The organism is Flavobacterium beibuense F44-8, assembly GCF_000769915.1.
In the GTDB taxonomy this organism is placed as follows: domain Bacteria; phylum Bacteroidota; class Bacteroidia; order Flavobacteriales; family Flavobacteriaceae; genus Flavobacterium; species Flavobacterium beibuense.
Genome location: NZ_JRLV01000006.1, coordinates 115,100 through 172,770 on the forward strand (window position 1 = coordinate 115,100; position 57,671 = coordinate 172,770).

Below are 57,671 nucleotides of genomic sequence, written 5' to 3' on the forward strand. Positions count from 1 at the left end.
TATTACAGGAGTTGTTTCTCCGGTAGACCATTCGTAGGTATACTGCGAACTGGTAATCCCTGAGCTAAGTGTTATGTAACTATTAGAGTTTGCACATATCCTTTCTTCATTAGCGGCATTAATAGCTGGTATAGCTATAGTACTTACCATAAATGAGGTTATGGCATAACAACTGGTGTTACTTTTGTTTTGTACACGCGCATATATTATTTGAGGGTCACTACTGTTACTAAAACTATTTGGATTAACCGGAAGATTTGCATTTTGTGCATTTTCCAGTGAATCGTAATAAGTGACTTCATAATCATTTGGGTTTTGGTCTCCTAATATTATTTCGGTATTATTACTTAAAACAAAGTTCTCGGTACCGTCGTCACTAATATCACAAAGAGTTAGGTTAGGAGCATCATTAGCAATAGGGATGGCTGCTATGGTAACATTTTGTGAAAAAGTAAAATCTTCCCCTGCATACGTTATGGTAGCAACTACATTATATGTGCCGGGACTGGTGTATGTGTGCGTTGGTATTGTTTCTGCCGAAGTAGGTGAGCCATCACCAAAATTCCAGGATATGGAATCAAACTCATTAGAAACAAGAAGAGTGAATTGTGACTCTTCGCCCAAACAGGTATTTTCAACCTCAATGCTTGCAAAAAAGTAAGAGGTTATAAAAGGCGGAAGTCCAAAAAAACATTCGGTACCTGCAGGTAAATTAACGGCATTGGCTTGATAACCACAGGCAGCTCCTGTTTCTTCGGGGTTGTTTATCACATCAAGATTTTGTGATGCCACCACTGCCCTGTATATTTTACCGTTAGGTCCTAACTGAAGCGTTCCTGATTGCGGAGTGTCTGAAATAAAAATTTCTGAGCCTGGAATATCAGCTGCTTCAAGATTATACTGATAAATTCCGCTAATAACATTTGCTGCATCATAAGATGCATAAAGTTTTTTGCCCGACGGAGAGAACTCAACTCCATATGGTGATCCATTTTCTTTAATCAGCAACGGATTTGAAACTACTCCTGTACTGTTATTAAAATCATACAGGTATACCATGCCGTTTGATTCTGTTCCTCCGGTTTGAGTGCCTGATTGCGTATGTGCTATGGCAAGTTTATTTCCTGTAGGAGATACCTTTAAACACCCTATTGCGTTTCGACGATAACCGGATGTAGTGATTACAGGGGCTAGCTCACTTATTACAGGGGTTTCGTTTACCCCGTTATTATCAATAAAAAAGGCGTAAAACTTATTTATAAAATGGGTTATAACCCAGTATCCGGTTCCTTCGGCATTTTTTACGGCAGTAATTTTTTCAGAACATTTGTATTTTAATTCTTCAATATTAGTATCGTCATAAGTAACTAAATGTACGTTTCTGGTTGTAACATCGCCTATGCTGCCATTATCTCCCGTTACCGAAAGGTCTACTATAGAATAATTGAAACCATTGTTTAGTCCGTCGTCAGATGCCGGTATAGTGCTACCATCCTGATAAGGCCCGGGAAAAGGGTTAGGGTAGGTGGCAGCATTTTCATGATGGGGTTCATCAACCGTAAAAATATAATAGATATTAGGGTCGTCTGCCTTTGGTACTATAATGCCCGATTGTGTACTGGAAGGATCTCCTAATAACCCTGTACCGGCAAGATAATTAGCATTAGGCATAATTATATGGTTGCGATCCCAAACGGTACGGCCATCAGTATAAAAAAGTAAGTTACCCAGCTCATCTGATATTGAACTACAACCTTCGTTAGTTGTCATTTGTCCGTCAGTGAGGGTTTGTACTGTACCGTTGTCTAAAAAGTGAATACCGGCATTATTGCCAAAGTACCAGTAACTGGCCTCCTTTTGCGCTAAAGCTTTTAAGGATAAAAGAAAAAGTAATAGTAAGGTAATTTTTTTCATAGCATAGCTCCTATAACGGATTAACGTTAAAGGTTTTATAAAATTACAAAAAAAAATTACCTAACCATGGCAAAATGCCCTTTGATGTTCCTTCCGTCTTCTAATTCAAGTAAAAACCAATAATCAGTTGATGGAAGAGCTTCTCCGTTATACATACCATCCCAGCCTATACTGTCTCCCCAAAAACTACTAACCAGTTTGCCATAGCGGTCAAAAATGGAAATTTTTGATTTTGGGAGGAAGTAAATAAAGTACACCTGCCAGGTTTCGTTAATACCGTCTCCGTTTGGTGTAAAGTACTTAGGGTAGTTTAAAAGTACTACATCTTCCTGTTCGGTTTTACATCCGTCTTTAGACCGTATGTATACTTCATATAACCCCGGTGGTAGGCCCCCAAAATAAGGTATATCGGTATAGTTTTCGCCATCCATAGAGTATTCAAATTCTTCCCAGTTAGGAATATCAATTGCTATGGAGTTATCATATTGGGTAAAGTCTTCAACTCTTATGGTATAGTCTATTACCGGTAGTTGCGCAACACTAATGGTGAACGATGTAATGTCGTACCCCAAACAACCGTTAGTACTTTCAAGCCTCGCCCAAATGGTTTGACCTGTATAGGGCACACTGTTTTGGTGTACATCATTTAACGGATTGGTTTCATTTTGAGCATCCTGAAGTGAGGGATAATAAATAACTTCCCTGTTAGATTCGCCATTTGCTATAAGATCATCATTAACGCTTAGTATGAATAGCTGTAAACCGTTCATGTGAAGGTCACACTGCCATAAATCGACAGGTTCGCCTGCTACAATAGGGTTGATAATTTCGATAGTGAAGTTTTGCAGCGGACTGTAACAACCTGTTTCTGTATTATAAATTTGCGTATAGATTGTTTGAGGATTGGTAATATTGGCATAAGCCTGTGGGTTTACAATTGCATTACCATCTTCAAAATCGTTCATATCGGCATAGTAGTAGTATACCAGGTTGGTTTGTTGTCCCGTAAACATTTCTTCGTGAGCGGTAAGGTCAAACGCGTTAGACTGGTCGTCTACCCCATCATCATCACACTGGCTAAGGTCTAATAGTATATCATTTGGATTATTAAAAACCGGAAGATTGAGTATACTAATGGTAAAGGATGTTATATTGAAGCACTCACTGTCGTTATTTCTTTCCATTCTTACCCAAATAGTCTCATCAGTATAAGGCTGTTGATTTTGATAAGGTAAGTTAAGCGGGTTGGTAGCATTAACAGCATCTTGTTGCGAATTGTAATAAGTTATATCGGCCGAAGTATCGCCATCCTGCACAAGAGAATCATTGACAGAAAGGTCAAACTGTTGTATTCCGTTTTGATTATCATCACACATGGCAAGGTTTTGCGGAGTGCCGGGGGTTACTGTTGATGTGCCTATGGAAAAAGCCTGTGTAGCAAAACACCCTGTGTCGTTATTAGTCATCCTCACATATATCATTTGCGGATTGGCAGTGCTGAAATAACTTGTGGGATTGTTTATAGGGTTATCATTTAATAAATCAGAACCCGAGGCATAGTATGTAAAAGAAGCATTTGGGGTATTGCCCGAAAATGATTCTTCGTTTATGGTAAGATCAAAGGTTGTAAGTCCGTCTTCAGTACCGTCACTATCACAAAGATTAATAGGTATAGGTGTAATTTCAAAACTGTAAACGCTTATGGTAAACGGAATCAGATCAAAACAGTTTTCGTCTGTTTTTTCCAGTCTCGCCCATATTACTTCACTTTCGTAGGGATTTTCGTTTTCATATAAAGGACCAATTGCTCCTGTGGCATTTTCGGCATCCTGCATAGAGGTATAATAACTTACAGAAGCATTTTCGGTATTACCAATAATATCGGGGTCATTAACCGTGAGGTCAAACTCCCGTATACCGTTTTGGTTATCGTCACAAAGTGTAATGTCTTCAGCATCTCCGCTAATAACAGGTATATCAAGATTAAAGGTTTGTATATCATAACAGCCCGTAACCGGGTTTGTCATTCTCAGGTACACTGTTGTTACCGGAGTACCACATGTATATGATTGTGGATTAGTCATGGGGTTTTCTCCCGTAATCATATCATTCATACTTACATGATAGGTAAGCTCAACATCGGTTTGTGTACCTATAAACATATCCTGATATACGGTAAGATCAAAAACAGCCATTTGGTCATACACCCCATCATCACCATCACACTGGGTTAACCCAAGCGGAATGTCGTTTGGGTTGTCAAAATAAGGTACTTCATGAAAAGTGGCTGTACCGGTCCATTCTATAGAGAAGTTACTAAAGCCGTGTGGCCTGTCTACGACTAAGTAATAAATTTCATCATCTTCGACATCAACCCACTGTATGAATCCGTTTCCGTCAGAACTCGGACCTTCAGATACGTCAATCTCGGTTTCGTTCATTCCGGTTGTATTGTAATCCAGTCCTGCCTGCAAAGGGTTAGTGGTAGAACACCTAATAGGATCACCAAGATTGCCGCATTCTAGATTAGGCCCAAACAGCCAAAAATCAAAATCAACAACAAGATCATCTATTTCTTCGGGAGTAAGTACAAAACCCAGTGTACCGCCGTCTTTTATCTGAATTTTAAACCAAACACTAAAGTGCTCTTCACTATGACAATCGTTAGTAGCAGTGCTTAGTTCTACTATATTACCTACTCCTCCTGCACTAAGCCCATAATAATCCATACCGCCACAAACAATTATGGCTTCGGGGCAGTCACTTTGTCCCCAAACAGAAATATTAAAAAAGAGGAGTAATAAATATATAAATCTCAATTTCACAGCAGCAATGTTAAGGTTTTTGTAAATTTATATAAAATTTATAAAACCTCCTTGCTGTTGCTTTTATAAATCTCTCTTTTTCAAAATATTATATGATAATGTTATAAATATGGCAGTCCATGCTAAAACTATAACAATTTCATACCAGTGTACACCGTAAAAACGAACTTCACCAACACCGCTAACCTGATTCTCTATAGCGTTGTAAGTTTTGAACCTTGTAAAGGGTTCTTTCATCATGTTGTACATAGATTCTAAAGGCATAAAACCTATAGCTGTTTCAAGTGTCTTGTCATTTCCGAATACATATTTGAACAAAGAAAAGTGTATAATTTTTTCTATAATATACCATACTGCTATAAAACCAATAGCAAATGCCGAGCGCTTTATTAATACCCCGGCAAATAAACAGAATGAAAAGAAGGCAACCAGTTTTAAAAAGTATGATGGTATGTAAAATAAATCAGAGAATACTATTGAAGCCTCTGTGTAAGAAGAAAAGCTGTACCCCAGTATAATACTAACTGTAAATACGAAAATGGTAGATATTGCCGAGAATAATAAGACCGTAAGCATTTTTGAGATAAGGAATTCCTTTTTACTCAATCCGTCAATAAGGTTTTGTTTCAGGGTGCCATAAGTGTATTCATTAGACATCATGGATACAATAACCAAGGCAAGGAAAATTTTAAGTAGCCCGGCAACAAAAAAGTTAAAGTGCCATATGTAAGGAAAATCAAATATTCCCTGATCGGCAAGTTTTACTTCCTGTCCAAAAAGGGTTAGCTTAATGCTTGACATGAAAGCCAAAAAGCTTAACAGTATGAAATAAGTTATAATGAGTACTTTACTGGATCTGTTTTTCCAAAGTTTTTGCAGTTCTATATTTAAAAGTCGTTTCATGGTGGCGGTTTATTTTGCAGATGAGGTTAACTGGATAAATTGTTCTTCAAGGCTGTATTGACGCTTAACTAAGTGACTTAGATAAATACCCTGTGATGATAGATATTTATTAAGATCGGCAGCTTCAAGAGACTCTTTAAGGTAAACGATTAGTTTACTTTCGTTTTCCTCAATTTTATCGATAGCCGGGTGTTGCTGTAAAATAGTTTTAAGCGATTGCTTGTCGTTAGCTTCAAGTTCAAAAAAGCCTTCATTTGAAATCATTCCGTTAACAGTACCTGTATAAAGTACTACGCCTTTTCTAAGTACCACAACATGCGAACATACCTTTTCTACTTCATCAAGCAGGTGAGAAGCCAGTAGTATGGTAGTACCCAGTGAGGCAATATGCCTAATGATATCCCTTATCTGTCGTATTCCCTGTGGGTCAAGTCCGTTTGTAGGCTCGTCAAGTATTAGTATTTCGGGGTCGTTAAGCAGGGCACTTGCTATTGCCAGCCTTTGCTTCATACCCAGAGAATAGGTTTTAAATTTGCTGTCTTTTCTTTCCAGTAATCCTACCAACTCCAGTTTTTCATCAATTTTTTCTAACGGAGCCCCTTTAATACCGCATACCAGCTTAAGGTTTTCATAAGCTGTCATGTACGGGTAAAAGTTAGGTCTTTCAATAATAGCTCCTACTTTTTTAAGTGCATCATGTGTTTCAAGGTCACCGTTAAACCAGCTGTAGCTGCCCGATGTTTTGTTTACAACATTAAGGATGATACCCAAAGTGGTAGATTTTCCGCTTCCGTTAGGACCTAATATTCCGTAAACATTTCCCTTTTTTATTTCAAAGGAAACATTGTTTACTGCATGCACATGGCGGAATTTTTTGTGGAGGTTGTTGATGGTTAGTATGGTTTCCAAAAGCTTGTTGTTTTAGGTTACTGTGACAATATGACGAACCTTGTAAGGTTTTGTTACCAATTTAAATAAAATTTTCAGGAAAAAGTAAATTTGTTAATTATAAGGTACCACCTCAGGTTTGCCAATCTGGAAATCAGGCAACATAATGTCGTTGTTTTTAAAGCTATTGGTTTTGAATATGTTATTGCCACTGCCGGGTATATTAGGGAAATAGGCAAATGATAGCTGAAAACTACTAAACACCAAATAGTCATTTGTAATAAGTAGCCCTACACCAAACTTGCTGTAAAACTTACTTTCATATAGTTTGTTGTATTGATCGCCAATTACGCCAACGGTAATATTGGCAAACGGATTTAAACGAAAGCCAAGTACTTCCCAAGGGGTGTAACTTTGGGTTTGCAGTGTTAATATAAATTTTTTAGTACCCAGCGGTGTTGTGCTGTCAAAACCCTGTATACCTGTGTCGTTACCCAAATTAAGTCGGTCTTTAAGGAAAGGCATCCTGTTATCACCAAAAACCAGACGGGGTTGTATAAAGTGTCTAAAACGCCAGTTACCCCATTCTTTCATGTTGGTAAAGTAAAGCAGGTCAAACCGTAGTGTAGTCTGCTCGGTTTTATCCCTGTAGAAAAAAGATCCCAGTTCGGCACTAAGGCTTAAAAAGCCCCATTTAAAGTAGTTACCTATGGCATACCGCCCACCCAGATAAATACGGTTTTCTCCGTTTTTTGCCTGTGTTCCTCCGGTAAAGGAGTAGGTACGCCCAATGGGTATATCTTCCACAATATCATAATTGAAAAGAAACTTATCCTGAACGAATTTTCGTGAGGTTAAACCAATACTGGCAAGATAGAGCCTTTCGTTGGAGTAATACCCAACCGAGTCGTATGCAATAGTAGGTTTTTCTTTGTACCTCCTGTTGTTAAAACCTGCGGTGACTACAAGGTTTGTAGTACGGTCTTCTTCAGTAAAGCCTTTAAATATCTTGAAGGAGTAACCACCCCAAAATTCCTTATAATCAGATTTCATATTCTGCATGGCATATACATTCTGGACATCGGGGAGGGAATCCCTAACCAGTTTTTCTTCCAGATAAACACCACCTGCCCAGCGGGTGTAAGCCGAGAAGAATTCCCTTTGCAGTCCGAAACTTTTAAGATAGCTTTCATCAGTATGTATTCTGTAGGTAAGCTGCCCCTCCATGTAGGTGTTAAGAATATTAGGTACGGTATATTGCCCCAAATAAGCCGTTTGCCCTGTATTGAGCTCTTTGTCAAATTCATTGCGGAACTCATGCCCAAGCCCAAAGAAGTTTCTTTCGGTAACTTCAAATGAAGTTTTAGATGAAGAAGCCGAACCATTAGGGATAAGGCTCCAGGAGTCAAGTACTCTTATCTCTACATCTATAGAGTCTTTTGTACCTTCAATAGGGATGGCGTTTATTATTACCCTGCGGGTATAGCGTTGCGAACGTATTAAACGTTCGGTTTCTGCTACGATTAAAGTGTCCAGTCGTTCTTTTTCCTTAAACAGCAGCAGATTTTTTATAGTCATTTGCTTTGTTTTAAGGTGCACACCGTTACCAAAGCGTTCGGCCCAGTTTCTCGGTCTTCTGGCAGTATCGGTTATAGAATACCCAAAAGGATCGAGTGTTACGATATTTATTTTTCGGATAACCTTGTCACTGTATTTGGTGTAGCGATCCTGCATTTCGGGCGCGTTTTCCCTTGTTCTTTTACGGGTACCTGATGCTTCCTGTTCGCGTACAGGTCTAAATATAAGCTTGTGTAAAAACTTGGTAAACTTTCTTTTTTTAGAGTAGTTCTGTATGTTTTTATACATCTCGTCCCGTTTCTGTTTTATGGTGTCATTAAGTTCGGGTACAGAGTCCTGTACAGGAGTGACCTGTGCGGCCATGGGTACAGCCACAAAAAGTAAGGTTAATAATATGAGGAACCGTAATGTTTTGGTCATTTCCTGCGAAAAGCTTTACAAATTGTAAGTTATAAAATTAAACTATAAGAAAACGCTAAATTAAGGGAGTATAGCGCGTTTTACCATTCATTTAACACAATAAAAAAAGAGGCTCAGGGCCTCTTTTTAGTATGCTTAAGCTAAGTAGTTTAGCTTTTTTGTTCTTTGTTAAAGTAAACAAGGTAGTAATACATTTGTTTTTCCTCGTCCCATCCTTTTTCCACAAACTTTTCGGCACTTTCAGGGTTTACAAAATCCATTTTAATCTGGATGTTAGTATCCAGATTGATTACGTTTTTGATTTTCTTACGTGCATCGGTTACTGCCGAGTTAGCAATAGGGAAGGTAGTAACATCTTCAATACTGTATTTAGGTGCTTTTTCTACCTTATAGTTTTTGAATTCAGGAATCAGGTCAGGGTTATCAATAACCTCGTTAAGGAAAGCCGTTTCTTCAAACTCGTCGTTTTTAGCGAAGTAGTTTACAGAACGGTTCATGAACATAACCTCTTCTTTTTTGTCTTCTGCAGGCAGTACTACATCTTTAGCAAAATCCTGACAGAATTTAAGGTACTTTTTAGTAACGAAGTTCTCGTCCTGGAAAGCATCTACCGAAAGGAAATGCTCCAGCCAGTAACGGGCATCATACCTGTTACTGTCTATTGTTAGTATTTTATAACCTTCTTCTTTTTTATAATTGAAAACAATACAACCTTTATCCAGCTTGTTAAGGTTAATACCCTGCTGAAGTACTATATCAAGGTTGCTGCTTTTTTCTTCAAACTGAAGGAAATCGGTTTTAATCTCACTTTTAAATATACCTACAGCATCTACCGTATTGTTATCAATAGACAGGTTAGTTAGATAAGTCACATATACCTCTCCGTTTTTAATGTGCGGGTGGTTTGACTGATCAAACAGGTGCTTGGTTATTTTTTTAGAAATCTCGTGGGCATCGCTTGGGTTAGTAAACATTTCGGTTACCAGGTTGTACATATCGTGGTAATCTAAATCTACCTCGTGTGCAAACTGGAAATAGTTTTCCTCTTTCTCCCTAAAAGGCTTAAAGAAATACTCCTTTAAAAGCGGAGCAATCTCGTCATTTAGGTTATAAGGCTGTTCTGATAAAAAGATAGCCTCATTACGGCTTTTGTTTCCTACCCTGTGTACAGAAAGGGTTTCAATGTGAGTATTAAAAAGGTTTATCATATTTTTTTAAGATGCTTAGTTTGTTAGGTGTTTAGTTTGTCTGTCAGTGACTTAGTTTAATTCCACTGATTGTCATCGAAGCTCGTGTCATCAAAATCTTCCCCATCACCAAACATATCAAGATCATCATCGTCATAATCGTCTTCAAAATCACCATAAATATCGTCACCTTCGGCACTAAAGTCTTTTTCAGGTGCAGTGTTAGGCATGTGTCCGTGAGAGAATAAAAGGTCTGGATAGCTCACTCCGTTTTCAGGCTCTTCAATAGCTCCCAGTTCCACAAAAAACGTCCACATATTAAGGAAATCATATACGTAAATTATTTTAGTGTTATCACTGTCTAAAATGGAGCTAAGCGGATAATCTGCCATTGCTTTCATTTCACCCGGAACTTCGCCCGCATCAAAAAGCGGAATTTCGTCTTCCTGTGTCCATTCATCATCACAGGTATAAAAAGAAGCTATTTCAAGTCCGTCAAAACCAAAAGCATTAACAATAGCATTGTGTAAATCTTCCAGCGTATCATTTTCCTGGATGGCAATATCCCTGAAAATATCTTCCTCAGCATCAAGTATTACTCTGAATTTGTAAACCATAGTTTATGTTATTTTTGAACCCCAAAGGTAAGCCATTAATTCTGATTTTGCTTTTTGGAATTTTAGATTTTTTAGATATAAGGATAGCCTAAAATAGTAAAAAAACTATATTTCGTAAAGCTCAATAGGCAGATTATCAGGGTCTGAGAGGAAAGTGAATTTTTTTCCGGTAAATTCGTCGGTTCTTATGGGTTCGGTTGCAATATTATTTTGTGAAAGCCAGTTTACTGCTTTGTTAATATCATCGGTTTCAAAGGCAATATGCCTTAGTCCGGCGGCCTCAGGACGGGAAACTCTTTGTGGCGGATTTGGGAACGAAAAAAGTTCTAAAGTATAAACACCGTTTAAAGATAAATCCAGTTTATAGGATTGCCTTTCTTTCCTGTAGTTTTCGGCATCAATAGTAAATCCCAGTATATTGGTGTAAAAGTGTTTTGATTTTTGGTAATCACTGCAAATAATAGCTATGTGATGTACCTTTTTTATATTAAGCATGTTATTTTATTTCATTAATCCACCAGTGGTTACCAAAAGGATCTTCAAATCCTGCTGCATAACCGTATACCTCATGAGTAGGTTTTTGCAGTGATGTACTGCCTGCTTCAATGGCGCGTTTGTAAACGGTATCTACATTTTCCACAAAAATAAACATACCCGATGTTTTTTGTTTCCAGTTATCGTTACTGTTTGCAAACATAATTACGGCATCGTTTATTTTGAGTTCGCCGTGCATTATTATCCTGTTGTCTTCACCGGGAACAATCATCTGTTCGGTAGCATTAAAGGTGTGTTCGCAAAACTGTTTAAATTCAACCGTCCTGTCCAGAACCAGGTAAGGCATAACGGGTAAGTAATTGTCAGGAATTTTCATAGTGTAAGCTTGATTGGTATATAAAATTACCATGTTGTGATGGGAATGAAAAGCCTTTTAAATTAATTTTTACAATTCATCCCAAAAAAATTACAGTTGGGTATTATTATTTATGATAAGATAAATAACCGCAGCAAATTTGTCTCAACAAAACAACCAAACAATCAGTTTAATCATCAATCAAATGAAACCAACAGTTATTATTTTATTTCTGCTTACAGCTTTAAACCTTAATGCACAACAGGTATTAAAAGGACATGTAACCGACCACAAAGGTGAACCTTTACCAGGAGCTAATGTTTATTTAGAGGGAACTTATGACGGAGCTATTACCGATGCAAAAGGTGACTTCTCTTTTGAGACCACTGCAAAAGGCGAACAGGTACTTGTTATCACATTTTTGTCGTTTGAAGATGTAATGCAGAAAATAACTGTTGAGAACTACACACCACAAAACTTTAAACTGCGTGAAAGCGTTAATACGCTTGATGCCGTAGTAATATCGGCAGGTACCTTTTCTGCCGGAGACAACAGTAAGGTAACAGCACTAAACGCTCTTGATATTGTAACAACAGCAGGATCGGCAGGTAATATCATTGCTGCCCTGCAAACCTTACCGGGTACACAAACCGTAGGGGAGGACGGAAGGCTTTTTGTACGTGGTGGTGAGGCAAACGAAACGCAAACTTATGTTGACGGTATACGTGTAGCACAGCCTTATGGTTCCACCACAAACAACCTGCCTACCCGAGGGCGCTTTTCACCTTTCCTGTTTAAGGGGATGACATTCTCTACCGGAGGATATTCGGCTGAGTTTGGTGAGGCTTTATCCAGTGTGTTATTGCTTAATACTATTGAAGAACCCGACCAAGAACAAACCGAAATTTCATTAATGACTGTAGGACTTGGACTGGGTAATACCCAAAAATGGGGAAAGAATTCACTCAGCTTCAACATGTCTTACATTAACCTGCAGCCTTATCAGTGGATAGTGCCTCAAAATATTGACTGGAACAAACCTGTGCAGTCCCTTTCGGGAGAAACGGTTTATCGCCACAAGTTTGATAGCGGTATGCTGAAAGTATATGCTGCGTTTGATTATTCTGACTTCGATATCAATCAGGAGGATATTAATGAACCAAGCCCTGTAAGGGTTGCGCTTACCAATAATAACTTTTACCTGAATACTTCCTACAAAGGTTCATTGGGTAATTACTGGACCATACAAACAGGATTAAGCTATGGTTACGGTCATAATGATATCAGGCCTGCAGGAAACAAAGTGGACAATGCAGAAAACAGCTCTCACATGAAACTGAAGCTAAGTAAAAAATTCAGCAACCGTTTTCAGTTGAGCTTTGGAGCCGATTATTTTCTAACCGATTTTACAGAGGATTACAGCGAGCCTACAGGTTTTGTTTATAATAGTGGTTATAACAATTCAATCGCTGCTACTTATGCCGAGGCTGATATTTTTTTCTCAAAGAAGCTGGCATTAAAGGCCGGTGTGAGAGGTTCGTACTCTGATGTGTTGGGTAAATCTGTAGTAGAACCGCGTGCATCACTGGCTTATAAGGCGGGTAAAAAAGGACAGTTTTCTCTAGCCTATGGTGATTTTCATCAAACACCTAACGCTGATTACCTGAAGTATTATAAAAACTTTGAATACGAGAAAACCAGTCATTATATTTTAAATTATATGTATAATGGCGATGGGAAAATGTTTAGGGCAGAGACGTATTATAAAGATTATTCAAGTCTTGTAAAGTATGATAGCGAAATGCCAATGTACAATTCGTTATATAACAGTAACGGTAGCGGATATGCGCAGGGACTGGATCTTTTTTGGAGAGACAGCAAATCTATTAAAAACCTGGATTACTGGGTGTCGTATTCCTTTATTGATACCGAAAGAGATTATAAAAATTATGAAAATAAAGTTACACCAAGCTATGTGGCAAAACACAACTTTTCTGTAGTGACAAAGTACTGGGTAAACAGTCTGAGATCACAGTTAGGAGTAACGTACAGCTTTAACTCAGGGAGGCCTTATGACAACCCGAACGATACCGAGTTTATGAGCGGACTTACAAAAAGCTACAATAACCTTAGTGTAAGCTGGGCATGGTTATTAAGCCAGCAAAAAATACTTTACTTCTCGGTTTCAAATGTAATGGGTAGTAAAAATGTATTTGGATACGACTATGCCAATAACCCCGATGTAAACGGGCAGTTTGCAAGACAGGCGGTAGTACAGCCGGCAGACAGGTTCTTTTTCGTAGGTTTCTTTTGGACCATTAGTGATGACAAAAAATCCAACCAGCTTGATAATTTGTAGTTAGTTAACAGGGACTTTAGTAATTTGATATAATCAAAACTGCCAAAGTTCCTGTTTTCCTTATTTGAGACATACTGTTTTATTTTTTTATGATGTAAAGTAAAATTGCAGGTGCAACTATACTACTCTTATGAGGTTTTTTAAAGAAGATGTGAGCAAAGTCATAATTAATCATGAGGTTAATGTTACGTAGGTTTGGTGTTAATTCATTAGTCCTGCTGTTAATGAGTTTTGCATAATAATCAGCTCTGTCAGATAGTTGGAATTTTAATTTGGTAAGGTCTTTAAATTCAGGTTTAAAAACATTGCCTTCTTCATTATAATAATCAACAAGTTCTACAGATACTAATATGTTCATGTCTGATGCTAAAACAAAGCCCTGTGGGATATCAATAGTAACTTTCCCTTTGGTACGTGCATCAAGAAAAAGTGTATCTGTAGTGAAAACCGGTTCAGGATTTTTAATGTCCTGATTCCCATTCATAATAAATGATTCCTGAAAGGTGTAAAACTTAATTTTATAAGCTGTTTTATGTTTTACTTTATCTACAAAAATATCTGCTTTTGTAATTGTGATATCGGTATCCCATTTGTTTCTGAAAACAAGACCATAAAGCAGTTCTTTACTGAGCGATTTTGCTTCGCTTTTTACAAATCGATTTTGCTCTCCAATAACAGCTTGGTCATCTTTAGTGTTTGATAAAACTATTTCATCAAGGTAAATGGTACTTTTCTTTAAGAAAACCAGAGAGTCTAATTCCTTTTTTTTAAAACCGGTAGTCTCGTAGTCTAGCCTGCTAAAACTTATGGAATCAAAGTCGGTTTTAATGGTATTAAGCTCGTTTATTACTGTAACTCCTTTTGAAACAAGCTTATTGTTTTTGAATACTGAATAATTTACATCGGCTATAAATTCATAAGTATCTGTATCAACTGTAATGAACGATTGTGAGAATACCGGACTAATAAATGCAGTAAGTAAAAGGGTGTAAAGTGTGTAAAGAAATTTCATTATTGTTTAGTTAATAGTATTTAAAGGATTTGATAATTCAATATAATCAAGATTGCCAAAGTCCTGTTTTCCTTTTACAGGAACCCACTTTTGTCCTGTTTGTAACTGTATTAGTTTATCGGCAATTTTGTATAGCTCTTTAGGCGTTTTATTTTCATACACATACACCCAGTTAACAGTATCGTTTTTTGTTTTGTAGAATTTAAATGAGGTTCCGTCAACAATATTCTCATTAGTATATATGGTTTCATATTCGGCAAACTTAATTTCTTTTATGATTGCATAAGCCGAGTCTCTTTTCTTTTCGGATAAAAGTGAGTAGGAATAATCAACCGGTGAGGTTTTCATGTAAACGGTATCACCCGGAGTGAATTTAATACTAAACGTCTTTGCATCGGTAGCAAAAGAGAAAACAAACATATCAAAATCAGCAGATGATTTTTTTTCCTCTTTACTACAGCTTAATAGTGAGAGTAAGGTGAAGACAACGATTATTTTTTTCATATCAGGCAATTTTATCTCCGTTTCTTAATTGCAGTTCTAAAACCAGTAATTTGTATAGTTCATCAAAATCATCGCCCAGTGTGGTTTTTGGGATATTAATGTTTGTACCCTGTATAGACTGATTCATTTTCATCATCCATTTTTTTACCACGCTAATGTTTTGCATGTACTTCTCCGGATTTCTTACATAAATACTTATAAATAACTGATTGGTTACAGAGGTTATTTCAACACCAAGTATATCTTGCCATTCAATTAGCCCGGCGCTAACTCCGCTGGCATTATCGGTTACTCCTTTATCATCAATAATGATTGCAGGTTTATTACTGGCTAATTTTAATATCATTGTGATAAAAACTGCACCAAAAAATAAAATACCTAATACTCCTGCAAGGTATTTTAATAGGCTTGGTATTTTTATTGGCTGGGTAATTATAAATATACTTACAATTACAAATGCTAACGCCATAAGTAGTAATGTAATTATTCGGCCCTTATTAAACTTAATTATTTTAGTTTCCATTTCTTGCTGTTGTTTTCAGGTAAGTATAAGTTGTGGTTTGTTACTGCTTTTAGGTGATTTAATTTGTTGAAATACTGTTTTTTATCTGCTTTAATGTGATAGATGGCAGTGATATACCTTACCCTTTGCGGTAAAGATATTTTGTATCTTTAGTCCGGTTAGGGTAAAAAGAATCTTACAGCATGATGGTAAAAATAATTAAAATAACAATTCATCCCTTTTATTCTACAATTGGGTAAAACACTTTTTAACAGGTGTGTTTTTGTTGGGATATTTGTCTCATCAAAATCAAACAATTATTAATTAAAAAACCAACAGTCATGATTAGAGCAATAACAGTTATAATTTTATTTGTATGTCACACCGTTTGCGGACAGACACAATATGAAACAGGAATGCAAAAAGCCTTTGGTCTTTGGGGAGAAGGTAAAAGTGCAGAAGCATCGGCATTATTTGAAAGAATAGCAGCAGCCGAAAAAGATAACTGGCTTCCTAACTACTATGTGGCACTTGTTAATACAACAACGGCGTTCCAAACAAAAGATAAAGAGCAGGTAAACGCACTTTTAACCAAAGCACAGGAAGCATATGATAAAGCAGATTTGATTTCGCCGGATAATGCTGAGCTACTGGTAATGCAGGCCATGATACACACTGCCTGGATAGCGTTTGACCCAATGACAAATGGGATGAAACTTTCGCCGGTTGTAAAACAACTTTATACAAAGGCAAAAACCTTAGCACCCGAAAACCCGAGAGTTGTATTTTGTGCAGCAGAATTTGACATGGGGGGAGCAGCTTTTTTCGGACAGGATACCACACCTATGTGTGCTGAGGTAGAACGTTCTATTGCGCTTTTTAATAACTTTAAGGCAGAAGAGGCATTTTACCCACAGTGGGGACTGGACAGAGCACAGGCTACACTGGCAAAGTGCAATAGCGAGAAGAAATAATTAACAGATAAAGAGAATAAGATGGAAGCTGTAGGCTTGGATGACATAAATTTAATGTGGATAATATTACCCTTTTTTATAGCAGGTATATTGTATGTAAGGATTGTAAAACATAAAACGGGTAATGCTTTAAGGGATAGCGTTAAAACGTTACAAACAATGCTTGTTATGATAGGAGTGGTATTAGCCGTTCTCTTATTTACACTCCCTTCAACACCAAGCCTAAGTACTTTTGGCTATCCTGACACGGTAGCAGACATAGATAGTCAGGAAAAAGTATTAAAGTTACTGCAGGAATATAATCATGCAATCGTTAGGACAACCGATGCGTTGCGATGGATGGTTTTTATATTCATATTTTGGGGTATAATGACGGTATACCAACTGCTTAAAGTGTATAGGGGTGTACTTGATGAACGTATTATAGCAAAGAAAAATGAGATTAATAATTAAAGAGCTTTTAAAGGCCGTATCGCTGGGCGCAGTTGTTTTTGTGATACTGTATGTGCTAAAAACTATTTTAGGCAACGGATTTGCTACCGGTGAAGCATTGTTTACGGCCTTTTTATACACTATGCTTTACAGTGTGGTGCTCTATATGGTAAATGTTTCGGTTTTCATTGTTCTGGACAGGGTGTTTGGAAAAGGAAAAACATCGGCAAAGCGTGTAGTAGTCGGAATACTAATATCGTTTGCAGTAAGTGGCTTTTTTATTTTCCTGCTCAGAATTTTTGAAGATGTAATAATGGAAAACAGGTCCTTTGCCGAGTTTTTCAGGAACGAAACCTTATCTCATTATTACTTTGCTCTTGGTATTACCCTTATAGTTACCCTTTTAATACATGCTTTTCATTTTTATAAAAGGTATCAGGAAAACAGGGTTAAAAAGGAAAAGATAATTGCAGGTACGGCATCGGCTAAGTTTGAAACTTTAAAAAACCAAATCGACCCGCATTTCCTTTTCAACAGCCTTAATGTGTTGAGTTCGCTTATAGAGGAAAACCCCGATAATGCACAACGTTTTACAACGTCACTTTCAAAGGTATACCGCTATGTTTTGGAACAAAGAGATAAGGAACTGGTAAGCATACAGGAGGAATTATCATTCGCTAAAACTTATATGAACCTCCTTAAGATGAGGTTTGAAAACAGCCTTTTTTATGAGCCTCCTACAGAACTCGCTAATCCCGAAGGTAAGGTAGTACCGTTATCGCTTCAGTTATTACTGGAAAATTCGATAAAGCATAATATTGTCAGTCCGCAAAAGCCGTTACACATTCGTATTTACGAGAAAAACGGTAGCCTTGTGGTAGAGAATAATTTACAGAAAAAAGAGGTGTTGCAGGACAGGAAGGGTGTAGGGCTGGAAAACATTGTAAGCCGTTATGCCATTTTAACCAGCAGAAAGGTAGAGATTGAACAAACCACAGAATACTTTACCGTTTACCTGCCTATTTTAACCAAACAGGTAGAAATTATGGATCATATAACATACAATGAGGAAGAGAATGATTACTACAAAGCCCAGAAAAGGGTAGAGGATATAAAAGGATTTTACGGTAACCTAATGTCCTATCTTGTTGTAGTACCGGGACTGGGTATATTAAACTATATAACCTCACCACAGTTTTACTGGTTTTTGTTCCCGTTGTTCGGATGGGGGCTTGGGGTTATAATCCACGGTTTAAATGTGTTTAACTTTATGCCCTTTTTAGGAAGGGACTGGGAAGAACGAAAAATAAGGGAATTTATAGAGAAGGAGAAATCTAATAAATGGCAGTAGGTATGAAGTATTATAATGAATTTGACGAGGACAGTGTTTTATATAAAAAGACCCGAAGGAAAGTAAGGGATTTAAGGGCCTTTTACATTCATTTAATCTGTTACTTAATAAGTGTTTTTGCAATGCTTATACTGCCTGATCTTACTTTTAAACCATTACTGTACTGGTTTTTGATTATAACAGTCAGTTGGGGTTTTGGAGTGTTTTTAAACGCCATGAAGGTATTTGGGTTCTATCCTTTTTTAGGGAAGAGCTGGGAAAAAAAGAAAATGAAGGAAATAATGAAAAAGGAACAATCCGGTAAAAAAGAGTAGTTATGGACAATTTTTACAACAAATCAGAAGAAGAGAGGCTATTGTACAGAAAAGCCAAAAAGAAAGTAAAGGAACTTCGCGGGTTTTATTATCACCTAACCTGCTACTTAGTAATAATGCCGTTGATAATTTTTATTAACCTTACCTTTTCACCACAGTTTTTATGGTTCTTTTTCTCGCTAATAGTATGGGGACTTGGATTAGGGTTTCACGCTATGGAGGTGTTTGGATACAATCCGTTTTTAGGACGCGGTTGGGAAGAACGCAAAATGAGAGAACTCATGGAAAAGGAAAGACAGGAACGAACCCGATACGAATAGTTATTAAAACACAACTACAGTGCCTGAAAGGGCTTAAAACAGGATAGAATGATACTATCTAAAACCTAAAAGATAAAACTAATATTTAAGCATGGAAAATTCATTTCAGGAAAATCTAAGACTTGAGCGTGCCAGAAAAAGAGTAAAAGCAATAAAAGGATTTTACAGGCACCTTGTAGTATATATGTGTATTAATGCATTTATATTAGTTATGCATTATATTAATATGGATCCGGGTGTGAGTTTTTGGGAATGGCATACTTTCTCAACAGCAATACCATGGGGAATAGGTTTGCTTTTACACGGAGTAAGTGTTTTCGGAAGAAATGTTTTTTTCGGGAGTAACTGGGAAGAACGTAAGATTAACGAAATAATGGAGCAAAATAAAAAGCGTAAAAGCGAAAACCGCTGGGAATAAACAATACAACCAAACATAAATAAACGCCAACCAATGAATGTTTTAATTATAGAAGACGAAAAGCCTGCAGCAAGACTCCTGCAACGCAAACTGCTAAAACTAAACCTTGAGGCTAATACCATGTTACACTCGGTAGAAGAGGCTGTAGAATGGTTTATGAACAATGAGCATCCTGATTTGATATTTTTGGATATTCAGCTTTCTGACGGACTTTCGTTTGAGATATTTGATGCCGTACCGGTTAACAGTGCTATTATATTTACTACGGCTTATGATGAGTATGCCCTGCGTGCTTTTAAACTTAACAGTATTGATTACCTGCTAAAGCCTATTGATGAGGATGATCTTGAAGTTGCTGTAAATAAATACCGCGAACGCATACCTGCTAAAGACAGTTTCTCTTTTGATTTTGACCAGATAAAACGCATGCTGGTAAACCCGCTGGATAAAAGCTATAAGAAACGTTTTACCATTAAAATGGGACAACGCCTTAAAATGATTAATATTGAGGATGTAGAGTGTTTTTATAGTGAAAACAAAGGGACTTACTTACATACTAACGATAACAGGGATTATTTACTGGATGGTACCCTGGAGCTGCTTGAGGGCGAACTGGACCCTGCTAAGTTTTACCGTGTGAGCCGTAAGTTTATCATATCGGTAAATGCGATTAAAGATATTGTAATGTATACTAACTCGCGCTTAAAACTGGTACTTAATACTTATGATGGCGATGAGGTTATTGTGAGTAGGGAGCGTGTTAACGATTTTAGGGAGTGGCTGGGGTAACTGCATAAAAAAAACTGTTCTGCAAACCATTACCTGTTTACAGAACAGCTTCGAAATGTAGTATTTTGCTTAAAAAGAATTGAGTTTACTCAAAAACGGATAATATTTCTTTTTTTGCCTTACCCAGCTTCTTTTCAAGTTTTCCCCACATTTCATCTTCTTTGCCCTCTTCATACATCAAATCGTCATCTGTAAGTTGGGCGTATTTTTGTTTGAGTTTACCTTTAAACTCGCTCCAGTTTCCGTGGATTTCTTCTTTGTTTGGCATAGCTTTTTAATTTTATGTTGATTTTTCTTTACATAAAGGTACCAACATATAATGAGTAATGCCAGAGGTTTAGTACAACTTTAACCCCACCTTAAAACTATGTGAAAATTTATCCGGGCTGTAGCTCCTTACTTCGTGTAGTTTCCAGCCAAATGTAATACTGTATACCAAACAGTAAAGAGGCTGTTACAAGGTGTATGGTTTGTGACCCAAACGGGAAGTCAAGGTAATACATAGCAATACCCGAAGCTATTTCAACCAAAAGTAATGCAATTACCCAGTTTACTTTGCTGTACCCAAGTCCAAGTTTTTTGTTGCGTAAGTATAGCCATAGGTTTATACCAAATACTACAAATGAGAACGTACGGTGAACGTAAAAGGAAACTTCAGGACTGTTAAGTATCAGGTTCATATTGTCGTACCCCAGTGATTTTACCTGCTCATCTACAAACTGGCGCACCTGTGTACCCAGTACTACCTGTATTAAAGTTAGCAGTATGGCAACAACAAGCAGGTTTTTAAACAGTTTGTCATGTTTAAAATCGGCTGTGGTTTCTTTAGCCTTGTGTATAATGTACAGGATAATGCCTACAATAACTAAAGCCATAACCATGTGTACTGTAATTTTTATAGGGTTAAGTACAGAGTATACTACCGTAGCCCCAAGCCATGCCTGAAAGCCCATACAGAAAACAGTTATCCACGATAGGGTAATAATGATTTTTTTACGTGTGGTAAACGACAGTAACGCCATTATAAACACGGCAACTCCGGCAAGTGCACCAACCAGTCGGTTACCATATTCTACCCAGGTATGTACAGGGTTAAACTCGGCATAATCGTGTTTGGTATAGGCTTCCCAGTTACCTTCATTGTAGCTATCGTTAGTTGTAAAGGTTTCTTTGGCAACCCAAAGTTTTTCATCTTTAATAATAACCTGTCCTTTTTTAAACTCATGTTCAGGACTCCAGGTAAGTTCGGTAACATCGGTAGGGGGTATGTAGTAGCCAAAGCATTTAGGCCAGTCAGGGCATCCCATACCCGAACCCGTCATACGTACTAAAGCTCCTGCCACAATTACAAGATAAACCAGTATTAAGGCTATTCTTGCCGATTTTATAAAATTTATTTCCATTGTTTAAATACTAAATCACGTTTGTGCTGCAAATTTACATTTGGTTGCCCTGTGCTGTATATGATTTATGTCATACTTTACCATATAACCGTACAGGTATATAAACAAAACCTGCGGGGGGAAGCCCCTGCAGGTTCAGAATTATTATTTAGTAATAAGTCCCATTTTTTTTGCTTTGGTCATCATAAAATCATGAGCTGCCTGATACTCGTTGGGAATTTCCCCTTCCAGTATGGCTTCTTTAATAGCTTCTTTAAGTACACCAATTTCGCGAGATGGTTTCAGGTTGAATATCTCCATGATTTCCTCACCCGATATTGGAGGCTGGAAATTACGAACATGATCTCTTTCCTCAACCTCTACAATTTTTTGGCGTACAATTTTAAAGTTGTTATGGTACTTTTTAAATTTTTGCTGATTCTTAGTCGTAATATCTGCTGAACACAGTGTCATTAAATCATCCACATCTTCCCCTGCATCAAATATCAGTCTTCGTACGGCCGAATCAGTTACTATATCCTGAGCCAGTACAATGGGGCGTGAGCTAAGCATAACCATTTTTGCCACATATTTCATTTTGTGGTTAAGTGGCATGTGTAGCCTTTCAAACAGTTTTTTTACCATTTTACCTCCCAAAAACTCATGTCCGTGGAATGTCCACCCGTGTTTTTTGCTGAATTTTTTGGTAGGTGCTTTTCCTATATCATGAAGTAGTGCAGCCCATCGCAGCCATACATCTTCGGTGTTTGGCACAATGTTGTCTACCACCTCCAGTGTGTGGTAAAAATTATCCTTATGGGTTTGTCCTTCCACTTCCTCCACACCTTTAAGTGCGGTAAGTTCGGGGATTATTATATCCAGCAGTCCTGTTTTTTCCATCAGTATAAAACCAATGGATGGTGTTTCAGACAGGAGTATTTTATTCAGTTCGTCTACAATACGCTCGCCCGATATAATTTTAATACGCTCCTTGTTTTTAGTAATTGCCTTTAGCGACTCTTCCTCAATAGTAAAGTTAAGCTGAGTAGCAAAACGGATGGCGCGCATCATTCTAAGCGGATCGTCTGAATAGGTAATATCAGGGTTTAATGGTGTACGGATAATGCCTTTTTGCAAATCACTTACCCCGTTAAACGGATCTACCAGTTCGCCGTAGTTATTCTTATTAAGCGAAAGTGCCAGTGCATTGATGGTGAAATCCCTACGGTTTTGGTCGTCTTCCAGCGTGCCGCTTTCCACAAACGGGTTACGGCTTTCACTGCGGTAAGATTCTTTTCGGGCACCTACAAACTCAATGTCTATAAACTCGCCTTTGCTCTCTTCATAGCGCAGCATGGCGGTACCATAGTTTTTAAATACCTGTACTTTTGGTTTGTTTGGCAACAATGCAGAAACCTGTTGTGCCAGTTCTATACCGCTGCCCACAGCAACGATATCTATATCTTTCTTAAAGTTTCGTTTTAAAAGAAAATCCCTTACATAACCGCCTATCACGTAGCTTTCTAAATTAAGCTGTGCTGCGGCCTGAGAAATGATTTCAAATATCCTGTTATCCAGAGCTTCTTTATATGAAGTTTTGTTTTCCATTTAAGGTCGTATCACTTTTACCTGTAAATCATTGCCAAGCTTAATGATTGTTGAAGGCTTGGCGGCAACTTTATCGTGGTGCAAATTTACGATATAGTCTACTCCGTCCAAAATATGATGGTCTATTTCTTTAAAAGAATTAGGTGTAGGCATTCCGCTTATGTTAGCCGAAGTGGATACCAATGGTTTTTTCATCCTCTCCATAAGCTTGTAGCAAAAGGGTTCTTTTACCAGTCGCATGCCTAAAGTATTATCAGGCGCTACAATGTTTTTTGCCACATTGCGTGGGTTATCAAGTATTAGGGTAGTGGGTTTATCTGTCACATCCAGTATTTGCCAGGCTACCTCGGGTACTTCATTAAAAACATTGTAAAGCATGCGGTCGCCGTTCATTAAAACAATCATGCTTTTGGTTTCCTCGCGCTGTTTAAGGGCATATATTTTTTTAATAGCCTCTTCGTTTGTAGCATCACAGCCTATTCCCCATACCGTATCAGTAGGGTAAAGTATTATGCCTCCGTTTTTAATTACCTCATAGGCATTGTGTACCTCTTCATTTACATTTTCTGTGCTCATGGCTAACTTGTATAACTGTTTAGTGTATCTATAATGTGTTGTATCTCTTCATCTGTAAGTACCGGGCTTATAGGTAGGCTCAGTACTTCATTGTGTATTTGTTCTGTAATTGGGAACGACAGGTGATTGTATTCCCTGTAAGCTTCCTGTTTGTATGATGGTGTAGGGTAATGTATAAGCGTTTGTATACCATTGTCCTGAAGGTGTTGCTGCAGCCTGTCTCTATTTTTTGTCCTTACAACAAACAGGTGCCATACATGCCTGCTTTTTATGGTAACATTCCCAGTTTCGGGCAGTATGATTTCGAGGTTATTAACCGAATCAATATAGCGCTGGGCAATTTCCCTGCGTACCTGGTTTTCGGTATCAAGGTACTTTAGCTTAACCGAAAGCACGGCAGCCTGTATTTCATCCAGCCTTGAATTAAGCCCCTGGTATTGGTTTACATATTTTTGCTGCGAACCGTAATTGGCTAGTGTACGCACAGCCTGTGCCAGTTCAGTGTCGTTTGTGGTAACTGCACCGGCATCGCCTAATGCTCCAAGGTTTTTACCGGGATAGAAACTAAAGCCTGCGGCATCGCCAAGGTTTCCGGTTTTTACTCCGTTGAGGTCGGCTCCTATAGCCTGGGCATTATCTTCTACTATTTTAAGGTGGTATTTTGTTGCTAATTTTATTAGCAAGTCACTAAAAGCCGTTTGTCCGTATAGGTGCACGGTCATTATGGCTTTGGTCTTTTCGGTTATCTTTTCTTCTATTAATGAGAAATCAATGTTATAGGTATTTATGTCTGGCTCTACAAAAACAGGAACCAGTCCGTTATCGGTAATACTGAGTATTGATGCTATATAGGTGTTAGCCGGTACTATAACCTCGTCACCCGGTTTCATTATGCCTAGTTCAATATAGGCTTTGAATATAAGACGTAGTGCATCCAGCCCGTTTGCCACGCCAATAGCATGATTACAGCCTATGTATTCACACAGTTGTTTCTCAAAAGCTTTTACCTCTTCGCCAAGCAAATACCATCCGCTTCTAAAGGTTTTTAGAAGTCGTTCCTCTATTTCCTGCTGGTGTTGCAGGTTGATTTTTTGTATGTCGAGGAATTTTATCATTGATTCAATTTTATATAAAAATACTATTAATCCTTAATATTGAGTAGTGTTTTAACCCAGTTTTCCTGACTGTACTTTTTATAGATGTGTTCCGGAAGCTCCTCATAAGGTGTATTTAAAAAATCTGCGGGGATTGATTTTGTCTCCGGAGTCCAGATAAAAATATTGTTTGGGTTGTAAAAATCATAATCCTTTATATCGGGATTAGTGGTAATCAGTTTTTTGCCAAGCCCCATTGCTTCATACACCCTAAAGGATAGCCCGCGTTGTATATCCTTATGTATATCCAGTATTATGCGCGATTTTCTCATAAGCTCTTTTGTTTCATTAAAAGAGATATGCTTGTCTATAAACTCAACCGATTTTGGTGCATCTGTAACATCGGGTAATGTTTCGGCATACTGTTTTATTACCACTTTTTGGTTTTGGGCTTCCAGTGCTGTAGCTATGATAGCAATAAGCGGATACCTTGAATCGTATGATGCCAGGAAGAACAGGTCATAATCATAATCAGTTACCCTTTTTTCATGGAAGTAAAAGTTAGTGATAAGGTTAATATTATAATCTTTAGCGTCTTTTGGTTCAAAAGTAAACGCCTCATCAAAATACTGTATGGTATGGGCTGCGGGGATATGATCAAACGAATCCCAGTAGTAAGCCACACTATGGTTGGCTTTTTGAGTCAGTTTTTTAATATGCTGAGGTAACACCAGTTCGGCAGAAATCATAACCAGATAATCATAATGATCCTCCAGTCCGTATAAGTTCTGTTCGCTGGCCTTAATTTTTTTAAGGTTTTTGTTCAGGAATATTTTGAACAGGAAATTCTGAACCTTTTCCCAAGTGTTTTTGTACTTATAGTTTTTATATAAAACGGTGGTTACCTCACAACCCGAATATTTTTTGAATCCTTCTTCAAAAACTTTGTAAAGGTCGTAGCGTCCGTTACTTAAAAATAATAGTTTCTTTTCCATTTATATAGTGTCACCTTTATCAAAAAATACAGTGTTGACCCAATTGTCTATAGTGTATTTATAGTATATGTTTTCGCTTAACGGTTCATAAGGCGTTTCAAAAAAGGAAGCCTCAATTACAGGATTATCGGCATCTACAATCAAAATGTTATTCGGATTGTAAAAATCATAATCCTTAATGGTCTTGTTTGTTGTTATCAGTTTCTTTTGGTAGCAAAGGGAATCAAATACCCTAAAGCTGAGACCGGTTTGATTAACCCTTACTATATCTACAAAAACCCGTGCATCGTTCATGTACTGGTCAAGCTTGTCCAGTTTTATAATATCCCTTTGATGTTTTATGTTCGGGTTCAGCCCTGCAGGTTTATGTTTGCCCACCAGCATAAAATTGTACTTAACGTTTATGCTGTCTAAGCTGTTTGCTATACTATTAAGGGCTTGTAATCGTTCATCTATTGACAGTATCATAAATGCTCCGTAAGTAGCTTCGTTTGGCTGCTGTAACGGCTTTTTATCCATATAGATGTAGTTGCTTATTGGCGAAAAACCATATTGGGCAACATCATCACTGTCAAAAGAGAATATTCTGTCAAAAATATTATCCAGTAAATGGTCTATTGGGTAGCGTTTAGAGCTGTCATACAGGTACGCTATATATTCTTTTGTATATGTTTTTATATGCCTGTGTATGGTAACAGGTATAAGCTCTGGGTTTATAACCAGTATCTTGTCCTGTGGCCCCAGTTTTTTTAGTTCGTCTAAAATATATTGGTGCTGCTTTATCTTTTTAATATTCCTTTTAAGGAGTGTTTTGCTAAGGCTATTGGTTATCCTGTGAAAAGGGGTAGGGTATTTGTATTTAAATTTCCCTGTATTAATATGGTGTGCCTCTATGTTTTTGTCTTTAAGGGCTTTTATTATATGTTGGTCGTATTCCCAGTGGTCAAAGCTGATAAGGCATATTTTCATTTGAATAGATTTTAAGAGAAAGGCTTATAACTCATAAATTATTGCAAAAATATTATTTTTAATGACGGAATTGTTTAAAAAATAATAATTTGAAACAAATTATGATTCCATTATTATTTTGGTATTTTTGCCCACTTTAACATTTGTAGGCAAGTTAAAAGTACGTTATTATGAAGAAGATTCACGTTGGGTTCCTTTTGTCCTATGACTATGAGAAGCTTAAACTGGCTATTCCACCTGTATACAAGGGGGCAGACAGAATTTTTATAGCAATGGACGAGGAATTAAGAACCTGGTCTGGTAATACTTTTGAGGTGGATCCTTCATTTTTTGAATGGGTTAAGGAGTTTGATGTCGATAATAAAATAGAGTATTACAGCGATAACTTTTATGTCCCTGAACTTAATGCTATACAAAACGATACCCGTGAAAGGCACATGCTAGGCCTTAAAATGGGTATAGGCAACTGGTTAATACAGGTAGATAGTGATGAGTATTTTATAGACTTTGAGCGTTTTGTAAAACACCTTAGGAAGTACGACTGCTACCTTAAAAACCCTGAAAAGAATCCTATACAGTTTGCCGGTTTCCATATCAATGTATACAAATACCTTGACGATGGATTGCTGTATGTAAATAAGCCTACAAAACTGCTTTTAGCGACTAATTATCCTAATTATAAGAATGCCAAAAACACCAAAGAAAGGATAGTTTACCATGATACTTTTATCCTGCATGAAGGCCTTGCCAGAACCGAAGAGGAACTGGAGCTTAAACTGGCTAACTGGGGACATATGCATGAGGTAAACATGACTTTTTTGGATAAATGGAAAATGGCTAATAAAGATAATTACCATACCATTAAGGATGTTTTTTATCTTGAACCGGGAATATGGAAAGAGCTGGGATACCTGCCTTCCAAATCCCTAACAGACCTTAAAAAGCTGGTAGCGAAAGACCCTAACCTGCAAATCCCGAAAATGAAACTCTTTTTCAGGAATTTCGGGCAATGGTTTAAACATTCTAAAATTAAAAAACCGGGCTATAAGCCTTATTACGAAAAGTATTTTAACAGCTAATGGAAAAGTTCTCAGCCGCATTACTGATTTCTACTTACAACTGGCCACAGGCACTGGAGGTAGTTTTTAAAAGTATTAAGGAACAAACGGTATTACCCGATGAGATTCTGATTGCTGATGACGGTTCTAAAGACGAAACCAAAAAACTGATAGATACTTTTGCTTCCCAGATAAAGGTGCCTGTAAAGCACTTTTGGCAGGAAGATGACGGTTTCAGAAAATCAAAAATACTTAACAAAGCTGTTGCAGGAAGCACGTCTGACTATATTATACAGGTGGACGGTGACTGTATTATGCACCGCAATTTTGTGGAAGATCATACAAAAGCTGCCCGAAAGGGGATGTACCTGTATGGTGCCAGAGTAAATGTACTGGAAAGCGGAGTAGCACAGGTGCTTGAGGATAAGGTTACTTCATTTGGGTTTTCTTCAAAACTGATAAAAAACAAAACACGTAGCCTGCACATTCCTTTTTTGGCAGGTATGTATAAACCTCACAAGGAGTATTCAGATAAATTCAGGGGATGTAATGTGTCTTACTGGAAAAGTGATTTTATAGCGGTAAACGGCTATAATGAAGCTTTTGAAGGTTGGGGTAGGGAAGACTCTGATTTGGTTATCCGTATGGGTAATAACGGGGTTATAGCAAAGCGACTGCGCTATGCAGGTATTGTTTTCCATATACACCACAAAATAAACTCAAGAGATAACTTTGAAACTAACGACAGGATACAACAGGAAACTATTGCTAATAAAATAGTGCGTTGTGAGCAGGGTGTAAGTCAGTACCTGTAATTGTTAGTTTATTTTTCTGTACTTCATCCAAAGCTGAATGTAGCGTTTAAATACCGAGAAGGAGTGGATGTAGGCAAGTATAAATCCTTCTTTACCATCTAGTATACCCAGCCTGTAAAAGTACTGCCAGCAAAAACGGTAAAACGGCCTGAATAAAAAGTGATAGGCATTTGGCCTTACTTTTCTTCCATACAGGTTTTCTGCCTGCAGTTTACTGTAAAGATTTAGTTTGTTGTTGTAGTTATCAAAACTTCTGTAGCTGTAATGATCTACCTTTTCCCTTAAGGTACATACTCTTCCTTTTGCTGAAATTACTTCGTGTACAAGTCCGGTATATTTGCAGTGTTTTTTATTAAAAACACGAACGGCCTTATCGGTTCTCCATCCGCCATAACGAATGTGCTTGCCCATAAAGTGGAACTTACGTTTAACGAAATAGGCTACAATACCGTCTTTGTTTTCTACGGCCTGTTTTATTTCGGTTTCAAGGGCGGGAGTAACAATTTCGTCGAGGTCAAAAAATAATATCCAATCATTAGAAGCCTGTTCAATGGCAAAATTTCTTTGGCTGGAAAAATCAGTAAATTCGTTTTTTATGAACTTCACATTAAGTTCATTTGCCAGTTTTTCGGTAGCATCGGTGCTGTATGAGTCTACGATAATAATTTCATCTGCAAAAGACAGGCTTTTCACATACCTGTTTATATTCTCTTCTTCATTGTAAGTAATGGCGAGGGCAGTTATTTTCGTACTCAAATTATTTTCTGGCATAAATGTTATATAATTGGCAAATGTAATAATTTTACACTTACTAAAATTTTAAAAAAATGACACAATTACCCGTTTTAATGTATCATAACGTGTGTGCTTTTAACGAAATGAGCAAAGGGCTAACAATTTCGCAACAAAAACTAGAGGAGCAATTTCAATATCTGGCATGCAATTATACTACTTTTCATTTATCTGAACTCGAAAAAAATGAAAATATTAAGGGTAAAGGTGTGGTAATAACTTTTGATGATGTTACGGTGAATCAGTTAGAGTTTGCCGTACCATTATTAGAGAAATATAAGCTTAAGGCTACCTTTTTTATTCCGTTTAATTATGTGGGTAAATCTGACCTGTGGAATAAGGGAACCGAACCTATTATGGACATACAGCAATTAAAATCATTAAACAGTGATTTGATTGAACTGGGGTATCATTCTTTTATGCATGGTCGTTATGACCAAATGAGCGATGAGGAGATTAATAAGGATTTTGACCAATGCCGCATTTTTATTGACGAAAACAATCTTAATGTTTACCCTGCTGTGGCTTATCCGTATGGTAATTATCCAAAAAAGGAACCTGCAAAAACACATTTTAAGCAACTGCTTAATAAAAACGGAATGAAAATGGGGCTCAAAATAGGTAACAGGATTAATAAATATCCGTTAAGGGAAAACTACGAAATACAGCGTATTGATGTAAAGGGTGAAGACAGCCTTTTTAAATTTAAACTAAAACTAAAGTTTGGTAAGCTAAAATTATTTTAAACCCTTTTGCAGTAGTAATAGCTTTGCATAGCGTGATAGTACTCCGTAGGCATTAATACTGGCAAGGGCAAGCCCCGGTACACCGTCTAAAAAGCCTCCTTTAATAATGTAGGTATGGAAAAAGCGGTACATAGGCTTAAAGACAAGGTGAAAATAAGTCACTTTTTTTCCTTTTTTTAGGCTCATGCCTGCCTGAAACCATGCGTAAGAATCTTTTTTTTGTAACCAGTGGAAAAAGCCTTTGTAGGTATAATGAACCATAAAGTTTTTAAGTTCACCTGTACTGCCGTTTACGTTTAGCTTTTCGTGCACATCTCCTGTAAACTTAACGTCATTGTTTTTTACCAGCCTGGTAACACGGTCTATTTTGTGGTATAAAAAGCGGTTCATATAAAAATGCAGGAACTTAATTTTATAACCCTGATGTTTTGGGTTGGCTATAGTATCCTGTATTTCAAACCACAGCTTTTGGGTAACGCGCTCATCGGCATCCATAAACAGTATCCAGTCTCCGGTAGCGTGGGGAAGGGCAAAGTTTTTTTGTGCCGAAAAATTATCAAACTTCCTTTCTATAACCCTGCATCCCAGTGCCAGTGCTTTTTCTTTGGTGCTGTCGGTACTGTAAGAGTCTATTACAATAATCTCATAAGTTCCTTTAACTGATTTTACAGCATCCTCTATATAGGCTTCTTCATTGTAGGTCGGGATAATTACAGAAAGTTTATTCATAAGCTGTAGCGCGGGTTAGAATTACACAAAACTAAAAAAAATTGAATTATCTTTGCGGCATGATGCAAAAGAATATTTCTGTAATAATTAGTACATACAATTCGGTAGAATGGCTGAAAAAAGTGCTATGGGGTTATAACACTCAAACTTATAAAGAGTTTGAAATGGTTATTGCAGATGATGGCTCACGTGAAGATACAAAGCAAATGATTGATGCAATGAGGGAAGAGGTTTCTTACCCCATTATTCACGTTTGGCATGAAGATAACGGATTCCAAAAATCACAAATTTTAAATAAGGCACTACTTGCCTGTACTACAGATTATGTGTTAATGAGTGATGGTGACTGTATACCACGGCCTGATTTTGTGGAGCAGCACATTAAGTATAGGGAAGAGGGGTATTTCCTTTCGGGAGGATACCATAAGCTGCCTATGGAGCTTTCAAAATCACTTTCTAAAGAAGATATATATTCGGGAAGATGCTTTGATGTAGACTGGCTTAAAAAGAACGGTATGGCTACCTCATTTAAAAACAATAAGGTAGATGCTATGGGTATAAAGAGTGCTATACTTAATATGGTAACTACAACCAAGCCAAGCTGGAACGGTCACAACTCTTCGGGTTGGATAAAAGACATCAAGGCTATAAACGGTTTTGATGAAAGAATGCAGTATGGCGGACAGGACAGGGAACTGGGTGAAAGGCTGGTTAACCTTGGTATTATACCAAAGCAGATACGCTACAGTACTATTTGCCTGCACTTAGATCACCCAAGAGGTTATGCAACACCCGAATCGATAAACAAAAACAGGTCGATAAGGAAAGTAACCCGAACCGAGAAAAGAAAATGGACAGACTACGGCATCGTTAAATAACGGTGCTTTTTTTTGATCTATAGGTTACTTTTAAGGAAAGTATCCAGTTCCGGTAAAATCATTTCCGGGGTAAGCTGTTTGTAAAGTTCGTGTGGGTCTTTCTCTATTTTCTTGCGCTCATCATAAGTAAAACTGTCAAACAGGTTAGGCTTCATTTCCAGCAGGTGTACGCTTTTATGGAACTTACCATCCTCAAAACTTGCCCAGTGTGCCTTGTTAACATAAGGCGAAAAGATAGTGAAAGTAGGTTTGCCTAAAGCCTTGGCGATGTGTACCGTTCCGCCTTCGTTTGCAACAAGGGCATCGGCCTGGTACATTACTTTGATAAAATCGCGTATGGTTTTAGGGTATATATCCAGTATGATGTTCTCTTTGTGTTTGCACATCTCATAAATTTTCATGGCCTCGTCCTTTTGGTGCGGCGCATAATTGAAAAAGATGTACACGTTATAGTTTTCGGCAATAAAGTCACACATTTCGGCAACATACTCATAAGGCATTGATTTTTGTGGCGTACTTCCCAGTACACCCATAACAATAACCTTTTTGTCGCTGTACTTGCTTAGCCAGTCTTCCTTTTTTTCTTCTTCCGAAAGGAATATGTGCGGCTCATAATCTACCGTTTCAAAATTATCGGCTATTCTTAACAGGTGTATACGGTCTTCAATGGCTTTTCCGCAAATGTGACTACCTTCTTTCAGCGGACGGGTAGGGTGGGTATAGTACCCCCAGTTGCCCAGCTTTTTACGGCTTTTATTACCAATGGTCATTTTAGCACCCGAGAATTTACAGATAATCCTGCTTTGGGTTTTGGAGTAGGAGTCAAAAATAATATCATATTTTTCGGCTCTTACCTGTTGTATGGTTTCAATAAGTACAGGGAGTCTTTTCAGTTCCTTCTCATTAAGCGAAATAAAGCGGTCAATATTAGGGTTGTTCATTACCACACCCTCGGTGAAATCGTATGCCATAAGGTGGATTTCACTGTCGGGGTATTTTGCTTTAAAGTTATTGGCAATTACCGATGCGATTAAAACGTCGCCTATTCGCTTATTTTGGATAATAAGTACTTTCTTCATACAACTAAATCTATTGCAAAGTAATACTTTTTTTCTACTTTTAAGGCAAAATTATCCTATGCCTTTAAACATCTATACCCATCCCGACTATGCTTCCCAAAAAGACTTAATACTCAGTTTGGTGCAGGGATTTCACAACGAGGGGCAACTGCTGGTTAAAGGCTCCCGAAACATTATAAAGATAAACACACTAGGCAACGAAAAAGTCAATATCAAGTACTTTAAACGACCTAATGCAATGAATTCGGTAGTGTATTCGTGGTTAAGACCCTCTAAGGCGAGACGATCGTTTGAGTATGCGCAGTACCTTTTGGAGCATGATATACTCACGCCTTTTCCCATTGCTTATGTGGAAGAACGTACGGCAACAGGGTTAAAGGAGAGCTTTTACATCTGTAGGCATATAGATTATGATTTTACCTTTAGGGAGCTGATACACGACCCTATGTTTGAAAACCGTAAGGTTATATTGGAGCAGTTTACCGAGTTTACCTTTAAGATGCATGAAAACAGGGTTAACTTTTTAGACCATTCACCGGGAAATACACTTATAGTGAATAAAGGTAACGGGCAATATGATTTTTACCTGATTGATCTTAACAGGATGAAGTTTGAGGATATGGATACCGAGGCCCGTATGGATAACTTTAAAAAGTTATGGCCGTCACGAGCTATGGTTAAGATTATGGCCGATAAGTATGCCGAATTAAGCAAGCAGCCTGCCGAAAAGCTTTATGCCATATTAATGGAAAAAACGGTGGCATTTAAAAAGAAGATTACCAAAAAGAAATACCTGAAGCGTAAGCTGAAAGGCAAAAAGAAATAAAAAAAGGGATTGTGAAAACAATCCCTTTTTTGTTATATAAACAGTATGATTATACTGCTACATCATACTCCCTAAGTGCATTGTTAAGGGACGTTTTAAGATCGGTAGATTCTTTACGTTTACCAATAATAAGCGCACACGGAACCTGATATTCTCCGGCTGCAAATTTCTTGGTATAACTACCCGGTATCACTACACTGCGTGCAGGTACAATACCTTTCATCTCTACCGGAGTATCTCCGGTAACGTCTATAATTTTAGTAGATGCAGTAAGGCAAACATTAGCACCAAGTACGGCTTCTTTCTCTACTCTTACGCCTTCTACAACTATACATCTTGAACCTATAAAGGCACCATCTTCAATAATAACCGGAGCGGCTTGTAACGGCTCTAATACACCACCAATACCTACACCACCGCTTAGGTGAACATTTTTACCAATTTGAGCACAACTACCTACAGTTGCCCAGGTATCTACCATTGTACCTTCATCTACATAGGCACCAATGTTTACATAACTTGGCATAAGAATAACACCCGATGAGATGTAAGCACCATGACGTGCCACAGCATTTGGTACCACACGAACACCTTTTTCGGCATAATTGCGTTTTAAAGGCATTTTATCGTGGTATTCAAAAATACCTGCTTCAAGGGTTTCCATTTTCTGGATAGGGAAATACATAACCACTGCTTTCTTAACCCATTCGTTTACCTGCCATCCGCCTTCAATTGGTTCGGCAACACGAAGTTTACCTAAGTCAAGCTGCTCAATAACCTCACGAATCGCATTTGTTGTTGTCTCCTCCTGTAACAGGGCTCTGTTTTCCCAGGCCTGTTCTATAATGGTTTGTAAATTGCTCATTGTAAAAATTTATTTTGCGCAAAGATAAGCATAGGTGTTACAAAACTGAAAACGAATAAGCAAATATCACAAACTAACACCATTCTATTAAATTATTCCTTATTTGGTATCTTTACGGGAATAACGAAATTAAAGTATGAAAGATAATTTTTCCACTCAGGCGGGTTTGTATGCCCAGTTTCGTCCTTCTTATCCTAAAGAGATGATTGATTATGTAGTGTCGCAGGTTGCAGATAAAGAAATGGCACTTGATGTTGCCACCGGAAACGGACAGGTAGCCGGGGCATTGTCAAAGCATTTTAAAAAAGTCTTTGCTACTGATATTAGCCAAAAACAGCTGGATAATGCGGTTAAAAAAGAGAATATAGTTTACAGGGTGAGTGCTGCTGAAAATACAGATTTTGATGAAGATACTTTTGATTTGATAACTGTAGCTCAGGCAATTCACTGGTTTGATTTTGACGTGTTTTATAAAGAGATATATCGTATTCTAAAACCGAATGGGGTATTTGCTGTATTGGGTTACGGACTACTTTACACCAATGCCGGTGCCGACAGGATACTACATGATTTTTATACTAATATAGTAGGTCCTTATTGGGATCCTGAACGTAAATATCTGGATGAAAACTATACTACAATACCGTTTCCTTTTGAGGAGCAGGAAGTCCCTAAGTTTGTAAATGAATTTACATGGGAGTTTGAACAACTTATAGGGTACCTGGAAACATGGTCGGCAGTGCAGCATTATATAAAACAGCACAATTCCAATCCTGTCGACCTGATTAGGGAATCACTGCGAGAAGCCTGGCAAAAAGGGGATAAAAAAGTTTATTTTCCATTACTTTTGCGTATTGGTAAATTGGTTTAGCTTTTTGTGTAACCTGTAACCTGAAACTTTTAATTAAGAACAAAATGAGAGTACTGGCAATAGATTACGGACAAAAAAGAACAGGTATAGCAGTAACCGATGATATGCAGATAATAGCATCGGGTCTTACCACTGTAGATACTCCTAAATTACTAGACTTTTTAGCCGATTATTTCGCTAAAGAAAATGTAGGAAAAGTACTTATTGGGGAGCCAAAACAAATGAATAACGAACCATCACAAAGCGCACCTTTAATTAACGCTTTTGTGGAGAAATTTAAACTGCAATTTCCTGATATGGAATTAGAAAGGGTAGATGAACGTTTTACAAGTAAGATGGCCTTTCAAACCATGATAGACAGTGGGCTTAAAAAGAAACAAAGACAGAATAAAGCTTTAATTGATGAAATTTCTGCAACAATTTTGCTTCAGGATTATTTATCAAGAAAAAAAATATAACTTTTTGTTGACATTTCGTAAAAATTAACTTTAACATAAGTATAGGGACGGTTTATGATAGTTTTTTGATAGTTAAAAAGTAACTTTGCACTTTCAAAATTTACACAATGTCCACTACTATACAGTACGAACCAGATGTGGTTCTTATTGGCGCTGGTATTATGAGCGCCACTTTAGGTATGTTCCTGAAGGAGCTTATGCCTGAAGTAAAGATTGATATTTATGAAAGGCTGGATGTGGCAGCTGCCGAAAGTTCTGATGCATGGAATAATGCGGGTACAGGGCACTCTGCTTTTTGTGAACTAAATTATACTCCCGAGCTTCCCAATGGCTCTATAGAAACGGTAAAAGCTGTAAAGATTGCTGAATGGTTTGAAGTTTCAAAACAATTTTGGGCTTACCTTGTAGAGAAAAACCGTATTACTAACCCTGAAGATTTTGTGAGGAGTGTACCGCACATGAGTTTTGTTTGGGGTGAAGAGAATGTGGAGTACCTTAAAAAACGTTTTGAGGCTTTACAGAAATTCCCACTTTTTAAAGGAATGGAATTCTCTACCGAAAGGGAAACCATCAAATCATGGATGCCTCTTGTTATGGAGGGTCGTGATGAGAAACAGCCTATTGCAGCAACCAATATGAAAATTGGTACCGATGTGAACTTTGGCGAACTAACACGCGATATGTTTGCATGGTTAGGCGAGCAGGAAGGGGTAAACCTATACTTCGGTCACGAAGTATCGAGTATGAGACGTTCAGGCCTTGGTAACGGAAAATGGAAACTTAAAATCAAAAACCTTGAAACGGGTAAAAAGTTCAGGCAGTACACGCCGTTCGTGTTTATCGGTGCCGGAGGAGGATCACTTCACCTGTTAGAGAAAGCAGGAATCCCTGAAGGTAACGGTTTTGGAGGTTTCCCTGTAAGCGGCCAATGGCTTAAATGCGTTAACGAAGAAGTTATTAAAAAGCACCAGGCTAAAGTATACGGTAAAGCATCGGTTGGAGCACCGCCTATGTCGGTTCCTCACATCGATACCCGTATGATAAATGGTAAGAGAGAGCTGTTGTTCGGTCCTTATGCAGGTTTCAGTACTAAGTTCCTTAAAAACGGTTCTTATTTTGATTTGCCTACTTCTATCAAGGCAAATAATATTGGACCAATGCTTGCGGCAGGTTACCACAATATGTCGCTTACCAAATATCTTATTGAGCAGGTAACACAATCTAAAGCCGATAGACTTGAAGCACTTAAAGAATATCTTCCGGATGCTAAGATGGAAGACTGGGTTCTTGAAACTGCCGGACAACGTGTTCAGGTTATCAAGAAGGATGAGGAAAAAGGTGGAAAGCTTGAGTTTGGTACAGAGGTTATCAATAGTGCCGACGGATCTCTGGCAGTGCTTTTAGGAGCGTCTCCGGGAGCATCTACAGCAGTATCTATCATGCTGGATCTTATTCAGCGTTGTTTCCCTGAAAAAGTAGCTTCGCCGGAATGGCAGGCTAAATTTAAGGAAATGATACCTTCTTTCGGGCAGCCGCTTAATGAGAACGAGGAGCTTCTTAAAGAAGTTAGAAAGCATTCTGAAAAGATGCTTGGTCTTGTAAGCTTAGAAGATTAATACAAAATAGTATATACATAAAAAAATCCCCTGCATGGCAGGGGATTTTTTTATTTGGTAAGTTCCAGTTGTTTTGTTGCGGTAAGTATTTTTTCCGATAGTCCGTTAAGCCAAACCAACTGTTCAATTATCAGGTTGGCTTCCTCCATTTTTAAACGGAATTCATTTTCATCATCAGGTGTGCTTTCTTTCAGTTCACGTGCCCTTATATTTCTGAGCTCTGTAAAACGCATGGCCAGTTCTTCTTTATCAGAGCAGTAAGCCTGTGTTGAGGTCTCTGCGGAAAGCAATGCTGCCGAATGATCCAGATTTTTTATAACGGCATTAACTACTACATTAAAAGCTTCAGATGCTTTTGATGTTTTGTGCGATTGTATGTAAGTACCCAGCGATGCCAGTGACGATACCAGTGTATGGTTAAGTACCGCCAGTTTGTATACCTGTTGTACCTGTTTCTGTTTTGATTTGGGTTCCTGTATCATACGCTGGTAGGATGACATCAGGTTACCCAGCTCTACAAAGGCACTTTTACGAGCCAGTTTATAGGCGGTAGATACGCTTCCTTTTTCGTTATAGAAAAGAGATATTTCGTTAAGGTAATTCCTGTTAGCCTCAATAGATTTTTTAATATATACCGGAAGGCTCAAGAACTCCCAGGCAGGCCACAGGAAATAATTGGCTGCAAAAGCCAGTATTCCACCAACGGCAGTATCGAATACCCTGTATTGTATTACCTCCCTAACATTTGGGGTAAGCATACCATACAGGAACACCACATATATGGTAACAAAAGTGGCACCAATGCTGTAGTTGATAGATGTAAAGGCAAGCCCCAGTACCATAGCAGTAACGGCCAGTATGGCAATTATAGATGTGTTTTTTATAACGCTTAACAATGCAAAGGCAATAACTGCACCGGCAACCGTACCTATAATACGCTGAAAGGAACGCTGCTTGGTAAGTCCGTAACCGGGACGCATAATCACGATTATGGTAAGCAGTATCCAATAAGGGTTTTGCATCTGGAAAATAAGCCCTAAACCAAAACCTATTATCATGGTAACCGTTAGTCGTAACGAATGCCTGAAAATGGTAGACGATAAACTAAGGTTTTCTTTAAGTATCCTGAAAGGGTAATATTCGGGAGTTAAGAATTTTTGCAGGTCCTTATCCCTTTCCTTTAAATCCTTAAAGTTCATTGTGGTAGTAAAAGCCCTTTCAATAGTCTTGATCTTTTCTACCTGCTTCTCGGCATAATGCAGCATGTTTAAAAGCATCCATACTCCCTCGGAAGCTTCGGCTTCGCTAAGGGCATTACGGTAAGACTCTATGGCTCTTTGCACACTTTCCAAATCTTCAATAAGGTTGTGTTTGGAAATGTATTTTTTTCGGTTCTCTATACTTTTGGCAATCCTTTTAAGTGAGGCGCCTAAGTTATACGCCAGGTTTTGATACGTATCAAGAACCTTAGGATGGTCGCTAAATTTGTGCTGTAGCTTACTGTGGTCAAAAGAGGTAGAGAGTGCCAGTTCCAGTATGTCTACCATGGATATAAAAACCAACAGCATTTTACGGGTGCGGTTGGAACTACCCGCTGTAGATCGGTTACGTATAAGTATTTCCCTTAAACTCTCGTGTATGGTGTTTAACTCCACCTGAAGGTGTAGCTGTTTCTCTACTATTTTCTCCCTGTCGGCATCTTTTTCCCAAAGGTTACCGCGCAGTTTCATGTACTTGGCGGTAAGTTTAAGGCATTCCACCATTTGAAGTTCGGTGTAGCGGTGCGGACTAACAAGCTTAAATAGTACTGATATGGTAGTGTATATAAGTCCGCCGGCAAGTGATAGTGCTGTGTATATTGCAATGTCCCATCCGTCACGAAGATGCCCCGTGGCAAGTGCTATGGCAAGCAGTCCTGAAAACGATACCATCGTGGCTCTTTGCCCATAAACCGAAATCATGGAAAGGAAAAATACCATTACTATGGCAAACGGGTAAAAAAGCAATGGTACAGGGTGTAGCAGGTTTACCATAAGGGTACAGCCCGATACTATTAGGGTAGTGATAAGTAACCCTCTTACTTTGTGCTGCAGGTTACTGGGAATATCGGCAGGGTAGGTAAGAAAAGCGCCCAGTGCCACTGCGATACCATATTGAAAGTAACCCAGTTGCGTGAGTATAATAAGCGGCATTGCCGAAGCTATGGTTACTATAACTGCTTTAGTAAAATTGGTGCTGTCTGCAAAGCGTTTTAATCTCTCAATCATACGTGTCCGAATGATGTGCAAAGTTACTAAATGCTTTAAAATTTATGTTTGTTTACGAGTTAATTCTCACAAAACTTTAGCATTTGGCATTATAAGGAGTTTATACAAAAAGAGTATCGTTTTTATTTACTATTTTTGCGCTCAGCCCAAAATAAATTAAAATAGATATGATTTTACCGATTATAGGATATGGCGATCCGGTTTTAAGGAAAAAAGGAGAAGATATACCACAGGATTATCCAAACCTTAGCGAACTGGTAGCTAATATGTTTGAGACGATGTATAATGCTTATGGTGTAGGGCTTGCTGCACCACAAATAGGGCTTGCTGTTAGACTATTTATTATAGATACGAGTCCGTTTGCAGATGATGAGGAGCTTTCTAAAGAAGAGCAGGAGCAGTTAAGCGGTTTTAAAAAGGCGTTTATAAACCCTGTTATCACTAAGGAAGAAGGAGAAGAATGGGGCTTTAATGAAGGTTGCCTAAGTATACCGGATGTACGTGAAGACGTATACCGTAAAGAGAGAATAACAATTGAATACTATGATGAAAACTTTAATAAGCATACTGATGTGTATGACGGACTTATTGCAAGGGTGATTCAGCATGAGTATGACCATATAGAAGGTATATTATTTACAGACAGGATTTCTACGCTTAAAAAGAAGCTTATTAAGAAAAAACTGCAAAATATAATGGAAGGGAAAACAAGACCTGATTATAAAATGAAATTTGTTGCCAAAAAAGGCAGATAATTTTTGTTTTTATAGCCAAAGATTAGATATTTGTCTCCCTTAAAAAAAACAACAATAATGAGCATTCAGAAAATATTATCAATTTCAGGAAAACCGGGTTTATATGCCCTTAAATTACAAACCCGTACAGGGTTTGTTGCAGAGTCTTTAGTAGATGGTAAAAAAATTACTGTAGGTTTAAGAAGTAATGTTAGCCTTTTATCTGAGATCTCTATTTATACGTATGACGGAGAAGTTCGCCTAAGCGAAGTATTCACAGCAATCGCTAAAAAAGAAGATAACGGTCCTGCTATTTCTCATAAAGAAAGCAACGATACGCTTACTGACTACTTTAGAGAAGTGCTTCCTGAGTTTGACGAAGACAGAGTATATGCTTCAGACATCAAAAAAATACTTAACTGGTATAACATGCTTCAGCCAAAAGGACTTGTTTCTAAAGATGAGCCTGCAGAAGGTGAAGAAGCTCCTGCTACCGAAGCTGAAGTTAAATCAGAGGAATAAAAATTTATCTTACTTAATTAACTAATCCTGTCGCTATCCCATACAGCGGCAGGATTTTTTATTTTACACGTATATAAAATATTGAATAGGTATAAACTCTTTTTATATTTTATCTTTGTTTAAAACATACTTCTTATGAATACAAGACAGCAGCAATTAGAGGCTTTTAACAGGTTACTGGATATAATGGACGATTTAAGGGAAAAGTGCCCGTGGGACAGGAAACAAACCCTACAGAGTTTACGTCACTTAACCATTGAGGAAACCTATGAGCTGGGTGATGCCATACTGGATAACGACCTGCAGGAAGTTAAAAAGGAACTGGGCGATATATTGCTGCACATTGTGTTTTATGCCAAAATAGGAAGCGAAACAAATGACTTTGATATAGCCGATGTGGCAAACGAAATTTGTGAAAAACTGATACACCGCCATCCGCATATTTATGGTGATGTAAAGGTGGAAAATGAAGAGGAAGTAAAACAAAACTGGGAAAAGCTTAAGCTTAAAGAGGGTAAAAAATCAGTGCTTGAAGGCGTACCTAAAAGTTTACCGGCACTTGTAAAAGCCAGCCGTATTCAGGATAAGGCAAAAGGAGTGGGGTTTGACTGGGAAGAGCCCGAACAGGTTTGGGAAAAGGTGCAGGAAGAGCTTCAGGAGCTGCATGATGAGGTGCAGGGGAGCGATCAGGATAAAATTGAGTCAGAATTTGGTGATGTGCTGTTTTCCATGATTAATTACGCACGCTTTTTAAATGTAAACCCCGAAGATGCACTGGAGCGTACCAATAAAAAATTTATTAAACGTTTTACCTATCTGGAGAGTAAAGCAGGTGAAATGGGTAAATCACTTGCCGACATGACACTAGCCGAAATGGATGTATTTTGGAATGAGGCTAAAAAACTATAGTCAGGCTAATGAAATACTTGGTTTAATTACTTCGCTACCCGATTGGCTTGTTATAGGGAATACAGAAAAACAAATTACCTTATCAACACCGTTAGTTTTTAGTATTTGTTTTATGGAGCTGAATTGTTTTTCATGCTGCTTTGTATAAATAAAATATACAGGATATGGACTGTTATTTATTGTTATTAATAAAGGGAACTTTATGTAATCATCTCCAAGCTTCATATACTTGTGTTCTTCGTGTTCTATAAGGGTATAAGGATGATCTTTTTTAAAGGTTTGAAATTTAAGTATGGTTTCTTTAAAGTCCTTTTTAGTGTTGCCCGATATGGGTACCCTTATGTCTTTAAACCCAACCTCCTGAATGTTTGTATAAAAATGTATGGTACTGTTGTTTTCAGTAGGGTAGGATTTGCTGTAATTGAATATTAGGCCTGATTCTTTTCTGTTGACTGATTGTTTATTGTAAACAACCCTTCGGATAATAATTACGGGTATAATTACTAAAAACAGCAACAAGGCAATAATAAAACCGATAATAACAGCATATTGAGACTTACCGCTAACACATTCTGAGTGAAAACTTTTCCAGTAAGACTTAAAGGAATTGTGATAAAGACTTAGACTTATTATTTTCGTTAAACTGGTAAGATTTACTGCCAGATAGAAAGTAGTATAGGCAGCTGCTATTAAGATAAAGATAACCTGCATAAATAAGGTGTGTATGGTTACGGCAAATATAAATAAAAAAGCCATCTCACTGAGATGGCTTTTTTGTTATTCGTTGTTATCGTTATTTTCCTTTTGGATAGTTCTTATTTGTTTAAGTTTTTCCTTCCAGGTTTTTAACTCTTCCTTATGGCGGTCAATATTTTTGTGAATCTCTTTTATGAAAGGATTATCATCCTTAGCGTTAGAGATAAATTGAATATTGTTTTCCAGCTGTAGTATCTCGCTTTGTACTTCATCAATTTTACGCATAATGAAAATCTGTTCGTTTTCAAGTTTGCGGGAGTCATCGCTGTCTGCAAGCTGTTCAAGGCGGTTATTAAATTTAACCATCTCAGCCTCTTTTTTAGACAGGCTCAGTTTGTCAAACAATGCATCCAGTATTTTATTGAATTTACCCTCAATATGGCGTCTTGACTGTGGTACACGACCCAGGTTTTTCCAGTTGTCTATGTGTTGTTTAATAGCATCAAGATCGGTTTTATGATCGCCTGTAAGCTCAAAACTCTTAAGGTCTTCAAGGTATTCTTTCTTCTTGTCAAAAGCCTCAATTTCCTCTTTGTTAACTTCGTTTCTAACAGCGTGAAGCCTGTCGAAATAATGGTTACATGCCGCTTTGAATTCCTTCCATACCTTATCAGAATACTTTCTTGGAACGTGACCTATTTTTTTCCAGTCTTCCTGAATCTTTTTCATGATAGGGGTGGTGGCACTAAAGTCTTCACTGTCTTTAAGTGATTCTGCCTTTTCTACCAGTTCCATTTTTTTGGTAAGGTTGTCCTGCTGCTCTTTCTTAATGTCTTTATAGAAAGAGTTTTTGTTCGCATTAAACTCTCTTACGGCAGCTTTAAAGTGAGCCCACGTATCTTCGTTTACTTCAATAGGTACTTTACCCGCTTCAAAGAATGCAGATCTTAAAGCCTCAATTTTTTCTATTTGTCCCTGCCATGCATTGTGAGAGCTAACTTTTTCTTTAGCGATCTCTTCAATTTTGGCAATGATTTCTTTTTTCTTTGCAAGGTTTTCTTCTTCCTTACCTCTCAGTTGAGCAAAAAACGCCTCACGCTTATCATGTAGCTGTTTTGTAAGCTCACTAAACTGATTCCATATTTCCTCGCGGTGTTCTCTGTCTACAGGACCTATCTCTTCTTTCCATATTTTATGTAAAGACTGTAGTTCCCTAAAGGCCTTGTTAGTGTCTTCTTCCTGTAATAGTTCCTCAACACGCTCTATGATTTTTTGCTTTTGCTCAAGGTTGTGCTTAAAGTCTAAATCACGGGCTTCCCTGTCAAGGTGAAGATGGTCGTAAAAACGCTCAATGTGGAAATGGAAGTTATTCCAAACGTGGTTGTATTTATCTCGCGGAATAGGTCCTGCGGTTTTCCACTGCTCACGGATGGTGTTAACGTGTTTAAGTGAATCGCTTATACTTTCGTCGCCATCTATAACCTTTTTAAGCTCGTCTATAAGCGCAAGCCTTTTATCAAGGTTGTTTTTAAGATTGTTTTGCAGTGATTTGAAATGTGCATTTCTTTTATCTCTGTATTCGCTGTAGGCAGAATCAAACCTGCTTTTTAACGGGAAGTGATATTCAAACCCCGATGTATCACCATCATTATCATGGCTGTATTCATCTCTTTTCTCTTCAATGAGATGATTGTATTTAGAATAAAATTCTTTCTTTATTTCTTCAACGTGCTCTTTAACAGACATTACTTTCTCGTGAGCTACTAATTTTTCCAGCTCATCGGTAAGTTTTTCCATAGAAAAAGCTTCGTAGTTCTGCATAGGTATATTATGCCTTTCTGAAGCGGAATCATCTTCGCTGTCCTCTGCATTAGAATCTTCTATCGCTTCGACTGCTGATTTTTTCTTAGGAGTGCCTTCCTGCTCGTTGTTTTCGTTTCCTGCACTCAATAGCTCTTCGGGAGCAAAAGGCATTTGCCCTTCAGTCTCATGAATATCGCCAAATTCGTTAAGCCCTTTGTTTTCTTCATTGGGTACATTGGCAAGTTCATTTTTGTCTATTGCTCCGTTTAGTTCCTTTAACTCCTTTCCATCTGCATCCTGCAGGTTATCATTCTTTTCTTCTAACATTTCTTTAAATGCTTAAGGTTTATATTGTACTTTACTTCCCGAAGATAGTAAAGCCTGTTTAAAATTCAAAAAAAAACGCTATTTTATGTTAATTATAGTTTGGTTTTGAATATTTAGTTAACTTTTTGATTTAAATAAGTTTAAATATTTAAATTTTTATTTATTCCATATCTTCCAGGCTTTCTCTGCCTGATATACCAGCATTTTGTACCCGTTAGATGTTTTGGCTCCGTGTTCGGCAGCCTTTCTCATAAAGGTTGTTTCTTCGGGGTTGTATACCAAATCAAAAGCGATGTGCTTATCGGTAAACAGGCTGTAATCCAGCGGCGGACATTCGTCTATATTAGGGTGAGTGCCCAGTGGAGTGGTATTGATGATTATTTGGTACTCGTTAAAAATTTCCCTGTCAAGGTCGTTGTATGAAAATATCACATCACTTTCCTTGCGGGAAACAAAGTCGTACTCTATTTTTAGTTTGCGCAGGGCATAGGCTATAGCTTTAGATGCTCCGCCTGTTCCCAGTATAAGTGCCTTTTGATGGTGTGATTCCAGTAATGGCTTTAGTGCTTTTTTAAATCCGGTGTGATCGGTATTATAGCCTTTAAGTTTTCCTTTTTTGGAAATGGTTATGGTGTTTACCGCGCCTATTACACGTGCTGTTTTATGAAGCGAATCGAGCATGGAAATAACATCTTCCTTGTACGGTATGGTAACATTAAGTCCTCTAAGCTTTTTGGTTTCTTCCAGTATGTTACGTAGTTCGCCTATGTATTCCAAATCAAAATTCTGATAGTAGCAATTGTCCATTCCCTTTTTAGTGAATTTATCATTAAAATATTTGGCAGAAAACGAATAGCTGATCCCTTTGCCTACAAGTCCGTATATTTTTTTTGACTTCTTTTTCAAAATGTCCTTCATTTATTTGGCTCAATTTATAAAAGCTTCTCACAAAGATTGCTATTTCTTTGTTATCAGGCTGTGTTCTAATTGTTAATTTATGTGTTGGTGGTTTTTTGTAAATAAAAACTGGCAACAAAGATTATAAATTCTATGTTGCCAGCCAATATTACGGTATTTATTTCTCTGTTATTTTGCCCTGTTCTTTTTAATAGTTTCCTGTACGGTAGTGTTTTCCCATATAGTAGGGAAAAACTCTTCTAAAAGAACATGGTTTTTAAAATTAAGCCTAAGTCCGTTGCTAAGGTGGAAAACACCTTTATCTTCCTGATGCATCATAAAATACAATCCGGCAAGGCGGTATTCTACCTCATACTCTTCAGGATAGTATTCAGATGCCTGTAGCAGGGTATTTGCAGCTGTTTCATACTCCCCAAGGAACTGAAGTGTATCTGTCCAAAACAACCATGTATCTAACTGGTAATCGCCATACTCTACAGCTTTACGGTAACCCTCTTCGGCTTCTTCATGGAAGTTAAGCGCTTTGTTAATTACTGCATAGCGTTTCCAGTACATTTTATTTTCGTTGTCTATGCCTATTGCTTTGTTGGCATAGTAAAGTGCTTTCTGGTAATTTTGGCGACGGATATAAAAATCGGTTATAGCTATCCATGCCTTATCCAGTAACGGATCTTCGTGAACCGTTTTTAAATAAAACTTAAGTGCCTTTTCATGATCGCCAAGTCTTTCATAACACTTACCTACACGAAGCAGTGCAAAAGAGGTTGGGTCATCAAGCTCCATAGTGATATTATAGCACCCAATAGCTTCCTCATAACGTTTTAGTTTTTCAAGGGTTTTTGCTTTTTCAAGAAAAGCACCAAGGAAACTCTCGTCAATTAGGGTAGCATAATCAAACGCTCTTAACGCCTGTTCAAAATTATTTACTGCATAGTACTGACGGCCCAGTTGGTGCCATGCCACATCGCTGTATGGATTTCGGTCAATAAAGCTGTTAAGGAAATCAATTGCTTCAAGATTCTGGTCTAAAAAGTCAAAGCAATACACTACATTGTATAATGCAGAGTGGTCATCAGTATCTTCTTCAAGACACTTAATAAAACTTTCTTTTGCCTGCTCAAGGTTATCCATAAACAGGTATTCCATACCAATAAGTGAGTATACATCGGCATAATCGTCTGTATACTTTAAAGCAACATGAAGCAGCTCTACAGCTTTATCATGCTGATCCCTTTTAGAATAAATATTGGCTTTTTGGATGTAAATTTCTTCGTTTGTAGGTTCGATGGCATAAAGATCATTAAGTAATCTTTCCGCTATATCAAGTCTGTCATCAAACACTAATAGTTCAACCTGCACTAATTTTAAACCTGTTGATTTGGGATGTTGTTCCAAACCTAATTTTAAGGCCTTCTTAGCTAAATTAATTTTTCCGGAATCAAGATAATGAAGAATAATGTCTTCAAACTCTTCGGAATCAAAGAAGAATACTTTGTTGGTTTTCAACATTGATTCGAACTTTGATAAGGATAAACTGCGATCTTCTTCTTCGTGGCTCAAATTCATACTCCCTTTAGTTTAAAATTATCCTTATTAAAGTTACAAAATGTAACACTCAATAGGAATATATCCTTATTTGTTTTGAACAATTTAATTAACAATTTTTTGAGGGTTTAATCCTGTTATTGTTCTGCTAAAATCTCATTTAATACTTCAATAATAATGCCACATCCCTCTTTAATCTCTTCGTTTGAGATAGTTAGGGGAGGAGTAATTCGTATCGCCTTACCTTCAAACAGTAACCAGAAAAGAATAAGTCCTTTTTCCTGGCATCTTAAAATGGTCCTGTTAGTGATATCATCGCTTTTGGTCATTGCTGCAAGCATTAGTCCGCGGCCTCTTACATCTTCTATTAAAGGGTGTACGAGTAGTTCCCTAAACAGTTTTTCCTTTTCAAGTGCTTGTGCCATTATGTCGGTTTCCGTTAGTTCCTGCAATGTAGCAAGACAGGCAGCTGCAATAACCGGATGACCGCCAAAAGTGGTAATATGCCCCAGTTTAGGGTCATGGCTAAGCAGATCCATCATCTCTTCCGATGCTGTGAAAGCACCTACAGGCATTCCTCCGCCCATACCTTTCCCCATAATAATTACGTCAGGAACGATATCATAGTTTTGGAAGCCGAACAGTTTTCCGGTACGGCCAAAGCCCGGTTGTATCTCGTCGAGTATCATTATGGCGCCTACTTCGTCACAACGTTCTCTTACCTTTCTAAGGAAATCGTTTTCCGGCTGAATGAATCCTGCACCGCCCTGAATGGTTTCCAGTATGATACCGGCTGTTTTTGTGGTTATTTTTTGCAGGTCTTCCTCATTATTAAACGTAATGAAGTCTACATCCGGAATTAAAGGTCTGAATATTTGCTTGCGCTCCTCAAATCCCATAACGCTCATAGAGCCCATAGTATTGCCGTGGTAAGCATTAAAGCATGATATTAGCTGACTCCTGCCTGTAACCCTTCGTGCCAGTTTTAAAGCACCTTCAGTTGCTTCGGTGCCCGAATTGGTCAGGTAGGTTTTGTTAAGCTTAACCGGAAGGTTTTGGGCTAAAAGCTTACAAAATTCAGTAGCAGGGTGCTGTGCATACTCGCCATATACCATAACATGCGAATACTTGTTAAGCTGATCTATTATGGCATTATTTACCCTTGGGTGCTGATGCCCCAGGCTGGCTGCCGATACTCCGGCTACAAAGTCAAGATAGGCTTTGTTATTAGTGTCATATATATAAGAGCCCCTGGCGTGAGAAACTTCCATTCCCAGCGGATGGGGAGAAGTTTGTGCCTGGTACTTTAAAAAGTCGTTAATCATAATGTAAATGTGTTATTCTTTACTTACAGGAGGTTTAGGCTTAGGGTTGTTCTTGTCATAATCAAGTGTTTCCTGAAGCACTTCCATAGGTGTGTCTTCTTCTTTTTTCTTTTCCAGACTTTCTTTCACGATTTGCTCGTGTAGTTCCTGTTCTTCGGGAGGGAAAATATCTTCCCGTTTTTCAATCATCTCATCGCCACGCCAAATAAAGCCTCTTAGTTTTTTTATATTATCGGGGAACATACTTGGAGGATAGGTTGTAGCGTCTACGTTGTTGTGTGAAAAAACCTGAGATAATTCATTGTCTACAAAATGCATGCTAATTTTACTACTCACGCTTTTGTCTATTCCTATCAGGTTTTCCTTGTCATAATTGTAAAGCACCTTCTCGGTGTTTTTGTTAAACTCTACATACGAGAGTTTATTATCCTTAAACTTACCATAAAGGTTTAATCCTTTTATTTGGTTATAGTTAGGATTGTTAGGTGTGTTTTTAGCCGATATGGTATCCAGCTGTATCATAAAGGCATTGTTGATTACTTTTAGAGAGTCCAGCTTTTCGGTTTTAGTGTCAGATATAAGGTGCATAACATCACCCGTAAGCTGGCTTTTACCATTCCATATCACAGGGCGACCAATAAGCTGTGTAAGTCCGGTTACTTCTTCAGAATGTATGGAATCACACTTACCGCTCATGTCTACTTTGTAAAAACGCGCATCGTTATAGCCTCTCACAACCCTTTCGCCTTCCTTGCCGGTAATTACTATTTGCTTGGCATGAGTATAAAGCGAATCTTTCTCTACCAGTGTAACCACTTCGGCTCTTTTGGTAAGGTATAGGGAGTCCAGTTGTTTGTATACTTCAGCATAATGTCCTCTTGCCACAAATTTATTCACGGTATCGGTAACTCTTACGTTGTTTGTTGCCGATGAGAATTCCCTGTTCCTGTCATAATAAATGCTGTCACCCTTTATAACCTGAGTGTCATACTTAATATAAGAATTGGTTAACAGGTGGGCAAAGTTCTTTTTAGTGTCATAAAACCCTTTCTCGGTATAAATATAGTTCTCCTCGCTGGTAATGGTTGTTGGTCCGAATACGTAGGAGTGCCCTGAGTTGGTATAATAATCAAGGTGGTTTGACTTTAATACATACTGAGGATTGGTTAATGTAACTGCTGTAAGGAACTGGTATTTCTTTTGGTTGGCATAAAACCTGCCCGACTTGCTTTTAAGTGTATTGTCGCCATTTACTATGGTACCATACGAATTATAATACGCTTCCTGTTTGTTTCGGTCAAAATAAATGGTATCGGTAGTAAGGGTCATTTCCGGTGAACGCATCACTACGTTGCCCGATGCAAATGCAAAGTTCTTGTTACCGTTATATTCGGCATAATCACTATTCATGTGCAGGGTGTCCCCCTGATTGAATTTTATGTTACCATAAGCCTTTAGGTAGTTTTCCTTTTCCAGTATATAGGCCTTGTTACACTTCATGATAGAACCGTTATGCTCTACTTCAACATTGCCTATAAGGGTAATGGCACCCGGTACTTCGTTCTCGTTTTTATCGGTATAGTCGGTATGCAGTACTCTTATTTTTTCCTGGGCAAGGGCAGGGGTGCTGTAAAAAGCTAAAAATGAGAGTAAAATAAAAAACAGTCTTTTCAATGTGTAAAAATTTGTTGCAAATTTAAGTAAAATACAATTCATTAACCTTAATTGTTTATAACTGTTGTGGGAGAGCAATAACCGAACCAAAGTATAAAAAAAGCGCTTTAGGATTCTAAAGCGCTTTGTTATTATTTTATTATTGTTTGAGTCCTGTCTGGCCCTACAGAGATAACTTTGATAGGCACTTCCAGTTCTTTCTCAATGAACTCGATGTATTCTTTTAATTCTGCCGGGAACTCTTCGTAAGAAGTCATCCCGGTAAGATCGGCATTCCAGCCTTTTTTCTCAACATATATCGGCTCTACGTTTTCCGGTTCAATGTTGTAAGGAAGGTGATCTATTTCCTGTCCTTTGTATTTGTATGCAGTACAAACCTGAAGGGTTTCAAAGCCCGAAAGCACATCACCTTTCATCATGTAAAGCTGTGTTACACCATTAACCTGTACAGCATATTTAAGTGCTACAAGGTCTAACCATCCGCAACGTCTTGCACGTCCTGTAACAGAACCAAACTCATTACCCACTTTAGCCATAGTAGCTCCAACTTCGTCAAAAAGCTCAGTAGGGAATGGTCCGCTACCTACACGTGTAGTGTATGCTTTAAAGATACCGAATACATCTTTAACCCTGTTTGGTGCAATACCTAAACCGGTACATGCTCCTGCGGCAGTTGTGTTTGATGATGTAACAAACGGATAAGTACCGAAGTCGATATCAAGAAGCGATCCCTGTGCGCCTTCTGCAAGGATAGATTTACCATCTTTAAGCGCCTGGTTTAGGTAAGCTTCACTATCTATAAAGGTAAGTTCTTTAAGTGCTTCTACAGCAGCAAAGAACTCCTGTTCCATTTCTTTAAGGTCGTACTGAAGGTTTACGTCATAAAAAGAGATCATAGCCTCATGCTTATCAGCTAAAGCTCTGTAGCGCTCTTTAAAGTCTTCCAGCTCAATATCACCAACACGGATACCGTTTCTTCCGGTTTTATCCATATAAGTAGGGCCGATACCTTTTAATGTAGAACCAATTTTTGCCTTACCTTTTGAAGCCTCAGATGCTGCATCAAGCAAACGGTGAGTAGGTAAGATAAGATGTGCTTTTCTGGATATAAGCAGTCTTGATTTAATATCGATATTGAATTTTTCAAGGCCTTCCAGTTCTTTTTGGAAAACAACCGGATCCATAACCACACCGTTACCGATGATGTTAACGGAGCTTTCATGGAAAATTCCGGATGGAATAGTTCTTAAAACATGTTTTATACCGTCAAATTCAAGAGTGTGCCCTGCGTTAGGCCCTCCCTGAAAACGGGCAATAATATCATATTTAGAAGTTAGTACGTCAACAATTTTACCCTTGCCTTCGTCTCCCCATTGTAACCCAAGTAGCAAATCTACAGTCATTCTGTGTTCTTGTTTGTTTATATTATGCTGATATTGTATGTCCTTAACAAAATAAAAACCAACTTCTTATAAAGAGTTGGTTTGTTATATCTCTTACTGTAACCGAATTAATTATCGGTAGCAGGTTGTTTTTTCTGGCCGTAAAGGTATAAAGAATGGTTATGAATTTCAATACCAAAAATCTCCTCTATGGTTTTTTTGATGCTTTGTATCCTTGGATCGCAAAACTCTATAACCTCTCCGGTATCTGTCATGATAATGTGATCATGTTGCTTGTCAAAATACGATTTCTCGTAATGTGCCTGGTTTTGGCCAAACTGGTGCCTCCTTACAAGGCCGCTTTCCAAAAGCAGTTCTATAGTATTGTATAGCGTAGCACGGCTAACACGGTAGTTTTTGTTTTTCATTTTGATATAAAGTGACTCTATATCAAAATGCTCCTGGCTGTTGTATATTTCCTGAAGTATAGCATAACGCTCAGGGGTTTTGCGATGTCCCTTATCTTCAAGGAACTTCGTGAAAACATTTTTTACAATCTCCTGGTTTTTATTCTCTTCCATCAGTTTGTGAATCAAAGTGCAAAGATAAACTAAATTTTGTGAAGTAAAAGGTTATTGGTTAAAACTGATTTTACTCTTTTCATAAATAACAGTTTCATTCCTCTCAAAGGCCGGAAAAGCCACTTCCTGAAACCATGTTGGTTTTATTTCTATATTTTCTTCCAGCTTTAGCATGAACTGATAATACCCCGGTGTTTCTTCATTTATCCTGAAAACTTCATCGGCTTCCAGCTCAATGCTAATATATATGCAGTCAATAGCTATAAGATCTTCTTTATAGCTTGTTACCTTCGTTATGTCATTCCAATTAACGTGTTTGTTATTTTCAAGGTCAAAACCCGTTTCCGTATAGGTAAAAATACCTAAATCTTCTTTATAAAGCCTCAACTTCTCTTCATCAGACAAAGGATTATGGATTCTGCTGTTAGGAAAAATATACTTTAAAAAATAACAGCTTAAGCAGAAACAAAAAAAGATAACCCCATACCATAGTTTTATATATATACAAATTATAATAAACGCTACTGAAATACATAGTGCTATTTTTTGCTCTAGAGTCGCTTTAGCATATTTTCGTTTTTCGCTCATTAATTATTGGTAATCCTTGTTACTTTATCAATTCCGTCTATCTTTTTAATATTTTCCATTAGTTTTTTAAGTATGGTATTGTTTTGTACAATAACCGATACCTGTCCGTTAAATATTCCGGCATTTCCGCTAAGGGATATGCTTTGTATGTTTACATGCATGTTGTTTGAAATTACCTTGGTAATCTCGTTGGCAAGACCCAGTGTATCCATACCGGTGATTTTAAGGGTAGCCTTGAATTCTTCCTGAGAAGAATCTATCCATTTTGCAGGGATAATACGGTAAGCATAGTTAGACTGTAGCCTTATAGCATTAGGACAGTCTTTTTTATGCACCTTGATTCCCTCGTTAATAGTTACAAAGCCAAATACATCGTCTCCCGGTATAGGGTTACAGCAGTTGGCAAGCTTATAGTCCAGTTTATCCTGATCTTTACCAAATACCAACAGGTCATAATTCCTGCTGATTTCATCTTTATGTACCTGTTCCTGCGGATGGCTAGGGGTTCGCTTAATTTTATTACCCTTAAAGAAGTTCATAAAGGTGTTACTCTTCAGTGCGGCATACTCTTTAAGCTGCTGGTTGTCTATAGTACCTACACCTACGCGGTAAAATAAATCCAGACTGGTTTTTAGCTTAAAATAGTTAACTAGTTCGTTAACCACGCTCTCATTAAGTGTAACCTTAAGGTGACGCAGTTTACGGGTAAGCAGTTCTTTACCTTCTTCGGCAATTTTCTTGGTACTTTCGTTAAGTACGTTCTTTATTTTGTTCCGGGCACGTGAGGTGGTTACATAGTCTAGCCAGTGCGGATTCGGTTTTTGGTTGGCAGAAGTAATAATCTCTACCTGATCCCCACTGTTAAGCACATGGTTTAACGGAACCAGTTTACCGTTTACACGTGTACCTCTTGTTTTTATACCGATTTCAGAGTGGATACTGAAAGCAAAATCCAGTGATGTTGCTCCTTTAGGTAACGATTTGATATCTCCTTTTGGTGTAAATACATATATCTCCTTAGAGTAGAGGTTTAGTTTAAAGTCCTCAACAAAGTCAACAGCACTGCCCGATGTGTTTTCGAGCGCCTCTTTTAAAAGGTTAAGCCATGTTTCCAGTCCGTGTTCCTCTCCGCCATTACCTTTGTATTTATAGTGTGCTGCATAACCTTTTTCGGCAATCTCGTCCATACGTTCACTACGAATCTGTACTTCTACCCATCGCCCCTTTGGACCCATTACGGTAATGTGCAGGGCTTCATATCCGGTAGATTTAGGTGAAGATATCCAGTCCCTTAGCCTGCTTGGGCTGGGCCTGTAGTGATCTGTAACAATGGAATATATTTTCCATGCCAGGAATTTTTCCTCCTGTGGTTTGGCTTTATAAATAATACGAAGGGCAAACTTGTCGTAAACCTCGTCAAAGGTAACGCCCTGTGCCAGCATTTTTCTCCTTATGGAGTATATGGATTTTGGTCTTCCTTTAATAGTGTATTCAATACCTTCACCATTTAGGGAATCCTTAAGTACATCTGAAATGGACTTGATGTAAGCATCCTGCTCTTCCTTGCTTTCCTTCATTTTACTCACAATATCATTGTAAGTTTCGGGCTCAGTATACTTAAGGCCAAGGTCTTCCAGCTCGGTTTTTATGTTGTATAAACCAAGGCGGTGTGCCAGTGGGGCATATATATAAAGTGTTTCCGATGCTATTTTTGCCTGCTTATAGTCAACCATCGATTCCATGGTTTGCATATTGTGCAGCCTGTCGGCAATTTTGATAAGTATTACCCTAACGTCATCATTAAGGGTAAGCAGCATTTTACGGAAGTTCTCTGCCTGTATTGATATTTCCTGATCGGTTTTTACCTTGGCAATTTTGGTAAGTCCGGCAACAATTTGTGCAATTTTAGGGTTAAACATCTTCTCGATGTCTTCCACAGTAATATCAGTATCCTCAACAACATCATGCATAAGGGCAGAGGCAATAGAGGTAGCGCCCAAACCAATTTCGGCCGCTACAATTTTAGCCACGGCAATAGGGTGGAAGATATATGCTTCTCCCGATTTCCTTCTTTGGTCCTTATGGGCATCTACAGCCACGTCAAAAGCCTTACGTATCAGTTTTTTGTCTTCCTCTGTAAGGGTTTGGTAACTAATACGCAGTAGCTCTTTGTACTCTTTGGCAATTGCCTTGTTTTCCTGTTCTATATCTATCTCTATCATATATCTGTAACAATAGCCTTAAAAATAGTCAAATATATTAACATTTACAATAGGGTTACATCACATTATCTTATAATGGTATAGCCTTATTTTATAAGGGTTAACGGCAGTATTTGTTTTGCAGTTTAGCATCGGTTTTTGTAATCTTCGCCAAAAAATATGCCAGTCCGGCAAAAGGGGTAAGAAGGTAAAAAAACGGATTTTTTAGATAAGTGTCGCCCCAGCGTAGTAATAGTGCCGCGTGTAACGGATTTTTAGGGGTTTGATTTTTGGTTGTTTTACCGTCGTTTACCAGTCCGAAAAGGGTTTTTATAAAGTTCTCAAAACCAGGTTGCCCTTTGCGGAGTATAATCCTGAAAATAATTTCCTCATTGGTATCATTAAAAAAACGGTGCACGGTGCGTATGGGTACTAACCTGCTCTCACCGGGTTTAAGATGAATATCCTGTTTTTCGTACTGTATGCCCAGCAGTCCCTTTACGGCAATAAACTCTTCGGTAAATTTAGTGTGGTAATGCGGCGGATTCCCGCCACCCGGCATAAGGCTTACTTCAAGAAAGGTATATTCGCCGTTACTATCGGCAGCGCTTTCCAGTATTTTGGTATATTCCCCGTTTATGGGGTTATGATAGGTTTTTGGTGTACCCATTACATGCAGTTTTCTACATACTCAATAGAGGAGAGTTTTCCGTCTTTAAAATTGAAATTCCATTCGTAATCTGCCGAAAGGTTTCTCGGGAAAACCACTACTCTTTGGTACTCTTCATTCGTTGTTTCGTCATAAAGGTCTTCCACGTACTGAGACTGTTCGGGGAAGGAACGACCAAAGCTTTTTAGTTTTGTAGTATGGTCAAACCAGTCGTCATCTGTAGCAAAATACATGGCTTTTCGGGCAGTAAAATCAATGCTTCTAAAGTGTAGTGTATCGTTAACCAACTCAAAAGCTACTCCTTTGTAGTAGTAAAATTCGGTTTCTTTTTCCTGCATATCAGTGCATGAATATCTGTAAACAGTAGCAGTGCTATCGGCACTTTTATAACGATCCTTAAACTCGCTGAGTGAGATACTGAGTTTTATTTTGTCGTTAATGGTCGACTCGTCCCAGTTAATACCCTCGTTTTCCTGAGCATAAACAGTAAAAGAAATAAGTGTAATGAATAAGGCTAATAGTTTAGTGTGCATTTTTTATTTTGTTGTTTTTACTGATTAGGCGTCCTGACAGATAAATGACTGATGATACTATTAATGCAAATATAAAGCCTGTAATGAAAGAAAAGTTTCTTCCGGAGTCATTAATTAGGTTTTGCATAGCTTTTTTTTGATCCTCGTTAATTTCGTTCCCCGAAAATATTCCGTCTTTATTAAGATCGTACTGATTAAGGCTCCACTCGTAGTAATAAGTGTCATATAATGCACTCCCCGCAATAAACAGGTAGATGGTAAAGAAAGTAATAGCAGCTATCCAGAATACTTTATTTTTAACTAATAACTTTTTTAAATTAAAGCATATAATGCAAAGCCCTATAATACAAATAAGACATGGAATTAGTAAATGATAGGGTACGCTTATATGCTCCATAAATTTATACAGCAATAAATTTAGTAAAATAACGGTTTTCCCTGTAATTATAGTATAAAGCTGAAGTTAAAAACCTCTCTGCCTTTTAGCTTCAAAAATAAGTATGGCAGCCGCTACAGAAACGTTCATGGAATCTATTTCGCCCTGCATAGGTATTATAATATTTTTGGTAGATGCATCCCTCCATTCCTGTGTTAGTCCCGTAGCTTCGGTGCCTACAACAAGCGCGGTAGGGGTGGTGTAGTTTTGTGTATGGTAGTGGGTAGAATCCTGTAGTGTGGCGCAGTATATGCTTATGCCTTTGTTTTTAAGATATTCTATTACTTCGGCAGTGCTACCCGTAGCAATTTGATTGGTAAACAGGCAGCCCACGCTGGAGCGTACAATATTAGGGTTGTACATATCGCTTTTTGGATTGGCAATAATAACCGCATCCAGGTTAGCAGCATCGGCAGTACGGAGTATAGCGCCCAGGTTACCCGGTTTTTCGGTGGCTTCGGCTACCATAATTAAAGGATTATCGCCCAGTTTTAAATCATCAAGACTTAATGATTTTGTTTTGGCAACAGCCAAAATACCTTCGGTAGTATCACGATAGGCTAGTTTTTGGTATACATCCCTGCTTATTTCAATTAATTCAGTATCAGGCTGGCTAAGTTCCCTTACCTGAGATTCGCTAATCATATCGGGTACAAATAAAATGGTTTCGGCAGTATAGCCGCCTTTTGCAGCAAGCATTATTTCGCGCTGTCCTTCAATAAGAAAAGTTCCGCTTTGCCTACGGGCTTTAGCCTTGTCCTGAAGTTGTACAAGCGATTTGATATAGGGATTTTGTGTACTTGAAATTTGTTTCATGTAAGCAGGGTTAAAGGCGGTAAAGGTACAAAGGATATTAATTATAATATACCCCTTGCTTTTATCTCTAAATACTTATTGATACTTTCTATAGTAAGGTTTTCGGGTTTTGTTAGTACCGAATGGATACCGTATTTCTTTAGTTCACTTACAATAAGCCTTTTCTCAAAAGCAAACTTTTCGGCTATAACCTTATCATACACTTCCTGAATGTCATCGGCCTTTTTATT

General features: G+C 37.9%; 58 protein-coding genes (2 of these 58 running past the window's edge). 19 read left to right on the forward strand and 39 right to left on the reverse strand.

Annotated features, from left to right (window positions below):
• From Q763_RS06735 to Q763_RS06775, 9 genes are all read right to left on the reverse strand, one after another.
• Positions 1–1,914 carry the 5' portion of a T9SS type B sorting domain-containing protein gene (locus Q763_RS06735; RefSeq protein WP_035132488.1) on the reverse strand. It extends 582 nt beyond the left edge of the window, so only the first 1,914 of its 2,496 coding nucleotides appear in the window; it begins with the start codon at positions 1,912–1,914; its stop codon lies beyond the left edge, outside the window.
• Between the two features lie 56 nt (positions 1,915–1,970).
• Positions 1,971–4,739 (reverse strand): T9SS type B sorting domain-containing protein, encoded by a 2,769-nt coding sequence (locus Q763_RS06740; protein ID WP_157499362.1) that lies wholly within the window; start codon positions 4,737–4,739, stop codon positions 1,971–1,973.
• Positions 4,740–4,802: 63 nt separating this feature from the next.
• Positions 4,803–5,642, reverse strand: coding sequence for an ABC transporter permease subunit (locus Q763_RS06745; RefSeq protein ID WP_035132491.1), 840 nt, complete (start codon positions 5,640–5,642; stop codon positions 4,803–4,805).
• 9 nt (positions 5,643–5,651) lie between these two features.
• A complete protein-coding gene (locus tag Q763_RS06750) occupies positions 5,652–6,551 on the reverse strand; it encodes an ABC transporter ATP-binding protein (protein WP_035132493.1) in 900 nt (299 codons plus the stop codon).
• A 93-nt stretch (positions 6,552–6,644) separates the two neighbouring features.
• Complete coding sequence (locus tag Q763_RS06755) at positions 6,645–8,483, reverse strand: hypothetical protein (protein WP_232297506.1); 1,839 nt, start codon at positions 8,481–8,483, stop codon at positions 6,645–6,647.
• A gap of 194 nt (positions 8,484–8,677) precedes the next feature.
• Complete coding sequence (locus tag Q763_RS06760; RefSeq protein WP_035132497.1) at positions 8,678–9,736, reverse strand: nucleoid-associated protein; 1,059 nt, start codon at positions 9,734–9,736, stop codon at positions 8,678–8,680.
• A gap of 56 nt (positions 9,737–9,792) precedes the next feature.
• Complete coding sequence (locus tag Q763_RS06765) at positions 9,793–10,332, reverse strand: IS1096 element passenger TnpR family protein (RefSeq protein WP_035132499.1); 540 nt, start codon at positions 10,330–10,332, stop codon at positions 9,793–9,795.
• 105 nt (positions 10,333–10,437) lie between these two features.
• The gene (gene gloA2 / locus Q763_RS06770) at positions 10,438–10,827 is read right to left on the reverse strand and encodes an SMU1112c/YaeR family gloxylase I-like metalloprotein (RefSeq protein ID WP_035132501.1); all 390 of its coding nucleotides are present in this window, start codon (positions 10,825–10,827) and stop codon (positions 10,438–10,440) included.
• Position 10,828: 1 nt separating this feature from the next.
• On the reverse strand, positions 10,829–11,203 hold the full coding sequence (locus Q763_RS06775; protein WP_035132674.1) for a VOC family protein: 375 nt from the start codon (positions 11,201–11,203) through the stop codon (positions 10,829–10,831).
• A gap of 184 nt (positions 11,204–11,387) precedes the next feature.
• Between Q763_RS06775 and Q763_RS06780 the strand changes: the two genes are divergently transcribed.
• Entirely contained in the window at positions 11,388–13,541 is a 2,154-nt protein-coding gene (locus Q763_RS06780) for a TonB-dependent receptor (RefSeq protein WP_035132503.1), read from the forward strand.
• 79 nt (positions 13,542–13,620) lie between these two features.
• Here the strand turns inward: Q763_RS06780 and Q763_RS06785 are convergent, their stop codons facing one another.
• From Q763_RS06785 to Q763_RS06795, 3 genes are read right to left on the reverse strand one after another with little or no spacing between them, the layout of a single operon-like run.
• Positions 13,621–14,553 (reverse strand): hypothetical protein, encoded by a 933-nt coding sequence (locus Q763_RS06785; protein WP_035132505.1) that lies wholly within the window; start codon positions 14,551–14,553, stop codon positions 13,621–13,623.
• 6 nt (positions 14,554–14,559) lie between these two features.
• Entirely contained in the window at positions 14,560–15,057 is a 498-nt protein-coding gene (locus Q763_RS06790) for a hypothetical protein (protein WP_035132508.1), read from the reverse strand.
• Between the two features lies 1 nt (position 15,058).
• Positions 15,059–15,580 (reverse strand): STM3941 family protein, encoded by a 522-nt coding sequence (locus Q763_RS06795; protein WP_052123274.1) that lies wholly within the window; start codon positions 15,578–15,580, stop codon positions 15,059–15,061.
• A 320-nt stretch (positions 15,581–15,900) separates the two neighbouring features.
• Here Q763_RS06795 and Q763_RS06800 point away from each other — a divergent pair, with 320 nt between their 5' ends.
• From Q763_RS06800 to Q763_RS06830, 7 genes are all read left to right on the forward strand, one after another.
• Positions 15,901–16,533, forward strand: coding sequence for a tetratricopeptide repeat protein (locus tag Q763_RS06800; protein ID WP_035132509.1), 633 nt, complete (start codon positions 15,901–15,903; stop codon positions 16,531–16,533).
• Between the two features lie 21 nt (positions 16,534–16,554).
• Complete coding sequence (locus Q763_RS06805) at positions 16,555–16,986, forward strand: hypothetical protein (protein WP_035132511.1); 432 nt, start codon at positions 16,555–16,557, stop codon at positions 16,984–16,986.
• Positions 16,970–18,316 (forward strand): 2TM domain-containing protein, encoded by a 1,347-nt coding sequence (locus Q763_RS06810; protein ID WP_035132513.1) that lies wholly within the window; start codon positions 16,970–16,972, stop codon positions 18,314–18,316. The genes Q763_RS06805 and Q763_RS06810 overlap by 17 nt, the downstream gene beginning before the upstream one ends.
• A 2-nt stretch (positions 18,317–18,318) precedes the next feature.
• Positions 18,319–18,630 carry a 2TM domain-containing protein gene (locus Q763_RS06815; RefSeq protein WP_035132678.1) on the forward strand — a complete coding sequence of 104 codons (312 nt, stop codon included), beginning with the start codon at positions 18,319–18,321 and terminating at the stop codon, positions 18,628–18,630.
• A gap of 2 nt (positions 18,631–18,632) precedes the next feature.
• Positions 18,633–18,950 carry a 2TM domain-containing protein gene (locus Q763_RS06820; protein WP_035132515.1) on the forward strand — a complete coding sequence of 106 codons (318 nt, stop codon included), beginning with the start codon at positions 18,633–18,635 and terminating at the stop codon, positions 18,948–18,950.
• 91 nt (positions 18,951–19,041) lie between these two features.
• On the forward strand, positions 19,042–19,368 hold the full coding sequence (locus Q763_RS06825) for a 2TM domain-containing protein (protein ID WP_035132517.1): 327 nt from the start codon (positions 19,042–19,044) through the stop codon (positions 19,366–19,368).
• A 33-nt stretch (positions 19,369–19,401) separates the two neighbouring features.
• Positions 19,402–20,157, forward strand: a complete 756-nt coding sequence (locus Q763_RS06830) for a LytR/AlgR family response regulator transcription factor (protein ID WP_035132519.1) — start codon at positions 19,402–19,404, stop codon at positions 20,155–20,157.
• Between the two features lie 85 nt (positions 20,158–20,242).
• Here Q763_RS06830 and Q763_RS06835 read toward each other — a convergent pair whose 3' ends face one another.
• From Q763_RS06835 to Q763_RS06865, 7 genes are all read right to left on the reverse strand, one after another.
• Positions 20,243–20,425 (reverse strand): CsbD family protein, encoded by a 183-nt coding sequence (locus Q763_RS06835; RefSeq protein ID WP_035132521.1) that lies wholly within the window; start codon positions 20,423–20,425, stop codon positions 20,243–20,245.
• 109 nt (positions 20,426–20,534) lie between these two features.
• A complete protein-coding gene (locus Q763_RS06840) occupies positions 20,535–21,560 on the reverse strand; it encodes a COX15/CtaA family protein (protein WP_035132523.1) in 1,026 nt (341 codons plus the stop codon).
• A gap of 144 nt (positions 21,561–21,704) precedes the next feature.
• Entirely contained in the window at positions 21,705–23,147 is a 1,443-nt protein-coding gene (locus Q763_RS06845; protein ID WP_035132524.1) for a CCA tRNA nucleotidyltransferase, read from the reverse strand.
• Positions 23,148–23,723, reverse strand: coding sequence for an L-threonylcarbamoyladenylate synthase (locus Q763_RS06850; RefSeq protein WP_035132526.1), 576 nt, complete (start codon positions 23,721–23,723; stop codon positions 23,148–23,150).
• 2 nt (positions 23,724–23,725) lie between these two features.
• On the reverse strand, positions 23,726–24,838 hold the full coding sequence (locus Q763_RS06855) for a DegT/DnrJ/EryC1/StrS family aminotransferase (RefSeq protein ID WP_035132528.1): 1,113 nt from the start codon (positions 24,836–24,838) through the stop codon (positions 23,726–23,728).
• Positions 24,839–24,864: 26 nt separating this feature from the next.
• On the reverse strand, positions 24,865–25,812 hold the full coding sequence (locus Q763_RS06860) for a hypothetical protein (RefSeq protein ID WP_035132530.1): 948 nt from the start codon (positions 25,810–25,812) through the stop codon (positions 24,865–24,867).
• Positions 25,813–26,781: a CgeB family protein gene (locus Q763_RS06865; protein ID WP_035132532.1), complete on the reverse strand. Its 969-nt coding sequence runs from the start codon at positions 26,779–26,781 to the stop codon at positions 25,813–25,815.
• 170 nt (positions 26,782–26,951) lie between these two features.
• On the opposite strand from Q763_RS06865, the gene Q763_RS06870 reads away from it, so the two are divergent.
• Entirely contained in the window at positions 26,952–27,860 is a 909-nt protein-coding gene (locus tag Q763_RS06870; protein ID WP_035132534.1) for a hypothetical protein, read from the forward strand.
• Positions 27,860–28,654 (forward strand): glycosyltransferase family 2 protein, encoded by a 795-nt coding sequence (locus Q763_RS06875; RefSeq protein WP_035132536.1) that lies wholly within the window; start codon positions 27,860–27,862, stop codon positions 28,652–28,654. Before Q763_RS06870 ends, Q763_RS06875 begins: the two co-directional genes overlap by 1 nt.
• A gap of 3 nt (positions 28,655–28,657) precedes the next feature.
• Here the strand turns inward: Q763_RS06875 and Q763_RS06880 are convergent, their stop codons facing one another.
• Positions 28,658–29,410, reverse strand: a complete 753-nt coding sequence (locus Q763_RS06880; protein WP_084596027.1) for a glycosyltransferase family 2 protein — start codon at positions 29,408–29,410, stop codon at positions 28,658–28,660.
• Positions 29,411–29,481: 71 nt separating this feature from the next.
• On the opposite strand from Q763_RS06880, the gene Q763_RS06885 reads away from it, so the two are divergent.
• A complete protein-coding gene (locus Q763_RS06885) occupies positions 29,482–30,192 on the forward strand; it encodes a polysaccharide deacetylase family protein (protein WP_035132540.1) in 711 nt (236 codons plus the stop codon).
• On the opposite strand, the gene Q763_RS06890 is transcribed toward Q763_RS06885, so the two are convergent.
• Entirely contained in the window at positions 30,184–30,921 is a 738-nt protein-coding gene (locus Q763_RS06890; RefSeq protein ID WP_035132542.1) for a glycosyltransferase family 2 protein, read from the reverse strand. The two genes, Q763_RS06885 and Q763_RS06890, sit on opposite strands and share 9 nt — an antisense overlap.
• Before the next feature lie 59 nt (positions 30,922–30,980).
• Here Q763_RS06890 and Q763_RS06895 point away from each other — a divergent pair, with 59 nt between their 5' ends.
• On the forward strand, positions 30,981–31,799 hold the full coding sequence (locus Q763_RS06895) for a glycosyltransferase family 2 protein (protein WP_035132545.1): 819 nt from the start codon (positions 30,981–30,983) through the stop codon (positions 31,797–31,799).
• Positions 31,800–31,816: 17 nt separating this feature from the next.
• Here the strand turns inward: Q763_RS06895 and Q763_RS06900 are convergent, their stop codons facing one another.
• Entirely contained in the window at positions 31,817–32,878 is a 1,062-nt protein-coding gene (locus Q763_RS06900; protein ID WP_035132546.1) for an ADP-heptose--LPS heptosyltransferase, read from the reverse strand.
• A 58-nt stretch (positions 32,879–32,936) separates the two neighbouring features.
• Here Q763_RS06900 and Q763_RS06905 point away from each other — a divergent pair, with 58 nt between their 5' ends.
• Positions 32,937–33,704, forward strand: coding sequence for a lipopolysaccharide kinase InaA family protein (locus Q763_RS06905; RefSeq protein ID WP_035132548.1), 768 nt, complete (start codon positions 32,937–32,939; stop codon positions 33,702–33,704).
• Between the two features lie 49 nt (positions 33,705–33,753).
• Here the strand turns inward: Q763_RS06905 and Q763_RS06910 are convergent, their stop codons facing one another.
• Positions 33,754–34,569, reverse strand: coding sequence for a 2,3,4,5-tetrahydropyridine-2,6-dicarboxylate N-succinyltransferase (locus Q763_RS06910; protein ID WP_035132550.1), 816 nt, complete (start codon positions 34,567–34,569; stop codon positions 33,754–33,756).
• 136 nt (positions 34,570–34,705) lie between these two features.
• Between Q763_RS06910 and Q763_RS06915 the strand changes: the two genes are divergently transcribed.
• From Q763_RS06915 to Q763_RS06925, 3 genes are all read left to right on the forward strand, one after another.
• Positions 34,706–35,440 carry a class I SAM-dependent methyltransferase gene (locus Q763_RS06915; RefSeq protein WP_035132554.1) on the forward strand — a complete coding sequence of 245 codons (735 nt, stop codon included), beginning with the start codon at positions 34,706–34,708 and terminating at the stop codon, positions 35,438–35,440.
• 44 nt (positions 35,441–35,484) lie between these two features.
• Positions 35,485–35,898, forward strand: coding sequence for a Holliday junction resolvase RuvX (gene ruvX / locus Q763_RS06920; RefSeq protein ID WP_035132555.1), 414 nt, complete (start codon positions 35,485–35,487; stop codon positions 35,896–35,898).
• Between the two features lie 107 nt (positions 35,899–36,005).
• Positions 36,006–37,514 carry a malate:quinone oxidoreductase gene (locus Q763_RS06925; protein WP_035132557.1) on the forward strand — a complete coding sequence of 503 codons (1,509 nt, stop codon included), beginning with the start codon at positions 36,006–36,008 and terminating at the stop codon, positions 37,512–37,514.
• Between the two features lie 50 nt (positions 37,515–37,564).
• Here Q763_RS06925 and Q763_RS06930 read toward each other — a convergent pair whose 3' ends face one another.
• Positions 37,565–39,781, reverse strand: coding sequence for an FUSC family membrane protein (locus Q763_RS06930; RefSeq protein ID WP_035132559.1), 2,217 nt, complete (start codon positions 39,779–39,781; stop codon positions 37,565–37,567).
• A gap of 167 nt (positions 39,782–39,948) precedes the next feature.
• On the opposite strand from Q763_RS06930, the gene def reads away from it, so the two are divergent.
• The 3 genes from def to mazG all read left to right on the forward strand — a co-directional run bounded on the left by def (position 39,949) and on the right by mazG (position 41,946).
• Complete coding sequence (gene def / locus Q763_RS06935) at positions 39,949–40,536, forward strand: peptide deformylase (RefSeq protein ID WP_035132561.1); 588 nt, start codon at positions 39,949–39,951, stop codon at positions 40,534–40,536.
• Between the two features lie 57 nt (positions 40,537–40,593).
• Positions 40,594–41,037, forward strand: a complete 444-nt coding sequence (locus Q763_RS06940) for a DUF5606 family protein (RefSeq protein WP_035132562.1) — start codon at positions 40,594–40,596, stop codon at positions 41,035–41,037.
• A 135-nt stretch (positions 41,038–41,172) separates the two neighbouring features.
• Complete coding sequence (gene mazG, locus Q763_RS06945) at positions 41,173–41,946, forward strand: nucleoside triphosphate pyrophosphohydrolase (protein ID WP_035132563.1); 774 nt, start codon at positions 41,173–41,175, stop codon at positions 41,944–41,946.
• Here mazG and Q763_RS06950 read toward each other — a convergent pair whose 3' ends face one another.
• The 15 genes from Q763_RS06950 to Q763_RS07020 all read right to left on the reverse strand — a co-directional run.
• Positions 41,947–42,702 (reverse strand): hypothetical protein, encoded by a 756-nt coding sequence (locus Q763_RS06950; RefSeq protein ID WP_157499364.1) that lies wholly within the window; start codon positions 42,700–42,702, stop codon positions 41,947–41,949.
• Positions 42,703–42,723: 21 nt separating this feature from the next.
• Entirely contained in the window at positions 42,724–44,772 is a 2,049-nt protein-coding gene (locus Q763_RS06955) for a DUF349 domain-containing protein (RefSeq protein ID WP_035132565.1), read from the reverse strand.
• A 156-nt stretch (positions 44,773–44,928) separates the two neighbouring features.
• Complete coding sequence (locus Q763_RS06960; RefSeq protein WP_035132567.1) at positions 44,929–45,690, reverse strand: shikimate dehydrogenase family protein; 762 nt, start codon at positions 45,688–45,690, stop codon at positions 44,929–44,931.
• Positions 45,691–45,858: 168 nt separating this feature from the next.
• A complete protein-coding gene (locus Q763_RS06965) occupies positions 45,859–47,256 on the reverse strand; it encodes a tetratricopeptide repeat protein (RefSeq protein ID WP_035132569.1) in 1,398 nt (465 codons plus the stop codon).
• A 116-nt stretch (positions 47,257–47,372) separates the two neighbouring features.
• On the reverse strand, positions 47,373–48,560 hold the full coding sequence (locus Q763_RS06970; protein WP_035132571.1) for an aspartate aminotransferase family protein: 1,188 nt from the start codon (positions 48,558–48,560) through the stop codon (positions 47,373–47,375).
• A gap of 12 nt (positions 48,561–48,572) precedes the next feature.
• A complete protein-coding gene (locus tag Q763_RS06975) occupies positions 48,573–50,234 on the reverse strand; it encodes an OstA-like protein (RefSeq protein WP_035132680.1) in 1,662 nt (553 codons plus the stop codon).
• Between the two features lie 131 nt (positions 50,235–50,365).
• The gene (locus Q763_RS06980; RefSeq protein ID WP_035132573.1) at positions 50,366–51,637 is read right to left on the reverse strand and encodes an adenylosuccinate synthase; all 1,272 of its coding nucleotides are present in this window, start codon (positions 51,635–51,637) and stop codon (positions 50,366–50,368) included.
• Positions 51,638–51,744: 107 nt separating this feature from the next.
• Complete coding sequence (locus Q763_RS06985) at positions 51,745–52,197, reverse strand: Fur family transcriptional regulator (protein WP_035132575.1); 453 nt, start codon at positions 52,195–52,197, stop codon at positions 51,745–51,747.
• 51 nt (positions 52,198–52,248) lie between these two features.
• Positions 52,249–52,602 (reverse strand): hypothetical protein, encoded by a 354-nt coding sequence (locus Q763_RS06990; RefSeq protein ID WP_035132577.1) that lies wholly within the window; start codon positions 52,600–52,602, stop codon positions 52,249–52,251.
• Between the two features lie 182 nt (positions 52,603–52,784).
• Positions 52,785–55,007 carry a RelA/SpoT family protein gene (locus Q763_RS06995; protein WP_035132579.1) on the reverse strand — a complete coding sequence of 741 codons (2,223 nt, stop codon included), beginning with the start codon at positions 55,005–55,007 and terminating at the stop codon, positions 52,785–52,787.
• Between the two features lie 100 nt (positions 55,008–55,107).
• A complete protein-coding gene (locus Q763_RS07000) occupies positions 55,108–55,656 on the reverse strand; it encodes a cupin domain-containing protein (protein ID WP_035132580.1) in 549 nt (182 codons plus the stop codon).
• A complete protein-coding gene (locus Q763_RS07005; RefSeq protein ID WP_035132587.1) occupies positions 55,656–56,189 on the reverse strand; it encodes a hypothetical protein in 534 nt (177 codons plus the stop codon). Before Q763_RS07005 ends, Q763_RS07000 begins: the two co-directional genes overlap by 1 nt.
• Positions 56,179–56,586: a hypothetical protein gene (locus tag Q763_RS07010; protein WP_035132589.1), complete on the reverse strand. Its 408-nt coding sequence runs from the start codon at positions 56,584–56,586 to the stop codon at positions 56,179–56,181. Before Q763_RS07010 ends, Q763_RS07005 begins: the two co-directional genes overlap by 11 nt.
• A gap of 66 nt (positions 56,587–56,652) precedes the next feature.
• Positions 56,653–57,441 carry a TrmH family RNA methyltransferase gene (locus tag Q763_RS07015; protein WP_035132592.1) on the reverse strand — a complete coding sequence of 263 codons (789 nt, stop codon included), beginning with the start codon at positions 57,439–57,441 and terminating at the stop codon, positions 56,653–56,655.
• Between the two features lie 41 nt (positions 57,442–57,482).
• On the reverse strand, positions 57,483–57,671 hold the 3' end of the coding sequence (locus Q763_RS07020) for a DUF58 domain-containing protein (RefSeq protein ID WP_035132594.1). Its footprint extends 1,143 nt past the window's final position; the window shows 189 of its 1,332 coding nt (coding positions 1,144–1,332); its start codon lies off the right edge, out of view — the gene reads right to left on this strand; the stop codon is at positions 57,483–57,485.

What these genes read in the sequence shown, in the direction of transcription:
- Q763_RS06745 (WP_035132491.1), bottom strand. Translation starts at nt 5,642, where the DNA reads ATGAAACGACTTTTAAATATAGAACTGCAAAAACTTTGGAAAAACAGA.
- Q763_RS06760 (WP_035132497.1), bottom strand. Translation starts at nt 9,736, where the DNA reads ATGATAAACCTTTTTAATACTCACATTGAAACCCTTTCTGTACACAGG.
- Q763_RS06765 (WP_035132499.1), bottom strand. Translation starts at nt 10,332, where the DNA reads ATGGTTTACAAATTCAGAGTAATACTTGATGCTGAGGAAGATATTTTC.
- gloA2 (WP_035132501.1), bottom strand. Translation starts at nt 10,827, where the DNA reads ATGCTTAATATAAAAAAGGTACATCACATAGCTATTATTTGCAGTGAT.
- Q763_RS06775 (WP_035132674.1), bottom strand. Translation starts at nt 11,203, where the DNA reads ATGAAAATTCCTGACAATTACTTACCCGTTATGCCTTACCTGGTTCTG.
- Q763_RS06780 (WP_035132503.1), top strand. Translation starts at nt 11,388, where the DNA reads ATGAAACCAACAGTTATTATTTTATTTCTGCTTACAGCTTTAAACCTT.
- Q763_RS06785 (WP_035132505.1), bottom strand. Translation starts at nt 14,553, where the DNA reads ATGAAATTTCTTTACACACTTTACACCCTTTTACTTACTGCATTTATT.
- Q763_RS06790 (WP_035132508.1), bottom strand. Translation starts at nt 15,057, where the DNA reads ATGAAAAAAATAATCGTTGTCTTCACCTTACTCTCACTATTAAGCTGT.
- Q763_RS06795 (WP_052123274.1), bottom strand. Translation starts at nt 15,580, where the DNA reads ATGGAAACTAAAATAATTAAGTTTAATAAGGGCCGAATAATTACATTA.
- Q763_RS06800 (WP_035132509.1), top strand. Translation starts at nt 15,901, where the DNA reads ATGATTAGAGCAATAACAGTTATAATTTTATTTGTATGTCACACCGTT.
- Q763_RS06805 (WP_035132511.1), top strand. Translation starts at nt 16,555, where the DNA reads ATGGAAGCTGTAGGCTTGGATGACATAAATTTAATGTGGATAATATTA.
- Q763_RS06810 (WP_035132513.1), top strand. Translation starts at nt 16,970, where the DNA reads ATGAGATTAATAATTAAAGAGCTTTTAAAGGCCGTATCGCTGGGCGCA.
- Q763_RS06815 (WP_035132678.1), top strand. Translation starts at nt 18,319, where the DNA reads ATGAAGTATTATAATGAATTTGACGAGGACAGTGTTTTATATAAAAAG.
- Q763_RS06820 (WP_035132515.1), top strand. Translation starts at nt 18,633, where the DNA reads ATGGACAATTTTTACAACAAATCAGAAGAAGAGAGGCTATTGTACAGA.
- Q763_RS06825 (WP_035132517.1), top strand. Translation starts at nt 19,042, where the DNA reads ATGGAAAATTCATTTCAGGAAAATCTAAGACTTGAGCGTGCCAGAAAA.
- Q763_RS06830 (WP_035132519.1), top strand. Translation starts at nt 19,402, where the DNA reads ATGAATGTTTTAATTATAGAAGACGAAAAGCCTGCAGCAAGACTCCTG.
- Q763_RS06835 (WP_035132521.1), bottom strand. Translation starts at nt 20,425, where the DNA reads ATGCCAAACAAAGAAGAAATCCACGGAAACTGGAGCGAGTTTAAAGGT.
- Q763_RS06840 (WP_035132523.1), bottom strand. Translation starts at nt 21,560, where the DNA reads ATGGAAATAAATTTTATAAAATCGGCAAGAATAGCCTTAATACTGGTT.
- Q763_RS06845 (WP_035132524.1), bottom strand. Translation starts at nt 23,147, where the DNA reads ATGGAAAACAAAACTTCATATAAAGAAGCTCTGGATAACAGGATATTT.
- Q763_RS06850 (WP_035132526.1), bottom strand. Translation starts at nt 23,723, where the DNA reads ATGAGCACAGAAAATGTAAATGAAGAGGTACACAATGCCTATGAGGTA.
- Q763_RS06855 (WP_035132528.1), bottom strand. Translation starts at nt 24,838, where the DNA reads ATGATAAAATTCCTCGACATACAAAAAATCAACCTGCAACACCAGCAG.
- Q763_RS06860 (WP_035132530.1), bottom strand. Translation starts at nt 25,812, where the DNA reads ATGGAAAAGAAACTATTATTTTTAAGTAACGGACGCTACGACCTTTAC.
- Q763_RS06865 (WP_035132532.1), bottom strand. Translation starts at nt 26,781, where the DNA reads ATGAAAATATGCCTTATCAGCTTTGACCACTGGGAATACGACCAACAT.
- Q763_RS06870 (WP_035132534.1), top strand. Translation starts at nt 26,952, where the DNA reads ATGAAGAAGATTCACGTTGGGTTCCTTTTGTCCTATGACTATGAGAAG.
- Q763_RS06875 (WP_035132536.1), top strand. Translation starts at nt 27,860, where the DNA reads ATGGAAAAGTTCTCAGCCGCATTACTGATTTCTACTTACAACTGGCCA.
- Q763_RS06885 (WP_035132540.1), top strand. Translation starts at nt 29,482, where the DNA reads ATGACACAATTACCCGTTTTAATGTATCATAACGTGTGTGCTTTTAAC.
- Q763_RS06890 (WP_035132542.1), bottom strand. Translation starts at nt 30,921, where the DNA reads ATGAATAAACTTTCTGTAATTATCCCGACCTACAATGAAGAAGCCTAT.
- Q763_RS06895 (WP_035132545.1), top strand. Translation starts at nt 30,981, where the DNA reads ATGATGCAAAAGAATATTTCTGTAATAATTAGTACATACAATTCGGTA.
- Q763_RS06900 (WP_035132546.1), bottom strand. Translation starts at nt 32,878, where the DNA reads ATGAAGAAAGTACTTATTATCCAAAATAAGCGAATAGGCGACGTTTTA.
- Q763_RS06905 (WP_035132548.1), top strand. Translation starts at nt 32,937, where the DNA reads ATGCCTTTAAACATCTATACCCATCCCGACTATGCTTCCCAAAAAGAC.
- Q763_RS06910 (WP_035132550.1), bottom strand. Translation starts at nt 34,569, where the DNA reads ATGAGCAATTTACAAACCATTATAGAACAGGCCTGGGAAAACAGAGCC.
- Q763_RS06915 (WP_035132554.1), top strand. Translation starts at nt 34,706, where the DNA reads ATGAAAGATAATTTTTCCACTCAGGCGGGTTTGTATGCCCAGTTTCGT.
- ruvX (WP_035132555.1), top strand. Translation starts at nt 35,485, where the DNA reads ATGAGAGTACTGGCAATAGATTACGGACAAAAAAGAACAGGTATAGCA.
- Q763_RS06925 (WP_035132557.1), top strand. Translation starts at nt 36,006, where the DNA reads ATGTCCACTACTATACAGTACGAACCAGATGTGGTTCTTATTGGCGCT.
- Q763_RS06930 (WP_035132559.1), bottom strand. Translation starts at nt 39,781, where the DNA reads ATGATTGAGAGATTAAAACGCTTTGCAGACAGCACCAATTTTACTAAA.
- def (WP_035132561.1), top strand. Translation starts at nt 39,949, where the DNA reads ATGATTTTACCGATTATAGGATATGGCGATCCGGTTTTAAGGAAAAAA.
- Q763_RS06940 (WP_035132562.1), top strand. Translation starts at nt 40,594, where the DNA reads ATGAGCATTCAGAAAATATTATCAATTTCAGGAAAACCGGGTTTATAT.
- mazG (WP_035132563.1), top strand. Translation starts at nt 41,173, where the DNA reads ATGAATACAAGACAGCAGCAATTAGAGGCTTTTAACAGGTTACTGGAT.
- Q763_RS06950 (WP_157499364.1), bottom strand. Translation starts at nt 42,702, where the DNA reads ATGGCTTTTTTATTTATATTTGCCGTAACCATACACACCTTATTTATG.
- Q763_RS06955 (WP_035132565.1), bottom strand. Translation starts at nt 44,772, where the DNA reads ATGTTAGAAGAAAAGAATGATAACCTGCAGGATGCAGATGGAAAGGAG.
- Q763_RS06960 (WP_035132567.1), bottom strand. Translation starts at nt 45,690, where the DNA reads ATGAAGGACATTTTGAAAAAGAAGTCAAAAAAAATATACGGACTTGTA.
- Q763_RS06965 (WP_035132569.1), bottom strand. Translation starts at nt 47,256, where the DNA reads ATGAATTTGAGCCACGAAGAAGAAGATCGCAGTTTATCCTTATCAAAG.
- Q763_RS06970 (WP_035132571.1), bottom strand. Translation starts at nt 48,560, where the DNA reads ATGATTAACGACTTTTTAAAGTACCAGGCACAAACTTCTCCCCATCCG.
- Q763_RS06980 (WP_035132573.1), bottom strand. Translation starts at nt 51,637, where the DNA reads ATGACTGTAGATTTGCTACTTGGGTTACAATGGGGAGACGAAGGCAAG.
- Q763_RS06985 (WP_035132575.1), bottom strand. Translation starts at nt 52,197, where the DNA reads ATGGAAGAGAATAAAAACCAGGAGATTGTAAAAAATGTTTTCACGAAG.
- Q763_RS06995 (WP_035132579.1), bottom strand. Translation starts at nt 55,007, where the DNA reads ATGATAGAGATAGATATAGAACAGGAAAACAAGGCAATTGCCAAAGAG.
- Q763_RS07000 (WP_035132580.1), bottom strand. Translation starts at nt 55,656, where the DNA reads ATGGGTACACCAAAAACCTATCATAACCCCATAAACGGGGAATATACC.
- Q763_RS07005 (WP_035132587.1), bottom strand. Translation starts at nt 56,189, where the DNA reads ATGCACACTAAACTATTAGCCTTATTCATTACACTTATTTCTTTTACT.
- Q763_RS07010 (WP_035132589.1), bottom strand. Translation starts at nt 56,586, where the DNA reads ATGGAGCATATAAGCGTACCCTATCATTTACTAATTCCATGTCTTATT.
- Q763_RS07015 (WP_035132592.1), bottom strand. Translation starts at nt 57,441, where the DNA reads ATGAAACAAATTTCAAGTACACAAAATCCCTATATCAAATCGCTTGTA.